65 protein-coding genes and 1 tRNA gene (2 of these 66 running past the window's edge) are annotated in these 53,942 nt (G+C 64.2%); 34 read left to right on the plus strand and 32 right to left on the minus strand.

Annotated elements, in window-relative coordinates; translation table 11 throughout:
- The 5 genes from CN673_RS03720 to CN673_RS03740 form a co-directional block, all read right to left on the minus strand.
- On the minus strand, positions 1-640 hold the 5' portion of the coding sequence (locus CN673_RS03720) for a hypothetical protein (protein WP_099864843.1). It extends 314 nt beyond the left edge of the window; 640 of the gene's 954 nt are visible here — the first part of the coding sequence; it begins with the start codon at positions 638-640; its stop codon lies off the left edge, out of view.
- Positions 624-1,016, minus strand: coding sequence for a phage holin family protein (locus CN673_RS03725; protein ID WP_157928794.1), 393 nt, complete (start codon positions 1,014-1,016; stop codon positions 624-626). The genes CN673_RS03720 and CN673_RS03725 overlap by 17 nt, the downstream gene beginning before the upstream one ends.
- 60 nt (positions 1,017-1,076) lie before the next feature.
- A complete protein-coding gene (locus CN673_RS03730; protein ID WP_099864845.1) occupies positions 1,077-1,607 on the minus strand; it encodes a hypothetical protein in 531 nt (176 codons plus the stop codon).
- A gap of 111 nt (positions 1,608-1,718) precedes the next feature.
- Positions 1,719-2,690 carry an NADPH:quinone oxidoreductase family protein gene (locus CN673_RS03735; RefSeq protein ID WP_099864846.1) on the minus strand — a complete coding sequence of 324 codons (972 nt, stop codon included), beginning with the start codon at positions 2,688-2,690 and terminating at the stop codon, positions 1,719-1,721.
- Complete coding sequence (locus CN673_RS03740; RefSeq protein WP_099865060.1) at positions 2,690-3,928, minus strand: acyl-CoA dehydrogenase family protein; 1,239 nt, start codon at positions 3,926-3,928, stop codon at positions 2,690-2,692. Before CN673_RS03740 ends, CN673_RS03735 begins: the two co-directional genes overlap by 1 nt.
- 167 nt (positions 3,929-4,095) lie before the next feature.
- Between CN673_RS03740 and CN673_RS03745 the strand changes: the two genes are divergently transcribed.
- From CN673_RS03745 to modC, 7 genes are all read left to right on the plus strand, one after another.
- On the plus strand, positions 4,096-4,917 hold the full coding sequence (locus CN673_RS03745) for an SDR family oxidoreductase (protein ID WP_099864847.1): 822 nt from the start codon (positions 4,096-4,098) through the stop codon (positions 4,915-4,917).
- Positions 4,914-5,954 (plus strand): phosphotransferase family protein, encoded by a 1,041-nt coding sequence (locus CN673_RS03750; protein WP_370852999.1) that lies wholly within the window; start codon positions 4,914-4,916, stop codon positions 5,952-5,954. The genes CN673_RS03745 and CN673_RS03750 overlap by 4 nt, the downstream gene beginning before the upstream one ends.
- Positions 5,955-5,957: 3 nt before the next feature.
- Positions 5,958-6,725, plus strand: coding sequence for an SDR family NAD(P)-dependent oxidoreductase (locus tag CN673_RS03755; protein WP_099864848.1), 768 nt, complete (start codon positions 5,958-5,960; stop codon positions 6,723-6,725).
- Positions 6,722-7,096: a winged helix-turn-helix domain-containing protein gene (locus CN673_RS03760; protein ID WP_099864849.1), complete on the plus strand. Its 375-nt coding sequence runs from the start codon at positions 6,722-6,724 to the stop codon at positions 7,094-7,096. Before CN673_RS03755 ends, CN673_RS03760 begins: the two co-directional genes overlap by 4 nt.
- A gap of 69 nt (positions 7,097-7,165) precedes the next feature.
- Positions 7,166-7,942, plus strand: a complete 777-nt coding sequence (gene modA / locus CN673_RS03765) for a molybdate ABC transporter substrate-binding protein (RefSeq protein WP_198585874.1) — start codon at positions 7,166-7,168, stop codon at positions 7,940-7,942.
- A gap of 34 nt (positions 7,943-7,976) precedes the next feature.
- Positions 7,977-8,654: a molybdate ABC transporter permease subunit gene (modB, locus tag CN673_RS03770; protein WP_099864850.1), complete on the plus strand. Its 678-nt coding sequence runs from the start codon at positions 7,977-7,979 to the stop codon at positions 8,652-8,654.
- Positions 8,655-8,656: 2 nt separating this feature from the next.
- Positions 8,657-9,754, plus strand: a complete 1,098-nt coding sequence (modC, locus tag CN673_RS03775; protein WP_099864851.1) for a molybdenum ABC transporter ATP-binding protein — start codon at positions 8,657-8,659, stop codon at positions 9,752-9,754.
- Positions 9,755-9,770: 16 nt separating this feature from the next.
- Here the strand turns inward: modC and CN673_RS03780 are convergent, their stop codons facing one another.
- Entirely contained in the window at positions 9,771-10,535 is a 765-nt protein-coding gene (locus CN673_RS03780) for an SDR family NAD(P)-dependent oxidoreductase (protein WP_099864852.1), read from the minus strand.
- 118 nt (positions 10,536-10,653) lie between these two features.
- A complete protein-coding gene (locus tag CN673_RS03785) occupies positions 10,654-11,601 on the minus strand; it encodes a lytic transglycosylase domain-containing protein (RefSeq protein ID WP_198585875.1) in 948 nt (315 codons plus the stop codon).
- A gap of 180 nt (positions 11,602-11,781) precedes the next feature.
- On the opposite strand from CN673_RS03785, the gene CN673_RS03790 reads away from it, so the two are divergent.
- The 24 genes from CN673_RS03790 (at position 11,782) to CN673_RS03900 (ending at position 30,105) form a co-directional block, all read left to right on the plus strand.
- Positions 11,782-12,645 carry a D-alanyl-D-alanine carboxypeptidase family protein gene (locus CN673_RS03790; RefSeq protein ID WP_099864854.1) on the plus strand — a complete coding sequence of 288 codons (864 nt, stop codon included), beginning with the start codon at positions 11,782-11,784 and terminating at the stop codon, positions 12,643-12,645.
- Positions 12,646-12,756: 111 nt separating this feature from the next.
- Positions 12,757-12,833, plus strand: a tRNA-Arg gene (locus CN673_RS03795).
- Positions 12,834-13,239: 406 nt separating this feature from the next.
- The gene (locus tag CN673_RS03800; RefSeq protein ID WP_245409757.1) at positions 13,240-14,442 is read left to right on the plus strand and encodes a PAS domain-containing sensor histidine kinase; all 1,203 of its coding nucleotides are present in this window, start codon (positions 13,240-13,242) and stop codon (positions 14,440-14,442) included.
- Positions 14,435-15,031: a response regulator transcription factor gene (locus CN673_RS03805; RefSeq protein ID WP_099864855.1), complete on the plus strand. Its 597-nt coding sequence runs from the start codon at positions 14,435-14,437 to the stop codon at positions 15,029-15,031. Before CN673_RS03800 ends, CN673_RS03805 begins: the two co-directional genes overlap by 8 nt.
- Before the next feature lie 88 nt (positions 15,032-15,119).
- Positions 15,120-15,455 (plus strand): response regulator, encoded by a 336-nt coding sequence (locus CN673_RS03810; RefSeq protein ID WP_099864856.1) that lies wholly within the window; start codon positions 15,120-15,122, stop codon positions 15,453-15,455.
- A 105-nt stretch (positions 15,456-15,560) separates the two neighbouring features.
- Positions 15,561-16,226 carry a Crp/Fnr family transcriptional regulator gene (locus CN673_RS03815; RefSeq protein ID WP_099864857.1) on the plus strand — a complete coding sequence of 222 codons (666 nt, stop codon included), beginning with the start codon at positions 15,561-15,563 and terminating at the stop codon, positions 16,224-16,226.
- A 98-nt stretch (positions 16,227-16,324) separates the two neighbouring features.
- A complete protein-coding gene (locus CN673_RS03820) occupies positions 16,325-16,819 on the plus strand; it encodes a DUF4149 domain-containing protein (RefSeq protein ID WP_099865064.1) in 495 nt (164 codons plus the stop codon).
- A gap of 14 nt (positions 16,820-16,833) precedes the next feature.
- Entirely contained in the window at positions 16,834-18,471 is a 1,638-nt protein-coding gene (ccoN, locus tag CN673_RS03825; protein WP_370853003.1) for a cytochrome-c oxidase, cbb3-type subunit I, read from the plus strand.
- Positions 18,472-18,474: 3 nt separating this feature from the next.
- Positions 18,475-19,227 carry a cytochrome-c oxidase, cbb3-type subunit II gene (gene ccoO, locus CN673_RS03830; protein WP_099864859.1) on the plus strand — a complete coding sequence of 251 codons (753 nt, stop codon included), beginning with the start codon at positions 18,475-18,477 and terminating at the stop codon, positions 19,225-19,227.
- 7 nt (positions 19,228-19,234) lie between these two features.
- Entirely contained in the window at positions 19,235-19,423 is a 189-nt protein-coding gene (locus CN673_RS03835; protein WP_370853000.1) for a cbb3-type cytochrome c oxidase subunit 3, read from the plus strand.
- Complete coding sequence (gene ccoP, locus CN673_RS03840; RefSeq protein ID WP_099864860.1) at positions 19,414-20,295, plus strand: cytochrome-c oxidase, cbb3-type subunit III; 882 nt, start codon at positions 19,414-19,416, stop codon at positions 20,293-20,295. Before CN673_RS03835 ends, ccoP begins: the two co-directional genes overlap by 10 nt.
- Positions 20,292-20,480 carry a hypothetical protein gene (locus CN673_RS03845; RefSeq protein ID WP_099864861.1) on the plus strand — a complete coding sequence of 63 codons (189 nt, stop codon included), beginning with the start codon at positions 20,292-20,294 and terminating at the stop codon, positions 20,478-20,480. Before ccoP ends, CN673_RS03845 begins: the two co-directional genes overlap by 4 nt.
- A 13-nt stretch (positions 20,481-20,493) precedes the next feature.
- A complete protein-coding gene (locus CN673_RS03850) occupies positions 20,494-21,312 on the plus strand; it encodes a DUF2189 domain-containing protein (RefSeq protein WP_099864862.1) in 819 nt (272 codons plus the stop codon).
- A gap of 4 nt (positions 21,313-21,316) precedes the next feature.
- Positions 21,317-23,548, plus strand: coding sequence for a heavy metal translocating P-type ATPase (locus tag CN673_RS03855; protein WP_099865066.1), 2,232 nt, complete (start codon positions 21,317-21,319; stop codon positions 23,546-23,548).
- A complete protein-coding gene (gene ccoS, locus CN673_RS03860; protein ID WP_099864863.1) occupies positions 23,545-23,730 on the plus strand; it encodes a cbb3-type cytochrome oxidase assembly protein CcoS in 186 nt (61 codons plus the stop codon). The genes CN673_RS03855 and ccoS overlap by 4 nt, the downstream gene beginning before the upstream one ends.
- A gap of 19 nt (positions 23,731-23,749) precedes the next feature.
- Positions 23,750-23,881 (plus strand): hypothetical protein, encoded by a 132-nt coding sequence (locus CN673_RS21425; RefSeq protein ID WP_280951159.1) that lies wholly within the window; start codon positions 23,750-23,752, stop codon positions 23,879-23,881.
- 131 nt (positions 23,882-24,012) lie between these two features.
- Positions 24,013-24,630, plus strand: coding sequence for a DUF6522 family protein (locus CN673_RS03865; RefSeq protein ID WP_157928796.1), 618 nt, complete (start codon positions 24,013-24,015; stop codon positions 24,628-24,630).
- Between the two features lie 9 nt (positions 24,631-24,639).
- On the plus strand, positions 24,640-25,788 hold the full coding sequence (locus tag CN673_RS03870) for an NnrS family protein (protein WP_099864865.1): 1,149 nt from the start codon (positions 24,640-24,642) through the stop codon (positions 25,786-25,788).
- 74 nt (positions 25,789-25,862) lie between these two features.
- Positions 25,863-26,063, plus strand: a complete 201-nt coding sequence (locus CN673_RS03875; RefSeq protein ID WP_099864866.1) for a hypothetical protein — start codon at positions 25,863-25,865, stop codon at positions 26,061-26,063.
- Entirely contained in the window at positions 26,060-26,290 is a 231-nt protein-coding gene (locus CN673_RS03880) for a hypothetical protein (RefSeq protein ID WP_245409758.1), read from the plus strand. Before CN673_RS03875 ends, CN673_RS03880 begins: the two co-directional genes overlap by 4 nt.
- A gap of 82 nt (positions 26,291-26,372) precedes the next feature.
- Positions 26,373-26,834 (plus strand): pseudoazurin, encoded by a 462-nt coding sequence (locus CN673_RS03885; RefSeq protein ID WP_099865068.1) that lies wholly within the window; start codon positions 26,373-26,375, stop codon positions 26,832-26,834.
- A gap of 22 nt (positions 26,835-26,856) precedes the next feature.
- Positions 26,857-28,002, plus strand: a complete 1,146-nt coding sequence (nirK, locus tag CN673_RS03890) for a copper-containing nitrite reductase (RefSeq protein ID WP_099864867.1) — start codon at positions 26,857-26,859, stop codon at positions 28,000-28,002.
- 106 nt (positions 28,003-28,108) lie between these two features.
- A complete protein-coding gene (locus CN673_RS03895) occupies positions 28,109-28,813 on the plus strand; it encodes a Crp/Fnr family transcriptional regulator (RefSeq protein ID WP_198585876.1) in 705 nt (234 codons plus the stop codon).
- Positions 28,814-29,082: 269 nt separating this feature from the next.
- Positions 29,083-30,105 (plus strand): LysR family transcriptional regulator, encoded by a 1,023-nt coding sequence (locus CN673_RS03900; protein ID WP_099864869.1) that lies wholly within the window; start codon positions 29,083-29,085, stop codon positions 30,103-30,105.
- Here CN673_RS03900 and CN673_RS03905 read toward each other — a convergent pair.
- Genes CN673_RS03905 through trbB form a run of 11 tightly spaced genes read right to left on the minus strand, consistent with a single transcriptional unit; the run spans position 30,017 to position 39,673 of the window.
- Positions 30,017-30,277 (minus strand): DUF2274 domain-containing protein, encoded by a 261-nt coding sequence (locus CN673_RS03905; RefSeq protein WP_099864870.1) that lies wholly within the window; start codon positions 30,275-30,277, stop codon positions 30,017-30,019. The two genes, CN673_RS03900 and CN673_RS03905, sit on opposite strands and share 89 nt — an antisense overlap.
- Before the next feature lie 2 nt (positions 30,278-30,279).
- A complete protein-coding gene (locus CN673_RS03910) occupies positions 30,280-31,419 on the minus strand; it encodes a TraB/TrbI/VirB10 family type IV secretion system protein (RefSeq protein WP_099864871.1) in 1,140 nt (379 codons plus the stop codon).
- On the minus strand, positions 31,416-32,408 hold the full coding sequence (trbG, locus tag CN673_RS03915; protein ID WP_099864872.1) for a P-type conjugative transfer protein TrbG: 993 nt from the start codon (positions 32,406-32,408) through the stop codon (positions 31,416-31,418). The genes CN673_RS03910 and trbG overlap by 4 nt, the downstream gene beginning before the upstream one ends.
- Entirely contained in the window at positions 32,405-33,094 is a 690-nt protein-coding gene (trbF, locus tag CN673_RS03920) for a conjugal transfer protein TrbF (RefSeq protein ID WP_099864873.1), read from the minus strand. The genes trbG and trbF overlap by 4 nt, the downstream gene beginning before the upstream one ends.
- Complete coding sequence (gene trbL / locus CN673_RS03925) at positions 33,091-34,434, minus strand: P-type conjugative transfer protein TrbL (RefSeq protein ID WP_099864874.1); 1,344 nt, start codon at positions 34,432-34,434, stop codon at positions 33,091-33,093. Before trbL ends, trbF begins: the two co-directional genes overlap by 4 nt.
- Positions 34,435-34,438: 4 nt before the next feature.
- Positions 34,439-34,726, minus strand: coding sequence for a putative entry exclusion protein TrbK-alt (trbK-alt, locus tag CN673_RS03930; RefSeq protein ID WP_099864875.1), 288 nt, complete (start codon positions 34,724-34,726; stop codon positions 34,439-34,441).
- A 17-nt stretch (positions 34,727-34,743) separates the two neighbouring features.
- A complete protein-coding gene (trbJ, locus tag CN673_RS03935; RefSeq protein ID WP_099864876.1) occupies positions 34,744-35,526 on the minus strand; it encodes a P-type conjugative transfer protein TrbJ in 783 nt (260 codons plus the stop codon).
- Positions 35,523-38,072, minus strand: coding sequence for a conjugal transfer protein TrbE (gene trbE / locus CN673_RS03940; protein ID WP_099864877.1), 2,550 nt, complete (start codon positions 38,070-38,072; stop codon positions 35,523-35,525). The genes trbJ and trbE overlap by 4 nt, the downstream gene beginning before the upstream one ends.
- 10 nt (positions 38,073-38,082) lie before the next feature.
- Positions 38,083-38,364, minus strand: coding sequence for a VirB3 family type IV secretion system protein (locus tag CN673_RS03945; RefSeq protein ID WP_099864878.1), 282 nt, complete (start codon positions 38,362-38,364; stop codon positions 38,083-38,085).
- Positions 38,364-38,696 (minus strand): TrbC/VirB2 family type IV secretion system protein, encoded by a 333-nt coding sequence (locus tag CN673_RS03950; protein ID WP_099864879.1) that lies wholly within the window; start codon positions 38,694-38,696, stop codon positions 38,364-38,366. The genes CN673_RS03945 and CN673_RS03950 overlap by 1 nt, the downstream gene beginning before the upstream one ends.
- Complete coding sequence (gene trbB / locus CN673_RS03955) at positions 38,693-39,673, minus strand: P-type conjugative transfer ATPase TrbB (RefSeq protein ID WP_099864880.1); 981 nt, start codon at positions 39,671-39,673, stop codon at positions 38,693-38,695. Before trbB ends, CN673_RS03950 begins: the two co-directional genes overlap by 4 nt.
- Positions 39,674-40,147: 474 nt before the next feature.
- On the opposite strand from trbB, the gene CN673_RS03960 reads away from it, so the two are divergent.
- On the plus strand, positions 40,148-42,124 hold the full coding sequence (locus CN673_RS03960; protein WP_099864881.1) for an HSP90 family protein: 1,977 nt from the start codon (positions 40,148-40,150) through the stop codon (positions 42,122-42,124).
- A gap of 8 nt (positions 42,125-42,132) precedes the next feature.
- On the plus strand, positions 42,133-42,669 hold the full coding sequence (locus CN673_RS03965; RefSeq protein ID WP_099864882.1) for a hypothetical protein: 537 nt from the start codon (positions 42,133-42,135) through the stop codon (positions 42,667-42,669).
- A gap of 118 nt (positions 42,670-42,787) precedes the next feature.
- Here the strand turns inward: CN673_RS03965 and CN673_RS03970 are convergent, their stop codons facing one another.
- From CN673_RS03970 to CN673_RS04020, 12 genes are all read right to left on the minus strand, one after another.
- On the minus strand, positions 42,788-43,216 hold the full coding sequence (locus CN673_RS03970; RefSeq protein WP_099864883.1) for a CopG family transcriptional regulator: 429 nt from the start codon (positions 43,214-43,216) through the stop codon (positions 42,788-42,790).
- Positions 43,217-43,218: 2 nt separating this feature from the next.
- The gene (locus CN673_RS03975) at positions 43,219-45,204 is read right to left on the minus strand and encodes a conjugal transfer protein TraG (protein ID WP_099864884.1); all 1,986 of its coding nucleotides are present in this window, start codon (positions 45,202-45,204) and stop codon (positions 43,219-43,221) included.
- Positions 45,205-45,226: 22 nt separating this feature from the next.
- Entirely contained in the window at positions 45,227-46,966 is a 1,740-nt protein-coding gene (locus CN673_RS03980; RefSeq protein ID WP_099864885.1) for a relaxase/mobilization nuclease domain-containing protein, read from the minus strand.
- 243 nt (positions 46,967-47,209) lie between these two features.
- Positions 47,210-47,965: a lytic transglycosylase domain-containing protein gene (locus CN673_RS03985; protein WP_099864886.1), complete on the minus strand. Its 756-nt coding sequence runs from the start codon at positions 47,963-47,965 to the stop codon at positions 47,210-47,212.
- Positions 47,966-47,968: 3 nt separating this feature from the next.
- A complete protein-coding gene (locus CN673_RS03990) occupies positions 47,969-48,304 on the minus strand; it encodes a DUF736 domain-containing protein (protein ID WP_099864887.1) in 336 nt (111 codons plus the stop codon).
- 35 nt (positions 48,305-48,339) lie between these two features.
- Positions 48,340-48,897: a S26 family signal peptidase gene (locus CN673_RS03995; RefSeq protein ID WP_099864888.1), complete on the minus strand. Its 558-nt coding sequence runs from the start codon at positions 48,895-48,897 to the stop codon at positions 48,340-48,342.
- Positions 48,894-49,364, minus strand: a complete 471-nt coding sequence (locus CN673_RS04000; RefSeq protein ID WP_245409759.1) for a DUF2840 domain-containing protein — start codon at positions 49,362-49,364, stop codon at positions 48,894-48,896. The genes CN673_RS03995 and CN673_RS04000 overlap by 4 nt, the downstream gene beginning before the upstream one ends.
- A 5-nt stretch (positions 49,365-49,369) precedes the next feature.
- A complete protein-coding gene (locus tag CN673_RS04005) occupies positions 49,370-50,443 on the minus strand; it encodes a replication initiator protein A (RefSeq protein WP_099864890.1) in 1,074 nt (357 codons plus the stop codon).
- 20 nt (positions 50,444-50,463) lie between these two features.
- Complete coding sequence (locus CN673_RS04010) at positions 50,464-50,745, minus strand: helix-turn-helix transcriptional regulator (protein WP_099865069.1); 282 nt, start codon at positions 50,743-50,745, stop codon at positions 50,464-50,466.
- A gap of 139 nt (positions 50,746-50,884) precedes the next feature.
- The gene (locus tag CN673_RS21535) at positions 50,885-51,205 is read right to left on the minus strand and encodes a DUF2285 domain-containing protein (protein ID WP_306456952.1); all 321 of its coding nucleotides are present in this window, start codon (positions 51,203-51,205) and stop codon (positions 50,885-50,887) included.
- 124 nt (positions 51,206-51,329) lie between these two features.
- Complete coding sequence (locus tag CN673_RS21055) at positions 51,330-51,650, minus strand: transcriptional regulator domain-containing protein (protein ID WP_198585891.1); 321 nt, start codon at positions 51,648-51,650, stop codon at positions 51,330-51,332.
- Between the two features lie 135 nt (positions 51,651-51,785).
- The gene (locus CN673_RS04020; protein ID WP_099864892.1) at positions 51,786-52,046 is read right to left on the minus strand and encodes a DUF2285 domain-containing protein; all 261 of its coding nucleotides are present in this window, start codon (positions 52,044-52,046) and stop codon (positions 51,786-51,788) included.
- A 182-nt stretch (positions 52,047-52,228) separates the two neighbouring features.
- Between CN673_RS04020 and CN673_RS04025 the strand changes: the two genes are divergently transcribed.
- Positions 52,229-52,447 (plus strand): helix-turn-helix domain-containing protein, encoded by a 219-nt coding sequence (locus CN673_RS04025; protein ID WP_099864893.1) that lies wholly within the window; start codon positions 52,229-52,231, stop codon positions 52,445-52,447.
- Positions 52,448-52,626: 179 nt separating this feature from the next.
- On the opposite strand, the gene CN673_RS04030 is transcribed toward CN673_RS04025, so the two are convergent.
- Both CN673_RS04030 and CN673_RS04035 read right to left on the minus strand, forming a co-directional pair.
- Positions 52,627-52,953: a DUF736 domain-containing protein gene (locus tag CN673_RS04030; protein ID WP_099865070.1), complete on the minus strand. Its 327-nt coding sequence runs from the start codon at positions 52,951-52,953 to the stop codon at positions 52,627-52,629.
- Positions 52,954-53,494: 541 nt separating this feature from the next.
- Positions 53,495-53,942: the 3' portion of a hypothetical protein gene (locus tag CN673_RS04035; RefSeq protein ID WP_370853004.1), read on the minus strand. The gene runs 47 nt beyond the window's last position; 448 of the gene's 495 nt are visible here — the last part of the coding sequence; its start codon lies off the right edge, out of view; it ends in the stop codon at positions 53,495-53,497.

The raw sequence follows: 53,942 nt of genomic DNA on the forward strand, positions 1-53,942 counted from the left end.
CCGGGGCGGGCTCATCGTAGCCGAGCGCATGGAGGACCACGTCATCCTTGCGCCGTGCCGCAAACACCGACGCCGCTGCCGCACCGAGCGCCAGGGCAAAGAGGCCGGTGGCTGTCGGATTGCGGCGGACCCATTCGGTGCCCTCGCGGCCGACTTCGCGGGAGCGTTCCGCAGCGCGGCGCGCCGCCAGTTCCGCGTCATGGGCGCCACGACTGATCGCGCGGCCGGCGTTATCGCCTGTCTCGCGGGCATAGTGCAGGGCGTCATCGGCCTTTTCCACGGCAATATCGGCCGCATCGTGCGCATAACCCCTGACGGCATCGCGTGCCGAACTCGCATAGCCGCGAACCCGGCGGGCGCCGTCGTCGAGTTGCCGGCGCGATGCGACGCGCGTACGCTCATTTGTCTGCGTGGCAAATCCCACCAGCCCAGCCGCCACGAGAGCCGTCGCGATGGGGTTGGATGTCGCTTTCGACACGGCCCAGTCGATGATCTCTGTCGTCGAGGGGTCTTGCTTGCCTGTCATGCGGGCGGCAATTGCGCGCGGCGAGAATTCCTTGGCAGCCGAGTCCATGCGGGTGCGCATGCGTTCGCGGATGCCGTCGATTTCTTCTTCGATGCGTTCACTGGATTTTGTCATGGAACGTCTCCTTCAATCGGTGAGCGTTTTCGGTGGTGGCACGGATGGTGCGCACCGGTTTCAGGTTCTTTGCCTTCAGATAGGATGCGCCGACATAGAGCGCGATGAACCCCAGAACGAGGACAACGCCGCCCGTGACGAGCGCAGCGCCGGCCGGTCCGAGGTAGATCGCCAACCAGGCGACAAATGCCTGTGCCAGCAGGAAGATCGCCACGGCGACGAGCAGAAGGCCGGCGAAGACGAATGTCAGCCCTTGCTGCACTTGACCGAGCTTTTCCTGGACTTCCGTGCGCGCGAGTTCGATTTCCTTGCGAACGAGCTCCAGACTGTCCTCGAGCAGGGACCGCAGAGTGTCGAATATGGTCGGTGTGTTCATCATGGATCCGTATGCCGAAACACGCGCGTCGACGACTTGACTAAGGTCAAGCGGCGCTGATCAGCCCGACGCCTTGGTCGTTGACCTGGCGCGGGTGCGCGCTGCCGTGCCTTGTTTCGCACCCGTCCTGCCTGCAGCGCGGCGAGGTGGATCCTGCGTCACGCGGGCTTGCTTTTCATGGCGATGCGTAGAGGCGCTCTGCAGGGTGTTGGCGACAAGGAAGCCGGCGATCGCAAGGGCGCCGTACGCCACAAGCGGACGCTCACGCACGAAGTCCTCGACGCGTTCGGTCGTCGAACGCATGTCGAAATCATCGATGTGATCGGTCATGTCGTCTGCCTTGGCGGCGACATCGTCAACGAAGCCTGCGACGGTTGCGTAGCCCTCCTGGCGCAATTCGCCGCCGCCGGTACGCAGCGCCCGCACGATTGTCTTGCAGAACTGCTTGAAGGCATTGGTCTGCTCGCGCACCGCCGTCTCGGCGTAGTCACGGCTGCTCTCATATGCCTTGTCAGCAAGCGCGCCAAGACGATCTTCGGCCGCTTCGAATACGTCGCTGGTAGTTTCCTGAACCGTTTCCCTGATCGCCATGCCGCGTCTCCGTTACGTTGCACAGACAACGCGGCCGTCAGGGACTTGTTCCACATATGCTTATGTAACGCTGCGGGCTGGAGCGACCACGCTTAACGGGTCAAACCATCATTACGGAACGAGGATCGACTTGCCCATCGTGCCGCGATCGAGAATGCGTTCCAGGACGTTCGGTGCGTCGGCGAGGGGATGGGATCCCTCAATGTGCGGGCGCACCCTGCCCATGGCATGCCAGGCGAACAGCTCCTGCATGTTGTCGGAGAAAAGGTCCGGTTCGCGCGCGGTGAAATTGCCCCAGAAGACGCCGACGACGCTGTATTCCTTGACGAGCGTCAGATTGACGGCGAGCTTGGGTATCCGTCCCGAGGCGAAGCCGACCACAAGCAGGCGGCCATTGCGGGCCATTGCCCGGCTGGCAGCGTCGAAGGCATCGCCGCCGACCGGGTCGAACACGACGTCGGCGCCCTTGCCGTCCGTTCGTTCCTTGAGCGCATCCTTCAGGTTGTCGTAGCCGATGGCTTCGTCGGCACCGTTCTCCGCGGCAAGCGCGCGCTTTTCCTTGCTCGATGCAACGGCGATTACGCGCGCGCCCATCGCCTTGCCGATCTGGACCGCGGCGAGACCCGTCGAACCTGCAGCGCCGAGAACGACGAGCGTTTCCTTGGGCCACAATTGGGCGCGCTGCTTGAGGGCGTGATGGGCTGTGCCGTAGGCGCACAACAACGCACAGGCATCCGCCGCCGGCATGGCGTCGGGCAAGCGGATGACATTGCGTGCGTCGGTTAGGACCCGCTCGGCATAGCCGCCGTGCTGCAGCAGGGCGACGACCCGGTCGCCCTCCGAAACCGTCTTGACGTCGGTGCCCGTCGCCACGACCGTTCCGGCGGTTTCCATGCCGGGCACGAAGGGCGTTGGCGGCTTTACCTGGTAAAGGCCCTTGACCAGAAGGCCGTCGGGATAATTGACGCCCGCGGCTTCGCTCGCGATGACGACCTCGTTCGGGCCGGGCGCGGGCAGGTCGATCTCGTCATAGGCGAGCTGGTCGATCGGCCCGAACTCCCTGCAGACGATTGCCCGTGACATTAAACCTTCTCCTGCGTGTATTTGCGCAGTTCGTTGCGCGCCACCTGGCGGCGGTGCACCGCATCAGGCCCGTCGGCAAGGCGCAGCGTGCGCAGATGCGTCCACATCCTTGCAAGGGGCGTGTCCTGCGAGATGCCCTGTCCGCCGAACATCTGCACGGCATGATCGGTGACCTTGAGCGCGACGTTCGGCGCGACAACCTTGATCTGGCTGATCCAGGGGGCCGCAGCCTTCGGATCCTTCTGGTCCATCATCCATGCCGCCTTGAGGCAGAGCAGGCGGGCCATCTCGATGTCGGAACGGCATTCGGCGATGATGTCGAAGTTCGCGCCGAGATCCGCCAGCCGTTTTCCGAACGCCTCGCGGCGCAGTGCACGTTGACACATCAGTTCAAGCGCACGCTCGGCATTGCCGATGGCGCGCATGCAATGGTGAATGCGGCCGGGTCCGAGCCGGCCCTGCGAAATCTCGAAGCCGCGGCCTTCGCCCAGCAGCAGGTCGCGGGCAGGGACACGCACATCGGTGAAGCGAAGGTGCCAATGACCGTGCGGCGCGTCGTCTTCGCCATAAACCTGCATCGGTCTCAGCTTCTCGATCCCCGGCGTCCTGGCGTCGACGACGATCATCGAATGGCGCTTGTGCTTCGGCTCCTCGTCGCTGCCGGTCCTGACCATCACGATGTAGACCGCACAGCGCGGATCGCCGGTGCCGGATGCCCACCATTTCTCGCCGTTCAGCACATAGTCGTCGCCGTCGCGTTTGCAGCGCATCGCGATGTTCGTTGCGTCCGACGACGCGACATCGGGTTCGGTCATGAGATAGGCGGATCGAATCTGTCCGGCGAGAAGCGGCGTCAGCCACTGCTCCTTGTGCGCATCGGTGCCGTATCGCTCGAACACTTCCATGTTGCCGGTGTCCGGGGCCGAGCAATTGAAGACTTCGGCGCCGAGATGCGCCTTGCCCATTTCTTCGGCGAGATAGGCGTATTCGACGGTCGACAAGCCGTAGCCGCGTGCGCTGTCGGTCAACCAGAAATTCCAGAGCTTGCGCTCCCTGGCCTTGGTCTTCAGGCCTTCGAGAATCTCGGTCTGGCGCGGAGTATAGGTCCAGCGGTCTCCCTTCGAGACTTCCGACAAGAACGCCTCATCGAGCGGGATGATCTCCTCACGGACCATCGTCGCTACCGCTTCGTGAATCGGCTTCAGCCGATCCGTCATGCCGAGATCCATCGTGGTCATGATTGTGTCCATCTCCTTCCAATCCTCGTTGAAGCAACAACCACATGCGAGGGCAACTTGTCCAATGGGGAGTGCATGGGGACGATGCGATGGGGGCAGGTGTGCCGCCGCACTAGCCACAGCGCGCCTTGCCACTTACACCTTCAGTGCAGGAAGTGGAGGATTGCATGAACTATCTTGAGGAGCTGTTCTCGGTTGCCGGCAAGACGGCGCTGGTGACGGGGGGCGCGACAGGTATCGGGCGGATGGTGGCGAGCGCGCTCGTCAATGGCGGCGCCAAGGTCCTGATCGCCTCGCGCAAGGGCGAGGATTGCCGCGCCGTGGCCGAGGCGCTCAACCAGTCGGGCGCGCCGGGTCAGGCGGATGGATTTGCCGGCGATGTCGGCACGCCGGAGGGCGTTGGCGCGCTCGTCGATGCGGTTCGATCACGCTGCGATCGCTTGCACGTCCTCGTCAACAATGCCGGCGTTTCCTGGGGTGCGCCGTTGGAGACCTTTCCCCATTCGGCGTGGGAAAAGGTGATGAACGTCAACGTTGCGGGTCTCTTCACGCTGACGCGCGATCTGCTGCCGCTTCTGGATGCGGCGGCAACGGATGACGACCCGGCGCGTGTCATCAACCTAGGCTCGGTCATGGGAACCGTGCCGCTTGCCGACGGGGCCTATTCCTATTCGGCCTCCAAGGCGGCCGTGCATCATCTGACCCGGATTTTCGCCAACGAGTTCGCGGCGCGACGCATCACCGTCAATGCCTTTGCCCCAGGCCCGTTTCAGTCGAAGATGACGGCATTTGCCACCGGGACCGACGACAAGGCCGACATTGTCGGCAAGGGGGTGCCGCTCGGCCGGATCGGTTCGCCGGACGACATCGCGGGTGCCACACTCTATCTGTGCTCCAGGGCCGGCGCCTATGTGTCCGGAGCGATCCTGCCGCTGGACGGGGGCATGTCCGCGCACGACACCAACCGGCTGTTCAAGGATTTCCAATGATGGCCGAGGCTGCAGGCGACGTCATCGACATTAACAAGCTCGAGCCGCTGCTTCGCGAAGAGATCGAAGGGTTCGGTCGTATCACCGAACTGCGCAAGTTCGATACGGGCCAGTCCAATCCCACCTATATGATCGCAACGGATGCGCGGCGATACGTGCTGCGTGCCAAGCCGCCGGGGCAACTGCTGAAGTCGGCGCATCAGGTGGACCGCGAATATCGCGTGATGCGCGCTCTGGCGGCGACCGACGTGCCGGTGCCGCAAGTTCTTTATCTGTCCGGCGACGACAGCCCGATCGGGCGGATGTTCTTCGTGATGGAACATCTCGACGGGCGTATCTTCTGGGATCCGGCGCTGCCGGAACTCAGCAAGGCCGATCGGGGCGCGATCTATGCGTCGATGAATGCGGTCATGGCCGCGATGCATGACGTCGATCTGGAAGATGTCGGGCTTGCCGATTTCGGGCGGCCCGGAAATTATTTCGAACGCCAGTACAGGCGCTGGTCGGAGCAATATCGTCTGTCGGCCATCGATCCGATCCCGGAGATGGATGCGCTGATAGCCTGGTTGGGCGAGCATATGCCGCCCGATGACGGGCAGGTTGCGCTGGTCCACGGCGACTTCCGAATGGACAACATGATCTTGGCCCGTGACAGCGCTGCAATCCTCGGCGTTCTGGACTGGGAACTGTCGACCCTCGGCCATCCTTTCGCGGACCTGTCGTATCAATGCATGCAGCTGCGCCTGCCGCATGACAGCACCTTCAAGGGGCTCGGCGGCGTCGATCGTGCGGCCGCCGGGATTGCCTCGGAAGAGGCCTATGTCGAAGCCTATTGCGAGCGGCGGGGCATCGCGCGCATCGACAATTGGCCGTTCTATCTCGCCTTCGCGTTCTTTCGGCTCGGCGCCATCCTTCAGGGCGTCCTCAAACGGGCCGTGGACGGCAACGCATCCAACCCCGGTCGGGCCCGCGAAATGGGCCGGGCCATCCCGCTCATCGCGTCCGAGGCGATGCGCGTCGTGCGCGAGGAGGGCTGAGCCATGACGCGTCCGTTCGAGGGCCGCACCATCCTCATCACCGGTGCGGCCGGTGGCTTCGGATCAGCTCTTGCCCGGCGGTTTGCCGGGGAGGGCGCAAGGCTTGTCCTTTCCGATCTTTCGATCGAGCCGCTTGACGCACTGGCAGCCGAAATCGATGCCGACTGCGTGGCACAAGCCGGTGACGTGCGAAAGGACGAAACCGCGCGCGACCTGGTCGCCGCAGCGGTGAAGCGCTTCGGCTCGCTCGATGTCGCCATCAACAATGCCGGTATTGCCAGTGCCTTCAAACCGCTGCACGAGACACCCGTGGACGAAGCAGAGCGGATCATGGCGGTGAATCTTACGGGCGTCGTCTTCGCCATGCGGCACCAGATACCGCAGATGCGCGCGCAATTCGCGGCGAACGGTTCCTGGTCGGCGATCGTCAACATGGCTTCCATCGCCGGCGTCATCGGCGCTGCGGGGCTTGCCGTCTACGCGGGCGCCAAGCACGGTGTCGTCGGTCTCAGCAAATCGGCCGCGCTGGAAAATGCGCGCCACGGGGTGCGGATCAATTGCGTGTGCCCGACCTTTTCACCCACCGCGATGGTGACGGAAGACATTTCCGCCGGCAATCCCGATCTCGACAAGCTTGCGCGCGGTATTCCCATGCGGCGTCTCGCCCGTGTCGAGGAGGTGGTGGACGCCGTCATCTTCGCCGCGTCGCCCGCATCCAGCTTCCTCACCGGTCAGGCCATTCACGTTGATGGAGGGATCACCGCCGGATGACCAAGACAGCCAGTGACCGCTTCACGCTTCGCATTCGCCTGAAGCTCGGCCCCGACATCGCGCTGGGTCCCGGCAAAGCCGATCTTCTGGAGGGCATACGCGATACTGGATCGATCGCGGCGGCCGGCCGGCGCATGAAGATGAGCTACAAGCGGGCCTGGTTGCTGATCGAGACGATGAACCGCAATTTCGCCGAACCGCTGGTCGAAACATCGAAGGGCGGCGCCGGCCATGGCGGCGCGGTGTTGACGGAAACCGGCCTGCGCGTGCTTGGCCTTTATCGATCGATCGAGGCTCAGGCGAGGGCGGGCAGTGCACGCGACATCGACGCGCTGGAAGCCTTGTTGTCCGATATGTCCAATCGGAAATAACGGTTGTCGACGCTGCCGTTTCATGATCTATGGTCCGATATGTTTGAGTGGATAGATCGGGAGGGAGCGATGGTCGGCATGGTGAAGTGGGGTCTCGGCGTGGGACTGCTGACGCTTGCAGGCGTGCTGTCGCAGAACGGTCCCGCTCAATCGGAGGAGGCTTCACTCGCGGTTGCGGCGAATTTCACCGAAGTCATTGAGGTCCTCGTCGCCGATTTCGAAGGGTCGAGCGACCACGAACTGACGATCGTGACCGGCTCGACGGGCCAGCTTTATTCGCAGATCGCAAACGGTGCCCCGTTCGACATTTTCCTGGCGGCCGATCAGGAGCGCCCCGAGCGACTGGAGGCGGAAGGCGGCGCTGTCGAAGGCACGCGCTTTACCTACGCTATCGGCCGGATCACGCTCTGGAGCCCCGATCCCGCGGCGATCGGTGACGACGGCGGCGACTATCTGGCCAACGGATCGTTTCGCGCACTGGCGATGGCAAATCCGGACCTTGCGCCTTATGGCGTTGCTGCGCGCGAGACGCTTCAGGCGCTCGACCTTTGGGATGCCATGAAGGGCCGGATCGTCCTTGGCGAGAACATCGGCCAGACCCATGCGATGGTCGCGACGGGCAACGCCGAGGCCGGCTTTGTCGCGCTTTCCTATGTCCTCAGCCCGGAAAACGATCAGCCGGGAAGTCGCTGGGACGTGCCCGGTGATCTCTATTCGCCGATCAGGCAGGATGCCGTGCTGGTCGCGCGCGGCCGCGACAACACGGCGGCGCGCGCGTTTCTGGACTACATGCGATCGGATGCAGCGCATGAGACGATCCGCGCCTATGGCTACGACGTCGATTAGGGTATTGCGGGGTCTGTCTTGCTTATCGTGATCGATGACCTTGCCTGATGCCGGTCCCATCTTCCTGACTTTGCGGCTGGCCGCGACGGCGACGGCCGTGCTGCTTATTTTCGGCACGCCGCTTGCCTGGTGGCTTGCGCACACAAGATCGCGAATCAAACCCTTCGCGGAGGCACTGACGGCCCTTCCGCTCGTCCTTCCTCCCACGGTGATCGGCTTTTATCTTCTGATCCTGATGAGCCCGCGCGCGCCAATCGGCGCATTCTGGCTGAGCATTACCGACACCACGCTGACCTTCTCCTTTACCGGGCTCGTGGTCGCGTCCGTCTTCTATTCGCTGCCGTTCATGGTGCAGCCCCTGCAAAGCGCATTCGAGGCGGTGGGGCGCGCGCCGCTGGAAGCGGCCGCCACGCTCAGGGCCGGCCGGCTCGATCGGTTCTTCACCGTCGCCGCCCCGCTGGCGGCGCGGGGCTTCCTCACGGCGATCGTGCTCACATTTGCCCACACGATCGGCGAGTTCGGCGTGGTGCTGATGGTCGGTGGCAACATACCCGGTGAAACCCGTGTCATCTCCATTGCCATCTACGAGAACGTCGAGACGCTGCGCTACGGCGAGGCGCACGTCCTGTCGGCGATCATGATGGCGTTCTCCTTCGCGGTGCTGCTCGCGGTCTACACGATCAACCGCCGCATGCCGATGAAGACGCTTTGATCATGGCGCGGCTGTCACTCGACATCGACATCACGTTCAACGATTTTCGGCTGACCCTGCGCGAAGATCTGGAACTGGACGGCATAACCGCGCTTTTCGGCCATTCCGGGTGCGGCAAGAGCACGCTGTTGAGGATCATCTCGGGCCTGGAAACGCGTGCAAAGGGCCGGATCGCTCTCGACAGCGAAGTCTGGCTCGATGACACGGCGCGCTTTGCGATCCCGGCGGAACGGCGCGGAGTCGGCTATGTCTTTCAGGAAGCGCGTCTTTTCGCGCATCTGAGTGTAGCGGGCAATTTGCGCTTTGCAGACCGGCGATCGCGCCGCATTGCCAGCCACCCGACATTTGCGAGCGTGGTGGAGGCCCTTGATCTCGGCCCATTGCTGGAGCGATCGGTAGCGACACTGTCCGGCGGAGAGAAGCAACGGGTTGCGATCGGGCGTACGCTGCTTGCCCGTCCGCGTCTTCTGCTCCTCGATGAGCCGCTTTCGGCGCTCGACGGCAGGCGCAAGGGCGAAATCCTTCCCTACATCGCGGCCCTTCCGGAGCGCTTCGGCATCCCGATCATCTACGTCACCCATGCCGTTGAGGAGGTGGCGCAGCTTGCCAGCCATATCGTGGTTCTGTCCGAGGGGAGGGTGGCTGCGCGCGGGGCGGCGGACGAGACGCTTGCGCGGCTCGATCTCGGACCGCTGACAGGGCGTTTCGAAGCCGGCACCCTCCTCGATGCGACCGTTGCCGGTCACGACAGTCATTTCATGATGACGCGGCTTGCTCTGGGAAGCCAAGCCATCTGGGTGCCGGAGCTATCCGGCAAGGTCGGCGAGGCCGTGCGGCTTCGGCTGCGGGCGCGGGACGTCTCGCTGGCCACTGCCCGGCCGCACGGCATTTCGATCCGCAACTGTCTCGAAGGAACGGTGCGCGAAATCGCCGAGGAGAGCCAGACCGCCTATGCCGAGGTGTTGGTCGACGTGGCGGGCAATGCGGTCAGGGCCCGTGTGACGCGCATGGCGATCGCCGAACTCGAACTCGGCGCGGGCAAGCCCGTCCACGTGCTGATCAAATCGATCGCGCTCGACAGGCTCTCCCGGCGCCGGTAAGCCGCGCGCCTCTGCGCTATTTCGGCGCCATCCGCAGCGCGCCGTCGAGGCGGATCGTTTCGCCGTTCAGCATCTCGTTGTCGATGATGGCAAGGGCCAGCGCCGCATACTCTTCCGGCTTTCCAAGGCGGGAGGGGAAGGGCACCGATGCGCCGAGGCTTTTCTGTGCCGCTTCCGGCAGCCCGAGAAGCATCGGCGTTTCGAAGATGCCGGGAGCGATGGTGCATACGCGCACGCCTATTTGCGCGAATTCGCGCGCGGCCGGTAGCGTCAGTGCCATGACCCCGCCCTTCGACGCGGCATAGGCGGTCTGGCCGATCTGGCCCTCATAGGCGGCCACCGAGGCGGTGTTGACGATCACGCCGCGCTCGCCGCTCTGGCTCAGCGGTTCGAGGTCGGCAGCCTGTTCGGCAAACAGCCGCAGGAAGTTGAACGTGCCGACAAGATTGATCTCGACGGTGCGCCGGAAGTCGTCGAGCGCCATCACGCCGGACTTGCCGAGCACTTTCTTGGCCGGCGCGACGCCGGCGCAATTGACGAGGATGCGCGCCGGTCCGTGCGCCTCGGCTGCCTTCTGCATCGCCACCTCGGCTTCGCTGGCACTTGAAACGTCGCAGGCAAGCGCGATCCCGCCGATCTCGCTGGCGACGGCCGCTGCTCCCTGTTCGTTGTGGTCGACGATGGCGACCCTCGCTCCGCGCGCCGCCAAGGCGCGTGCCGTCGCCGCGCCGAGCCCCGACGCGCCGCCCGTGATGATCGCGGCGTGATCCTTGATGTCCATGAAATGCTCCCTGACTGAATGGTTCCCTGGGGCGCCACATAGCGTAACGCGGGATGCCGGCTCAATAGCCTGCAGCGTTAGCCTGGAGCGTTCTGGGCGATGACGCTGGGCGTCCGGATCAGTTGCGAACGACCAGACAGAAGGCGCCGGCCTGACGCAGCTGGCGGCACAGCGCCTGGCTCTCCTCGCGCGTCTGGCGTCCGACGCGAACGGTGATGCGGCTGCGCGCGCCGAAGGAGCGATTGCGCTCCGGCACGAACAGTGGCTCTTCGCCGGCCAGCACGGCATGACGCGCCTGGACCTTTTCGAAAATCCGCTCGGCCGTATCGCGTGAAAAATCGGCGCCGATCTGCACCCCCCAGGGCGTCCAGTCTCCAGTGTCGAGTTTGAACGCGCTGATGCGGCTGTTGACGGCCAGTTCCAGGCAGGCCTCGCGGAAGGGCTTGTCCTCATCGAGCGAGAAATCGACGTCTTCCGGCGGGTCCTCGCGCCAGTCCTCGACGCTGTGGCCGGTGATCAGACGGACATAGTGACGTGTCTCGCCCGGCATGTAGCTCTCGCCGCCGAGGAAGAGCCGCGCGCGAGCCTCGCCGGCATTGTAGCCGATCGCGGCAAGACCGAGGCTGCCGAACGTTGAGGTCATCTCGGCGAGGTATTCGGCCGAGCGGGTCAGCGCCTCTGCCGGATTGAACGGGTCTTCCAGCGCGCGCAGGCGGGCGGTGGACGGGATGAACTGGGCAATGCCTTCGGCGCCTGCCGGGCTGACGGCGTTGGGATCGAAGCGGCTTTCCTGCCAGATGAGGCGCGCAAAGAAGCCCGGCGGCAGGTCGTTCGCCGCAGAAAGCTGCTCCAGCGCGGCGCAGACATCGGCATTGAAGGAGGCCGCCGAGATGCAGAGCGGCGGCTCATCGGCTCTGCCAGCGCGGCTGCTGCAGAAGCTGGGAACCTCGGCGGCCTTCAGCGCAACCGGCGCGGCGGGCAGCAGGCCGCCAAGAAAGAGCGCGACCCAGAGGGTGCGCAGGGCCGAGGGCGCAGAAAGCCCGCCACTTCCAGATCGCGATCTCAAACGACTTGCGTCTCCCTGCCAGCGATGCGAAGCGGCCACTGTGCGGCGCTTTCGCGGCGAAATCATGCAATTCATGCTTGTGATCCCCCGCTGCGGTGCGCTAGCTCTTCGGCAAGCGCCGGGATTCAGGCGTCCCGTGATCGTGGCCTCCAGGAATTCGGATCAAGCACATTGGCATCGATGCTCACTGCCCACTTCGCCTCCCTGCGCGCTGCGTTCGCGGCGCTCATCGCACTCTTCGTCATCACGGGTTGCAGCACAACCGCAGATCTCGGCATGCCGGCACTGCCTCCGCTCTCCGACAAATATGCCGCAATCGTCGTCGATGCCAATGACGGAAGCGTGCTCTACGAGATGGATTCGCAGGTGCTGCGCCATCCCGCATCGCTGACCAAGATGATGACGCTCTACATCATGTTCGATGCCATCAAGGCCGGACAGTTGCAGGCGACGACACCGATCCCCGTGTCGGCCTATGCGGCGAGCCGCCCGCCGACGAAGATCGGCTTCAAGCCCGGCGAAACGCTCTCGACCGAGGAAGCGATCCTCTCGCTGGTGGTGAAGTCGGCCAACGATGTGGCGACCGCCGTCGCTGAATATTTCGCCGGTTCGGAAGAGCAGTTCGCGGCGATGATGAATGCAAGAGCGCGTGCCCTCGGCATGAGCGATACGGTGTTCCGCAATGCGTCCGGCCTACCCGACAGCGCGCAGGTGACGACGGCGCGCGACATGGCGCGGCTGGCGCTGGCGCTGCGCCGCGATCATCCCGGACTCTACCGCTATTTCGCCAACAAGGATTTCGTCTATCGCGGCCGGCTGATCGAAGGCCACAACGACCTGATCGGTACGATGGCCGGCGTCGACGGCCTCAAGACCGGCTATATCCGCGCCTCCGGCTTCAACCTCGCAACGTCGGTGCGCCGCAGCGGGCGAAGCGTCGTGGCCGTCGTCATGGGGGGCGATACGGCAAAATCCCGCAACGCCCACATGCGCCAGTTGCTGGACCTTTACCTGCCGCGCGCCTCGGTTCAGCGCGGCAGCTGAGCGATGCCGGCCGTCGTGCCCAGAGGGCACCGCCGGCAAAGGCAACTTCACCATTGATGCCGCCGCCCGCATCGTCTAAGGAACGTTTCCAAGGCCAAATCGCCTTGCCAGGCACCCGTAGCTCAGCTGGATAGAGCGCTGCCCTCCGAAGGCAGAGGTCACAGGTTCGAATCCTGTCGGGTGCGCCAATAATGCCGTAAAATCAATTTCTTAGCCATAACCAATTAGCACTTGGTTCTGGTGCGTGCAGATTGCAACCATATTGCAACCATATTGCAACCAAGGCCGGTCGAGCTCCTTCGTGAATTCTCGTGTCGTCGCGGGAATGACAACCTTTATTTTGGGTCTTTTCCCATACTTCCGCTGGACATACCGTTGCCAGCCAAGGCGTTCCGGCTGCCAGTCCGTCAAATGAGATTGGCTCAAGGTGAACGTCAGCTTCACCAAGCCGGTCTCCCTTGGGTGCGAACACGCCCGTCGTTTGTCCAAGTACCGTTTACGCTTGTGGTCTGATCCTCATGATAGCGCTCGTAGCTATGCTGCCATTTACCATCTGATTCCTGATGGGTTATCTCTGGGGTCAGGAAAACGTTTGTGGGAGACATCTGGACATTGAAGGATGGCGAGCAGCATAGCCGAAACGTTGCAGTGTCGGCACGGGATGCACATCGCGGCTCGGTCTCCGAGGCGCGGCTCGCCAGCATGCTCGATACGGCCGTCGACGGCATCGTCGTCATTGACGAGCGCGGGACCATCCTGTCCTTCAACAAGGCCTGCGAGACTTTGTTCGGCTATCACGCGCGGGAGGTGGTCGGCCGCAACGTCAAATGCATCATGCCTTCCCGCTACGCTGACGAGCATGACGGCTATCTCTCTCATTACCGCGGCACAGGCGAGCGCCGGATCATCGGCATCGGCCGTGAGGTCGAGGGTATGCACCGCGATGGCACCACAATGCCGGTCGAACTCTCAGTTGGCGAGGCGCAGACGCCGGACGGGCGCCAGTTCATCGGCATCATCCGCGATCTGCGATCGCGCCGGGCGACCGAGGAGCGGATGCGCGATCTCCAGTCGCAACTCGTTCATATGGCGCGCGTGTCGGCCATCGACGAGATGGGCGCGGCGCTGGCTCATGAACTGAACCAGCCGCTGACGGCGCTGATGCTCTACCTCGATGCCGTGCAGCGGGCTGCATCGACGGAATGGCAAGCGGGCGATCTGCGGGGCCAGGCGCTCGGCAATGCGGTGCGCGAGGCGCAGCGGGCAGCCGGCATCGTCCAGCGCATGCGCGGCTTTCTCGACCGGGGCGATCAGCGCCGGAGCCATGTCGATCTGCGCGGTCTCCTCGACGAGGCCGTCGAACTGACGAAGATGGGGCGCCGGTCGGCGGGTGTGACCATCACGCGGATCGACGATCCGCATCTGCCTGAGATCGAGGTCGATCCGATCCAGGTGCAGCAGGTGTTCGTCAATCTGTTGCGCAATGCCTTCGATGCGGTGCAGGGGCATAACAGACCCGCCATCGCGGTCGAAACAAGGCGCGACAACCGGTGGGCCAAAGTGACTGTCGGCGACAATGGCCAAGGCATCGCTGCCGAGGCGATGGGCGATCTGTTCAAGGCCTTCTCGTCCGGCAAGCGCAAGGGCATGGGGCTGGGCCTCGCCATCTCGCGGTCCATCGCGCAAAGCCATGGCGGCGACCTGACCGTCGATCCGGGAGGCAACGGGCGCGGGGCGCGGTTCGAATTGACGCTTCCGCTGGGCGAACCGGCCGACGGAGACCGCAACGATGATTGAAGCGGCCAAGCTGATCCATGTCGTCGACGACGATGCCGCGGTTCTCGACGCGCTGGGCGTGATCCTCAGGATGGAAGGCTACGAGGTCGAGGGCTTTGTTTCCGGCGACGCCTTCGTCCGCGGGGTTGCGCAGCGGGCGCCGGACTGCGTCATTCTTGATGTCCACATGCCCGGCCGGTCCGGTCTCGATATCCTGCGGGTGCTCGACAAGAGCCGGTTTCCCGCGCCGGTGATCATCATCACCGGGCAGGGCGACATCCCGATGGCCGTCCAGGCGGTCAAATCGGGTGCGGTCGATTTCCTGGAGAAGCCGTTCCAAGTGGACATCCTGCTTGAGCGCGTGCGCCAAGCGATCGACCTCGCCACCGCGGACAAGCCGGAGTCGAGCTTTTCCGGGCAGGACCGCCTGACGGATCGCGAGGCGGAAGTGCTCGCGCAGGTGGTTGCCGGCGCGCGCGACAAAGAGGCGGCGTTGGCGCTCGGCATCAGCCCGCGCACCGTCGAGGCGCACCGCAAGAGCATTATGGGCAAGCTCGGCGCGCGTACGCTTGCCGACCTCTTGCGCGTCGTCTTTTCAGGACGCGGCTGAATAATCACCTCGGTTTGATGCATCTCAAGAAATCGAGGCCGGTGGCGCGGAGAATGCGTGCCCGTTCATTGAGAAGGCAAAGCCGTCCATGTGTCTGCACATCGTCGTGGGAGACCTCGGTTTGAGGGACTCGCTGATGGTTCTTCTGCAACTGCATGGGTTCGCTGTCCGGCCCCATGCCGATGCCCGATCGCTGCGCCAGAGCAACCTTGCCGCCGACGACGTGGTGATCGTCGATCTCGACCTGCCGCATGGACAGGCGGCACGGCTCATCGAGTGGTGCCGGCACAACTCGGCGACCGGCAGGCTGATCGTGCTCACCGGACTGACCGGCAGGGCGATGCGGGCGCGACTGGGCCAGATGGGGACCGCGGCGATTCTGACGAAGCCGTTCCAGGCCGCCGACCTGCTAGCACTTTTATGATCTCTGGCCCATCGGGGTAGGGGATTTCCCTGAGCGTTCGGCCGAATTTCGTCCAAAGCCCCGACAGCGTAGGCTTCCGACAGTTCAAGTGACGGGGGCCGAACGATGTCGATTGCAGAGCGCGGATTTCTCACGGAAGACCGGATCGAGGCGCGCGCCGGCAACAGGCGCGGTTTTTGTAGCCGAGACATCGTCTGCCGACAGGGCGACCCGGTCGGCGAGATTTACAGAATCGAGCGCGGCACGGTCATGCTCTACCAGATCCTGCGTGACGGCCGCCGTCAGGTCGTCGATGTCATCTGCACCGGCGACTATCTCGGGTTCGGCGACGGCAGCGTGCAGGACTGTTTCGCAGAGACGCTGACCAATTGCGAGGTCACGGCGTGGCGCATCGACGACGCACAGAAATGCGTCGTCTGGCGCGATGCGTTTTCCCGAGCGATGCAGCGCAAGCTCGGCGCCATGCACGACCATGTCACGCTTCTTGGTAAGAAGACGGCACTCGAACGCGTCGCCAGCATGCTTATGCGCTTCGTTCCCGCCTGCAGCGGCCGTTTGTGTCCCGGCACGCCGCCGGCCGGCTATGCCGAATTGACACACGAAATCCACATGTCCCGTCAGGAGATCGCCGACTATCTCGGCCTGACGCTGGAGACGGTCAGCCGCGCCATCTCGCAATTGAAGCGCGAGGGTCTGATCGAGGCGCCACGACCGAGCCAGATCGTCATCAAGGATCTCTGCCGCTTGTGCCGGCTCGCCGTCCTGCACTGACCACCCCGGTTTTTGATCCAGCGCAAAAATCGCTGCACCGAAGCAACTACGACATAGCGCGACGGCCTCGCATCGCAGCGCCGTGCATGGAGAAGCAAATGCCGGACGTTTCTCGGCGCACCTTATGTCTCGCCGTATCAAGCCTTGCCGTGCTGTGGCTGGGACTTCTCGTGGGCGTCTCATTCATCGCGACGCCGGTCAAGTTCGCCGCGCCGACCCTGACGCTGCCCGTGGCGCTCGACGTCGGCCGGGTGACCTTCGCCCTGTTCTCCAGGATCGAATGGGCGATGGCCGCGCTTCTTTTGGTCAACGTACTTGTCGCACGACCGTCCCGGGCTGTCGCGGGCGCAACCTTGATCGCCGGCCTGATCGTCCTCTTTCAGGCGCTCTATCTGTTGCCCGTACTCGATGAGCGGATCGCGGCGGTCATCGCCGGATCGCCGCAGCCATCGAGCGTGCACCACGCGATCTATGTCTGGCTCGAAGCCGCCAAGGCGCTGCTGCTGGCGACGATCGCCATGCTGGCCATCCGTGCGGCGGTCAGGCAGCCCGCAAATCCATCAGCTTCCTACCGCAGTCGGGTGACAGCATGAACGTGACGGACCGCATGATCGGCCAATTGACATCGGGCGAGCGTGAGGCGGCGCTCGTCATCTGCGGCGTGACGGCGCTGGCGGGCGCAGCCCTTGGTCTTGTCGGCCGCCATGATGTGGTTGCTTGGCACGGGCTGCTGATCCTGCTCTTCGCCGGCGGTTTCGGGTTCCTCCTGATGACGCGGATCGGCCTGCCGGAGCCGACAGGGGATCGTGGGACGTCTTACTATGACGATCCGATCAAGGCCGGCATCACGCTCGCCATGGCCTGGGCCGTCTTCGGCATGTTCATGGGTGTCTGGGTGGCCGCGCAGCTCGCATGGCCGGATCTTGCCTTCGACGGCGGCTGGTCGACCTTCGGCCGGCTGCGACCGACGCACACGACCGGCGTCATCTTTGGTTTCGGCGGCAATGCGCTGATCGCGACCTCGTTTCACGTCGTCCAGCGCACGTCGCGCGCGCGGCTCGCCGGCCAGATCAGCCCGTGGTTCGTGCTCCTCGGCTACAATCTCTTCTGCCTGCTCGCCGTCTCTGGCTATCTTCTGGGCGTCACCCAATCGAAGGAATATGCCGAGGCCGAATGGTATGCGGACCTGTGGCTCGTTATCGTCTGGGTCACCTATTTCATCCTCTATCTGCGCACGCTCGCGAGGCGTCGCGAACCGCACATCTATGTTGCCAACTGGTACTTCATGGCCTTCATCGTGGTCGTGGCGATCCTCCACATCGTCAACAATCTGGCGCTCCCGGTCTCGTGGGGCCACGCCAAGAGCTACACGATCTGGCCGGGCGTCCAGGACGCGATGGTGCAGTGGTGGTACGGCCACAACGCCGTAGCGTTCTTTCTGACCGCCGGCTTTCTCGGCATGCTCTACTACTACCTGCCGGTGCGGGCTGAGCGGCCGATCTTCTCCTATCGGCTGTCGATCCTGAGCTTCTGGGGCATCACTTTCTTCTATATGTGGGCGGGATCGCACCACCTGCATTACACCGCTCTGCCGCATTGGGTGCAGACGCTCGGCATGACGTTCTCCGTCATGCTCCTGGTGCCGTCATGGGCTTCGGCCGGCAACGCGCTGCTGACGCTCAACGGCGCCTGGCACCGGGTCCGCGATGACGCCACGCTGCGTTTCATGATGGCGGCGGCGGTGTTTTACGGGATATCGACCTTCGAAGGCTCGTTCCTCGCCATCCGGCCGGTCAATGCCCTCAGCCACTATACCGACTGGACCGTCGGCCACGTCCATGCGGGCGCGCTCGGCTGGGTGGCGCTGATCACTTTCGGCTCGTTCTATACGCTGGTGCCACGCCTGTGGAAGCGCGAGCGGATGTACTCGGCGGCGCTGGTCGAGGTGCATTTCTGGCTGTCGATCGCCGGCACGCTGATCTACGTCTTCGCGATGTGGAATTCCGGCATCATCCAGGGGCTGATGTGGCGGACCTACACGGAAGACGGCGCGCTTGCCTATTCCTTCGTCGATTCCCTGGTCGCCATGTACCCCTATTACATCGCGCGCGCTTTCGGCGGGCTCCTCTTCCTCATCGGCGCGATCGTCGGTTGCTACAATATGTGGATGACGGTGCGCGCCGTTCCGGAGGCGACGCGCCGCGCCGCGGATGAACCCGTTGCCGCCGCAGTGCCCGGAGAATGACGGATGCCTGAGTTCTTTCATCGCAAGCTCGAACGCTCCGCGATCGGCTTTGTGCTCGCCATCATCGCCGCGGCGAGCGTTGGCGGCATCGTCGAGATCGCGCCGCTCTTCACCATCGACGAGACGGTCGAGGAGGCGCCTGACATGCGGGTCTATACGCCGCTGGAACTCGCCGGCCGCAACATCTATGTCCGCGAGGGCTGCTATGCTTGTCATAGCCAAATGATCCGCACGCTGCGCGACGAGGTCGAGCGCTACGGTCCCTATTCGCTTGCCGTCGAGTCGCAATATGACCGGCCGATGCTGTGGGGCTCGAAACGGACCGGGCCGGACCTTGCCCGCGTCGGCGGCAAATATTCCGATTTCTGGCATGTCGCGCATCTCGTCAATCCGCGCGACGTCGTGCCCGAATCCAACATGCCGTCTTACGCCTTCCTGGCGCGCAACCGGTTGCGCACCGATGATCTGTCCGGCCATCTGCGTGCGCAGCAGGCGCTCGGCGTGCCCTATACCGACGAGATGATCGAGAACGCGGCCCGCGACGCCTATGGCCAGGCCGCACCTGACAGCGCGGCAGCGCCCGGCGTCGGCGAGCGCTACGGCCCGGCGACGACGGTCAGCGCCTTCGACGGCGTCGCGACGCAACTGACCGAGATGGATGCGCTGGTCGCCTATCTGCAGGTGCTCGGGCGGCTGACCGATGCCGCCTATCGCAACACGGCCGCGCCCGAAGAAGCGCCGGATCCGGCGGAATGAGGCAGCCATGATCGATCTCGACCACCAAGCCGTCGTCGCCTTCTCCAAGAGCTGGGGCCTTTTCTACCTGATGGGCTTCTTCCTCTGCGTCGTCGTCTACGCCTTCTGGCCGTCGAACCGGAAACGCTTCGACCACGCCAAGATCAGCATCCTCGACCGGGACGACAAGCCAGGGAAGTCAAGGCCATGGAAGTGAAGGAACGCGACCCCGTCACCGGCCGGCAGACGACCGGGCACGAATGGAACGGCATCAAGGAGCTCGACACGCCCGTCCCGCGCGGCGTGCTGATCTTCCTGATCGTCACCCATATCTGGGCGATCGCCTGGTGGTTCCTCGTTCCGTCATGGCCGATCGGCACGACCTATACGAAGGGGTTTTTGGGCGTCGACCAACACACCACCGTCGAGCAAAGCATCGTCCAGGGCCAAGCCGAGCGTGCGCCCTGGACCGAGCGTGTCGTGGCGGAACCGTATGAAACGATCCTTGCCGACACAGCGCTGATGCAGACGGTCCGCAGCGCCGGCGGCCAGCTCTTCGGCGACAATTGCGCGGCTTGTCACGGCCGTGACGCAAGCGGCCGGGCGGGCTATCCGGATCTGACCGACGACGACTGGCTGTGGGGCGGCGAGCCGGAGACGATCGAGCAGACCTTACGGCTCGGCATCAATGCCGCGCACCCGGACAGCCGGATCGCGCAGATGCCCGCCTTCGGCCGCGACCAGATGCTTGAACGTACCCAGATCCACGACGTCGCAGCTTTTGTCTTTTCCTTGAGCAACCCTGACTATTCCACCGAGGAGACCGTCGACCGCATCGCCTCTGGCCGCGAAGTGTTCGCGGCGAGCTGCGCCGCCTGCCACGGAGACGCCGGCGAAGGCATCGCCGATATCGGGGCGCCCAATCTGACCGATGATCGCTGGGTCTATGGCGGCGACATGGAAACGATCATCGCCTCCGTCCATGGCGGCCGGCAAGGCCACATGCCGACCTGGGACGAGCGAATGACGGATGCCGAGATTCGCACGCTGTCGCTCTACGTCCACGATCTGGGGATGAGGCGGCCATGAACGCTCAATCTAAGTCCCGAAGATCATGGCTGCTCTGGACGCTGATCCCGGCCGCGCTCGCCGTCTTCGCCGCCGCCAACATCCACCTCGTCTATGTCGCCGTGACGTCACAGCCCGATTGCGTGCCGCATCTGAAGGAAGCGGGCGGGGGCGAGACCTATCGCGCGGCGAAGTCGGCCTGTTGAAGGGATCTGCGACATGAACGACACCGACCATTCCTACGGGCTCCTCAGCGAAACGTCCGGCATCGGCGAAACGCGTGATCCGCGCCTGCAACGCAACCTGCCGGTCTTTGAGGGACTTCGCTGGCTCCGCGCCGGCTGGCGCGACTACCGCTCTGCGCCGCTTTCCAGCATTGCCTATGGCGTCGGCATCTTCGTCCTGTCGGTTGCCTTCATCTGGACGCTGGTGGCGTTCGGAAGGGACTACATCCTGCTGCCGGCGCTTGGCGGATTCCTGATTGTCGCTCCCTTCCTGGCGATCGGCCTTTACGAAAAGAGCCGCGCCATCGAGGAAGGCAGGACCGTTACGCTCGGCGACATGCTGCGCATCCGCCCGGCGGCGGGAGCGCAAGTATTCTTCGCCGGACTTCTGCTAATGCTGCTGGTGCTCCTTTGGAACCGGGCGGCGGTTCTGATCTGGGCACTGTTCTTCGGCGTGACGGCATTTCCGGGTCTCGACCATATCCTCGGTCTTCTCTTCGGCACGGCCTATGGCTGGACGATGGTGCTGGTCGGCTCAGTGATCGGGGGTCTCTTTGCCGCCTTCGCCTTCGCCATCAGCGTCTTTTCTGTGCCGATGATGCTCGACCGGCGCATCGATGCACCGACGGCGATGGGCATGAGCATGAAGCTCGTCTGGAACAATCTGGCGCCGATGATCGCCTGGGGCGCGATGGTGATGATCCTGTTCGCCGTCTGCGTGGCGAGCGGCCTTCTCGGCATGATCGTGATCTTCCCGCTGCTCGGCCATGCGACCTGGCATGCCTACCGCGCCGTCGCCGTTCCGGAGGCGTGAGGCGATGAGCTGCTGCGCAACCGGCACGGAGGGCGCGCTGATGCTGGCATCCGGCGCATCCGTCGCGCCCGAGGAAATCCGGCTTGCCAGCCGCGCGCTCGGTGACGGATACGTCCAGACCGATATCGCGGTCCCGGCAGCGCATTGCGGCGCGTGCATCCTTGCCGTCGAGAACGCCCTGTCGGCGCTGCCGGGCGTGGTGAGCGCACGTCTCAACCTGACCGCCCGGCGCGCCACGGTCAAATGGCGCGGCGACGGCCCCGTGCCGTCGATGATCGAGGCGCTACGCAGGGCCGGCTACGAAGCCAGCATTACCGATCCGTTCGATGATGCGGGCGACGCCGAGATGGGCCGGCTGTTGCGCGCCACGGCCGTCGCCGGTTTCGCGGCAATGAACATCATGCTCTTGTCGGTCTCGGTCTGGTCCGGCGCCGATGCCGAAACGCGGCACGCGTTCCATCTCGTCTCGGCCGCACTTGCCCTGCCGACCGTCGCCTATTCCGGCCGGGTGTTCTTCGGCTCCGCATGGAGCGCGCTGAAGGCCGGCCGCACCAATATGGATGTGCCGATCAGTGTCGGCATCCTGCTCGCCTTCGGCCTCAGCACCTATGATGCATTGACCGGCGGACATCACGCCTATTTCGATGCGGTGACATCGCTCCTGTTCTTCCTTCTGGCAGGGCGCACGCTCGACCACGCCATGCGCGGGCGTGCACGCGAGGCGGTGCGCTCGTTGGCGCGCATGATGCCGCGCGGCGCGACCGTCATCGGTGCGGACGGCAGCCGCGACTATCGCGAAGCGCAAAGCCTCATTCAGGGCGAGATAGTGTTCGTCGCCCCTGGCGACCGCGTGCCGGTGGATGCGACGGTGCTGGAAGGGCAGGGGCTGCTCGATCTTTCGGTCGTCACCGGCGAAACGGCGCCCGAAACGGTCATGCCGGGGTCGTCGGTCCTGTCCGGCGCGCTCAATCTGGACGCCCCGCTCGTCATCCGGGTCGATCGACGACCGCAGGATTCGTTCCTCGCCGACATGGTTCGACTGATGGAGGCGGCGGAGGGCGCGCGGGCGCGCTATCGCCGGATCGCCGACCGCGCGGCGGCGCTCTATTCGCCGGTCGTCCACCTCGTCGCACTGGCGACGCTCGTCGGATGGCTGGCCGCGACCGGCGACTTCCATCGTTCGCTGACCGTGGCAATCGCGGTCCTGATCATCACCTGTCCCTGCGCGCTCGGCCTTGCCGTGCCGATGGTGCAGGCGGTCGCCGCACGCCGCCTGTTCGCGATGGGCGTGACGCTGAAGGATGGCGCGGCGCTGGAGAGGCTGGCCGAGATCGACCATGTGGTGCTCGACAAGACCGGCACTTTGACCACCGGCCGCATGAGCGTTGCAGCGCATTCGCTGTCGCGGCCGGATCTGGAACTGGCGGCAACGCTGGCAAAGGCGTCGCGCCATCCCGCAGCAGTCGCCATCGCCGCGCTCCAGCCAAATGCCGACGCAGGGATCCAGGACATTCGCGAGGTTCCGGGCGTCGGCGTCGAGGGGCATCTCGACGGCCGCCTGTGTCGGCTCGGCCGGACATCATGGGCCGCCCCGGGGGCGGTCGATGAGGGAACGGGCCTTTCGATGGATGGCGTCATGCGCGGCACGTTCCTGGTCGCCGATCAGTTGCGCCCGCAGGCAAGATCCGCCCTCAACGATTTTCGCAGGCTCGGCTTTGGCGTTGAAATGCTCTCCGGGGATGCGAAGGCGGAAGTGGCACGCGTCGCAGCGATTGTCGGGATCGATCGTCATGAAGGCGGAATGCTGCCTGCCGGCAAGGTTGCGCGGCTGGAAAACTTGCGTCAAGGCGGCGCCAAGGTGCTGATGGTCGGTGACGGGCTCAACGACGCGCCCGCGCTCGGCGCCGCGCATGTTTCCATGGCGCCGTCCTCGGCTGCCGACATCGGCCGCAACGCCGCCGACCTCGTCTTCATGGGATCGAGCCTGAAAAGCGTTCCCGAGGCGGTTCGTGTCGCGCGCAAGGCCATTCGCCTCGTGCGCCAGAACATCGGCTTGTCGATCGCTTACAATGCGCTGGCCCTGCCGCTCGCGATCGCAGGTTATGTGACGCCGCTGATCGCGGCGATCGCCATGTCGACATCGTCGATCCTCGTCGTCGCCAACGCGCTGCGCCTTTCGTCCGGAGGGCATGCGCGCGAAACCCGGTCGCGCGGCTTGCGCCCGGTGGAAGCATGAGCAGCCTCCTCGCATGGCTGGTTCCGGTCGCGCTAGGCATGGGACTTGTCGGGCTTTGCGCCTTCCTCTGGTCGATGAAGAATGGCCAGCTCGAGGATCTGGATGGGGCCGGCGAACGCGTGCTCCATCAGCCGGTCGATGCGCCGCTGCCGGCTGCCCCCGGCGATGACCGCAAGCAATAAATACCAGGAGGAAACTGCGATGACGCAGACGGCAGACAGGGATTTCGACTGGGTCGCCGCGCTGGCCTATGTCTCGGGGATCGCGGTCGTGGTGGCAAGTTTGGCCGCTCTTGCCATCAGCATGATCGCTGTTGCCTCCATCGTGTTTTGACGCCTCATCACGGCGCGGCGGTAGAGCGACGCACGCGTGGATCCGCGTCGAGTCATCCTTGGATTTGCGCTGGCGCAATTCAGCGGGCGCGGCAAGCGCTACATTTCCCTTCCCACCGACGGAGGCGAGTGATGCCTGAAGACCAGCGAATGGACGAGCCTCTGGGCGACGTCGAGATCGATGCCGAATTTGCAGCCCGCGCGTTCGGCATTCCCGTCGCGCAGTTCGTCGTCGAACTGCGCCGGGGCAACATTCATGGTCTCGTGGAAGACGGAACCGGGGACGATGCAGGTCGACGGCGGCTGAGATTGCGCTATCGCGGCCGGGAGCTGCGGATCATTCTCGAAGACGGGCGGATCGTGCAAAGCACCCTCGATGAAAATGCGCCGGCACCGGAAAAAGACATCCTGACCGAGCGTGTGAGGCTGGCGCTCAAGCGCCGCGCGGGCAATGGCGTCCCGGTTGGCATCGCGAGGCTTGCGAGTGAGATCGATCCGCGCGGACGGAAGGTGTCAGTCATCCGCCAGGCGCTGGACGACATCACGCGTGCGGACGCCGCTGCCGGCCGGCCGCTTCTCGCGACATTGGTGATTGACGATCCACACACCGAACTTCCGCCGGAAAGCTTTTTCGGGGTCGCACGCGACAATGGGCTCTTCTCCGGTCATCCGAGGGGATTGGAAGCCTATGCTTTCCATGCGCAGCAGTTGCGCCGCGCCGTAAGCGCTTATGCTCACCCGCAGGGCTGAACGCGACCGATGGGACATGTCTTCGATCAGGGCTTCCGCCCCTTTTTCCTGCTCGCCGGACTTTGGGGTGGCCTCACGGTGCCGCTCTGGCTCGCTGCCCATGGCGGCATTGTCGAGATCGCTCCGGCCTATGGCGATCGCAACTGGCACGCACACGAACTCCTGTTCGGATATGCGGCGACGGCGGTCGCCGGGTTTCTGCTGACGGCGATCCCGAACTGGACCGGGCGGCTGCCGGTCAGGGGGTGGCCGCTCGCCGCGCTTGCCGGAACCTGGGTCGCGGGCAGGGTCGCCATGCTGTCCGCCGGGGCGATCGGCCTTGTCGCCGCAGCAATCATCGATCTTGCCTTTCTGGGAACGCTGATCGCGATCGCGCTTCGCGAAATCATCCGCGGCCGCAACTGGCGCAATCTGGTGGTGATCGGCTTTGTGACCTTGCTGTTCATGGCAAACATGCTCTTCCACGTTTCCGTTGCCGCAGGGGCCGAGCCCGACCTCGCGCTTCGCATGGCGATTGCGATCCTCATCATGCTCATCGTCCTGATCGGCGGACGCATCGTGCCGAGCTTCACCCGCAACTGGCTCGCCAAGCGCGGCAGAACGCTGCCGGCAAGCTTCGGACGGACCGACCGGATCGCGATGGCCGCTTCGGCGCTGGCGCTCATTGCCTGGGTCACCATGCCCTTTTCAGCATTCACTGCGGTTCTCGCCGCCGCGGCGTCGCTGGCGCTCATGTTCAGGTTGGCGCGCTGGCGCGGCTGGGCGACGTTTCGCGAACCGCTGCTTCTCGTCCTTCATCTCGGCTATCTGTTCGTGCCGCTCGGCTTCCTGGCGATCGCCGCCGGTCCTTGGGTATCGGTGCCGCATGGCAGTGTCGTTCACCTCTGGACGGTCGGCGCGATCGGCACGATGACGCTCGCCGTGATGACACGGGCCTCGCTCGGCCACACCGGACGCATGTTGACCGCGTCGCCTGTCACGACCGCCCTCTATGCCGCGATGATCGGTGCGGCACTACTCAGAGCACTGGCGCCGGTCACGCCGGTCCACGCCGAATTGCTCCTGCTCTCTGCCGCCGCCTGGTCCGCCGCGCTTCTCGGCTTCGCAATCGCCTTCTGGCCCGTCCTCACGGGACCACGCCGGGTGGCGACCGCCTGATCGTTGCGCCAGCGCAAGCACGGAAACCGCATTTTGGTCACCCTGTCCGATCTCGTTCGTTTGGAGTTCGTTTCATGCGCCTTGATCCCGACCAGTCCGTCGACGCCGCAATCAAGGCCCACCCGGCTCTGATGCATGTCCTGATCCGCGAGCACATGTCGTGCGTCGGATGTCCGCTGGTGACCTTCTGCTCGCTCGACTATGCGGCCGTCATGCACGGCAAGACACGCGCCGACCTTGATCGGCGGCTGACCACGCAGGGGCAGCCAGCATGAACATGAAGATAGACGAGGATTTGGGCGAGATCACGATCGACCCACTGGCTCGCCGGCTCTACGACCGCTGCCATCCCGACGACAGCTTCGACGAGATGAGACAGCGCGCGCGCTTTTCCAAGGAGGATCGCGGGCTCTTGCGGGACTGGCGTGCCGCAGCGCGGTGTGTCGTGCAGCCGCGGGAAAGTGGCAGTCGGGCACAGGCTTTTGCGGCAGCGCAAAAATGACAGACCGTTACCCGCTATCAATGGCTCGCAAGGGCCGCGAACGGTGAACAGCGGTCAGACAAGCGAAGGAAAGGAAAGATCGATGAGACTGCGTCCCGCAACTTTTGCCGCCGCAACGATGATGGTCGGCCTTCTGGCCGCTCTGCCGGCGTTCGCCGCCGATCACGAGGTCAAGATGCTCAACATGGGCGGCGACGGCCAGCGCATGGTCTTCGAACCGGCCTATCTGGAGATCGAGCCCGGCGACACGGTGACTTTCGTCGCGACCGATCCCTCGCACAATTCCGAGATCATCGCCGGCATGCTGCCGGAGGGGGCTGAGGGCTGGAAGGGCCGGATCAACGAGGAATTATCGGTCACCTTCGATCAGGAAGGCGTCTACGGCTACAAGTGCCTGCCACACTACGCAATGGGGATGGTCGGCGTCATCAAGGTCGGAACGGATGTCGCCAATCTCGAAGAGACGCGGGCCGTCCGTCATCCCGGCCAGGCGGCCAAGCGCATGGCTGAACTCCTCGACGGAATCGACGTCGCCAGCAACTGACCGCACCTGAGAGGCAACGACCATGACCACCACCTGTGAACATGATGGATCCAAGGAAAGCCCTGAACTGCGAGGCAGCAATCTGACCCGTCGCTCTGTTCTGGCCGGCACAGCAGGACTCACCCTCGGCACGCTGACCATGGCGGGCACCGCCCAGGCCGAGCATCCACGCGGCAGTCCCGCCGGCCATTCTGGGGCACACGACAATCCGGGACGCAGTCTGAGCGAACGGGTTTATCCCGTGCCACAGGACGCAGTTGCCGATATCGGCCACGATCCGACGGATCTTCCCGGGCCGATTGAGCGGCGCGTGCCTGAGACCGTCCGTGTCGACTTGGAAACCATCGAACTCGAAGCGAAGCTCGATCGACAGGCGACGTTCCGCTACTGGACGTTCAACGGCACGGTGCCCGGCCCCTTCGTGCGCGTGCGGGTCGGCGATACGGTGGAAGTTCACCTGAAGAACCACCCCGAGAGCTGGCACATGCACAATATCGACTTTCACGCCGCGACCGGTCCCGGCGGCGGAGCGGAGGCGACAAGCGCGGCGCCAGGCGAGGAAAAGGCGTTCCGGTTCAAGGCCCTCAATCCGGGTCTTTATGTCTATCACTGCGCCGTGCCGCCGGTCGCCATGCACGTTGCCAACGGCATGTACGGCTTGATCCTCGTCGAGCCGGAGGACGGGCTGCCGCCGGTCGACCGCGAATTCTACGTCATGCAGGGCGAGATCTACACGACCGAAGCGTTCGGCACCGCAGGCCTGCTGACCGAGGACTACGCCAAGCTGCTCGACGAGCGGCCGGAATTCTTCGTTCTCAACGGCCATGTCGGCGCGTTGACGGAGCATTTCCCGCTGAAGGCCAGTGTCGGCGAGACGATCCGCATTTTCTTCGGCGTCGGCGGGCCAAACTTCACCTCGTCCTTCCATGTCATCGGCGAGATTTTCGACCGCGTCTATGTCAACGGCTCGGTGACGAGCACGCCTTTGACCGACGTCCAGACGGTGGTCGTTCCCGCCGGCGGCGCCGTGGTCACGGAAATGAAGCTCGAAGTGCCCGGCCGATATGTGCTGGTCGATCATTCTTTGTCGCGGGTTGAGCGCGGACTGGCCGGCTGGCTGGACGTTGAAGGTGAGGAGAACCCGGAGATCTTCGCGCCGATCGCATGATTGCGGCAGGCAAGACCAAGAGAATGCGGCCCCCTCGACCGGGGGCCGTTTGGTCATGTGCTCCAGCCAACCTATAGTGGAGGAAAGCAATAGAGAACGTTGCGAGATGACCATGCCCAGGCCGGCCAGACTGACGCCGCCACCCGAAATGAGCGAGACGAGTTTGTTTCAGGGCCTGGGTGCGACCGCCCTGAAAAGTGTCCTTGCCGCGGCCGTCGAGACGTCGCTGCGTGCCGGCGAGACGCTGTTCCATCAAGGCGACGAGGCAAGCCGTCTCTATCTCGTCGTCAGCGGCGTGGTGAAGCTGAGCCAGGTCGCCGCCAACGGGACGCAGCATGTCCTGCGCTTGATGTCCGCTGGCGATGTCATCGGCTGCGTGGCGGTCTTCAACCGCTTTCCCTATCCGGTAACGGCAAGCGTAGAGGAAGACGCCACGCTGATATCCTGGGCCGAGCCGCAGTTCTGGCATCTCATGGAAGATCATCCGGAATTGATGACGAATGCGCTGCGGACGGTGGGTCAGCGCACGCAGGAGTTCGTTGCCCGGCTAGGCGAAGTCAACGGCGCCACCGCCGAGCAGAAGGTCGCACGCGCCGTGCTGCGGCTGGCCCGCCAGGCGGGGATCAAGGAAGCGGACGGCGTGCGCGTCGGCATGACGCGGCAGGACCTCGCCGACATGACTGGCATCACCTATTTCACGATCAGCCGGATTCTGAGCGACTGGAAACGGCGCGAGTTGGTCGAAGCCGGCCGGCGCGAAATGCTGGTCAGGAACCCGCATGCACTGCTGCTCCTCTCCGACGGAAGCTGATCCGCCGTTGCCAGCATCGGGCACATTTGACCTAGCGCAAAAAGCCGACTGCACCGCGATGTTATCCGACGACACCGGTGGCGGACCGGCCAACCGCGCAGAACGCCGCATTTGACCTTGACCACGGCCTAGACGGAAAATCGATACCCTTCTAGCAAATGGTCGATGCGGGCCTACCCGGACACGTCGCTCAGACGCCGTCTACCAGTATTTGGCCGGTATCGACCAAGGACGACGGGTTCAGTGCACGTTTTTGCCGGCAATCGCCGATGCTGCAGAAGTCGCCAGCCGAATTAGATCCAAGGATAGTCGAGGCTTTTGAAGTGGCCTCACATGTGAATGAGGTATCAGCGATCGTGGATTACCATATGCGGCATCTGCGAATCGTGCTGGCCACCGCTGACCATCGGAGCTTTCGTAGAGCTGCTCTTTCCCTTGGACAACATCCGTCCTGTGTGAGCCGTCGCGTAAGAGAGTTGGAAGATCACCTCGGTGTCAGCCTTTTTGAACGATGCACGTCTGGCGTTAGTCCGACAATCGCCGGGCAGCGCTTTGTTGAACTCATTCGTCCCGCCGTATTGCGGATCGATGAAGCGACACGCGGCGCGGGTTCGGCCGGCAGGGCTGAGATCGGAACGCTACGCATCGGAACCATCGTCACGATCGCCGGTGGGTTCTTGCGGCGGCTTGTCGAGATCTATTGCGCAAAGTACCCCGATGTCGCGGTCGATATTGTCGACGGCGGGCGAGACGAGCATCTTGCTGCAATTCGAATGCGTGAACTCGACGTCGCCTTTTTTCCTGCAGCGAACGAGATTAGCGACTGTGAAACAATCGCGTGTTGGTCGGAAAGAGTTCATATCGCCTTGGCTGACGGGCATCCGCTGTCACGGCGTGCGTCGCTGGACTGGAACGAACTCAAGGACGAAACCTTCATCGTCAGCAAATTCGAACCTGGCCCGGAGGTCCACCAATACATTGTCCGTCGCTCCAGCGACTATGGCGTTCATCCGCTGATCATTCCGAAGCCCAGTCTGCAGGAAACGCTCATGAACCTCGTCGCGCTCGGGCAGGGGATCACACCGGTGGTCGCCAGTTGGAGGGCTGTGAGGCTGCCCGGGCTGACACTCCGTCCGCTGCGCGATTGCGCAGACATCGTGCCGTTTCACGGCATTTGGTCACCGGGAAATGACAATCCTGCGCTCAGGCGGTTCTTGAGCCTGTCTCGCGCGGCAGCGAAGAACAACTCACTGTGCGGCGAGCCTTTGCGAAACCCCGATCCGTGGCGATGAACCTCTCCAGCATCGGCACGATCAGCTTCACTGGATCGGCGACCGGCTGGCCGGTCTCGCGGGCCAGCACCTCGGCATAGGCGACCAGATCGCGGTGCAGCGGCGCGGGCAGTTCTACGGTGACCTTGACGGGCTTGTCGTCTGGCAGCGGGCCAAGCTTGAGTTTCGTCATGGTCAGTCTCCTGCGTTCTCGAATACGAGGTCACGGGTCACAATGACGCGGACCGGGAAGCCCGGCCGGATGGTGAGGGTGGGCGCGACCTGCAACTGGCGCTGGATGATCTGCTGGCCGGCCTGGTTGATGGTGTCCTGCGCCCCGTCGCGGATGGCGCTGATCAGCCGGTCCTCGTCGCTGGTCGCCAGCTCCGTGCCAACACCAAGCAAGGTCGAGAGCCCGGCGGCCTTCATCAGATCCCACCAATGGGAATCGACGCCGTCCTCGAGCCCGGCATAGCCGCTGGCGTCGGCGCCCGGCAGGCGCTCGAGCACGATGGATCGACCATCGGGCAGGATCAGGCGGTTCCAGACGAGCAGGACACGGCGCTGGCCGAAGCTGACGCCGTCATCGTACTGGCCGATGAGGCGCGTGCCTTGCGGGATCAGGAGCAGGCTGCCGGTCGGGCTGTCATAGACGTTTTCCGTCACCTGCGCGGTGATCTGGCCGGGCAGATCGGAGCGGATGCCGGTGATCATCGCGGCGGGAATGACCGATCCGGCCTGCAGGATATAGGGCGATGCCGGCGGCATGACGCGATCGGCCGAGACGGTCTGGCGGTCGACCGGCGCGCCCAGGAACGCGGAATGCCTGTCCTGCGTCACCGTCTGGCCGCCAAGGTCGAGACCGGCAAGGCCGGACATGGTCGCGCCGGGGACGGCTCCTCCGCGCGAGCCTGCTTGGAAGAATACATTGCTCAGGCGCGCGGCTTCTTCCTCCGCGCGCCGGCGTTCCTCGTCGGGATCGACGGCCGGCGTCGCGATAACGGGCGGCGCGACCGGCTGGCCTCGGTTCTGCGCGTCGAGAATAGGGCGGCCGAGGTCGCCGGGCAGCGCGGGGCCTAGCACAGTACCGGTATAGTCGCGTGGCAGGCCGGAGAGCCCGTCCGGCGTGGGCCGGTTCTCGGTCGAATAGAGTTCTCCGCCGCCCGGTCCCGCATCGCGGCTCTGGAGCGCGTAGATCAGCGCGCCGCCGATGCCGAGCAAGGCGACGGCGCCGACGCCAGCGAGCATCTTTCGGGACAGGCGTGTGACGCGCGGCGGTTCGGCGCGCAGGCGCATGGGTGCAGCGGTGTCCATCGTGGCATTGGTGTCGGTCATGACGGGGCATCTCCGGTCGCTGCGGGTTGCGCGGTTGTTGCTCGCGTCGGGTCGATGCGGACGATCCTGACGATCTGCTGGCGGTCGCCGCCGCCCAGGCGCAGCTCGGCAGCGCCGAACAGCCGGTCCACGATCAGGACGTTCTGGTGGATACGGGAATTGACGATCTGCGGCTCGCCGTCCGCGCCGAGCACGAAGATGGGCGGCATCTCGCCTTGCACGATGCCGCGTGGGAAGACGACATAGACGCGGCGGCCATCGTCAAAGACGGAGATCGGCCGCCATGGCGGGCTGTCGCCAGACAAGCCGTAGCGATAATTGCGCGCGGCTTCGTCCGGAATGCTAGGTGCGGCCGGGACCGTCTGGCGCTGGCTGGCTGGCGGGGCTGGATAAGCCCAGGCGACGGCCGGCATGTACGGATCGTCGCCAGCGTGCAACTCGATCATGTAGATGCGCCGGTCGGTGGTGACGACGAGATTGGTGGAGATGTCCGGCCGCGTCGGCTTGACCAGGATATGGGCGCGCCGAGCCGGGCCTGAACCGCTCTCGGTGTCGCCGATGATCCAGCGAGCGGTATCGCCGGCCGCGATCGGTCCCGCGCCGGTCAGGCTCTCGCCGGGCTCCAGCGCGATCGTCGTGATCTGGCCGGGCGCGGCATAGACCTGATAGAGCGCGCCTTCCGACCATGGATAGATCTGGATGGCGTTGTGATAGCCCTCGCGGCGCGGCTCGATACGGGCGGCAGTGTTGGCGTTTTCGACACGGCCGGCCGGCGTGTTGGCGGCCTGTCCGCCGCGTGCGACCGTCCAGGCCGGCGGGGTGTGCAGCGGCCGGGGTGTGTCATCGGTGACGGCCGTCTGCACCACGGGCAGCGGCGGCACGTCGGCGTCGTAGCTGAACTGCGGCGGCTTGTAGGTGGCGCAGCCAGCCAGCATGGTCGCCGAAAGCAGTACGGCCGCAACGGCGGGTGTGTGGGTGATCGTCTTCATTGGCTCATCTCCCGCGACCAGGAAATCGCATTGACGTAGATGCCGAGCGGATTGGCGCGCAGGCGCTCGGCGTCGCGCGGCGCCTGGATCACGATGGTCAGGATCGCTGTCCATCGCTCGGTCGTGGAAAGCTGGCCGTTCTCGTAATGGCGCTCCGTCCACGCGACGCGAAAACTGTCGGGCGAGGCCCGGATGACGCTCGACACCTCGACGGCGATCTGCTGCCGGCCGACCTTGGTGAACGGGTCGTTGGCGCGGGCGTGGTCGTTGAGAGCCGCCGCGCCGCGATCCGTGGTGAACTCGTAGGCGCGCAGCCAGTTCTGGCGGACAATGATGGCGTCGGCCGGGATCGCGCGGACCTGCTCGATGAAGCGGCCGAGATGCCAGGCGACCTGCGGATCGGTCGGGCGATAGTCGGCCACGGCCGGTGCGACGGTCTGTGCCTGGCCGAGATTGTCGACCTGCACGACCCAGGGCACGACCGTCCCGCGCGCCGATTGCCAAACGAGCGCAGAGGCGAAGCCGGCCGACAGGACCAGCGAACCGAACGCCATCAGCCGCCAGTTCCTCGCCTGGACGCGAGCGGAACCGATGCGTTCGTCCCAGACTTGAGCGGCCTTCTGGTAGGGCGTCTCGGGTTCGGGCGATTTGCCGTAATGGGTCGCGGGTCGTTTGAAGATGTTCATGAACGGTCGCTTTCGGAAAGGTTGATGGAGGAACCGGAGCCGTGGCTGTCGCCGGAACGAACGGCGTGCGCGGCGAGCGTGACGCCCCGGCCCATGGCCTGGGAGCGCTGCATCCGCTGCGCCCAGGCGGGCTGGCCGTGGGTGAGGGGTGTGGCGGAAGCCGCGCTATCGCCCAGATTGGAAGACGCCGCGCCTTTGACGCCCATCACGCTGCGCGCGCCGTCAGAAAAGCTTGACCTGATGCTCTCGCCGGCATTCGACGTTGCGCGCTTCAAGGGTGAGACGGCGGCGGAGCCTGCGGCGCGGGCGACGCCGCCAAGCCCGGATGCGACGCCGGCGGTGCCGGACTGGCCCATCGCGCCGAGCGTATAGGCGGCGGACACACCGCCTGCGGTAGCGACGCCGCCCCGTACGACCGCCGCACCGCCGGAAAGCGCAGCCGAACCTCCCTTCGCGGCGAGCATACCCGCTCCTCCGGCCGCGACGGCGGCACCGCCGACCGCAAGGCCGGTTCCGACTGCGGAGCCGGCGCCGAGCTGCGGCCCGCCGGAGACGATGCCGTTGGCGATGCCGGGACCGAAGATGCCGAGGCCGAGCAGCGACAGCGCGGCGAGCACGATGGCCATCGCCTCGTCGATCGTCGGGGTCTGACCGCCGAACCCGGCCGTGAACCGATCGAAGAGGGTCGAGCCGATGCCGATGATGACGGCGAGCACCAGAACCTTGATGCCGGAGGAGACGACATTGCCGAGCACACGCTCGGCCAGGAAGGCGGTCTTGCCGAACAGACCGAAGGGGATCAGCACGAAGCCGGCGAGCGTCGTCAGCTTGAACTCGATCAGCGTCACGAAAAGCTGGATGGCGAGGATGAAGAAGGCCAGCACCACCAGCGCCCAGGCGAACAGCAGGCAGGCGATTTGGATGAAGTTCTCGAAGAACGCGATCCATCCCATCAGGTCGGAAATGGATTCGATCAGCGGACGGCCGGCGTCGAGCCCGGTCTGCGCGACGCGGCCGGGTCGCATCAAATCTTCGACGGAAAAGCCCGTGCCGGACGCCATCAGGCCGAGGCCGGCGAACGAATCGAAGACGATCCGGGCGAGGTTGTTCCAGTTGGAGATGATGTAGGCGAAGACGCCGACGAACAGGGTCTTCTTGACGAGCCGCGCGATGATGTCGTCATCCGCGCCCCAAGCCCAGAACAAAGCGGCGAGCGTTACGTCGATGACGATCAGCGTCGTGGCAATAAACGCGACCTCGCCGCCGAGCAGGCCGAAACCGCTGTCGATGTAGGAGGTGAAGACCCCGAGGAAATCGTCGATGACGCCCGTATCACCCATGTGCCTATCGTCCTTCGCTGGATTGCGGCGCGATGGGAGGAGGTGTGCGGCCGAGGAAGCGGTCGCGGGTCTCGGCCCAGACGCGCAGGCATTCGGCATCGCCGGCGGCGGCTTCGCCGAGCTGCTGGCAGCGGCGTTGTTCGTCGCGCAGCGGGTCGACGGGCGGCTCGATCGCCGGCGCTGATCTTGCGACGGGCGCGTCCTCCTGGCGTGTCCTATCGATTGCGGCCACGGTCAGGGCAATCGCGACGAACACCACGGCTCCGAGCCGGGCCAGCATCTTGCCGTCCATCCTGGTGTCCCCCGCGCTCAGTTGCCGCTGTTGAACATCCGGGCATTGCCCGGCTGGTAGCCGGCGCCGGGCGTCAGGAAGCGCTCGCGCTGTATGCGACCCTGCTCGGCGGCCGTCGCGCGCTCGGCCTCGGTCAAGGCGTCGGCGCGGCCATTGACCGAGATCAGTGCGACCAGGTCGGACAATTGCTGCGACTGGAGGGCGAGGAGCTGGTTGCCGGCCTGCGTGGCTTGCAACGCGCCGGCAGCATTCTGGCTCTGGCCGACGAGCGTCGACATCTCGGTGCGGTTGCCGTCGATGTTGCCGACGACGCCGGCCTGGACGCGCATGGCGTCCTGCAAGCCGCCGACGGTGTTCTCCCAGCGCGAACGTGCACCCGCGACGAGCTGCTGGTCTGTGGCCGACAAAGAGACGTTGCCATATTGGCTCTGGAATGCCTGGTCGATCTGGCCGACCTCGAAGGCGATGTTCTGCGCCTCGCCCAAAAGCTGCTGCGTGCGCTGGACACTCTGCTGGAGCTGCTGGAGCGAGGAATGCGGCAGGTTTGCTAAATTGCGGGCCTGATTGATGAGCATCTGCGCCTCGTTCTGGAGCGAGGTGATCTGGTTGTTGATCTGCTCCAGCGTGCGCGCTGCCGTGAGAACGTTTTGCGCATAGTTCGACGGATCATAGACGATCCGGCCAAAGCCGAATTGCGCGTGGGTCGGGCTCGCCAGCATGGGCGACAACGCGCTCGCGCCGGCGAGCGCCAGCGCGAAAGCCGAGGCGCTGGCGAAACGGGAAATACCAATGTTTGTCATGGAAGGGTCTCCTGTGTTGGCGGGGCCGTATCCGACGCGACCGGCGCGGCGGGTTCCGACCGGTCGGCGAGATTGGTGAGGTTGGGGATCAGCTCGGCCGCCCAGGCGACGCCGCGCTCGCGCAGCCAGGCGGCGAGGAAACCATCGCGGCCGTGCTCAGCGACAAGTTGGGCAATGCGGGTCTGGTCGGTCTTGGAAGATGCAGCGCAGAGCGCGAGCCCGACTTCGGACAGCCCCAGCTCGAACAGGCGGTTGCCGCGCCGCGACTGGCAGTAATAGTCCCGCTTGGGCGTCGCCCGCGCGAGGATTTCTATCTGCCGGTCGTTGAGACCGAAGCGGCGGTAGATCGCCGTGATCTGCGGCTCGATGGCGCGCTCGTTTGGCAGCAAGAGCCGCGTCGGGCAGCTCTCGATGATGGCCGGCGCAATGGCGCTGCCGTCGATGTCGGACAGGCTTTGCGTGGCGAAGACGACGCTGGCGTTCTTCTTCCTGAGCGTCTTCAGCCATTCACGGAGCTGGCCGGCGAAACCCTCGTCGTCCAGCGCAAGCCAACCCTCGTCGATGATGAGCAGCGTCGGCCGCCCGTCGAGTCGGTCGCCGATGCGGTGGAAGAGATAAGCGAGCACGGCCGGAGCCGCTCCGGTCCCGACCAGCCCCTCGATCTCGAACGCCTGCACGTCCGAACTGCCCAGGTACTCGGTCTCGGCGTCAAGCAACCGGCCATAGGCGCCGCCGACGCAATAGGGTCGAAGGGCCTGCTTGAGGTCGTTGGATTGCAGGAGGACGGCGAGGCCGGTGATCGTGCGTTCCCCGACCGGCGCGGACGCAAGCGAGGTCAGCGCCGTCCAGATATGCTCCTTCACCTCGGGCGTGATCGAAACGCCTTCGCGCATGAGGATCGCGACGATCCAATCGGCGGCCCAGGCGCGTTCATGGGTATCCTGGATGCGGGCGAGCGGCTGGAGCGCGACGCCGTCATAGAGAGGATCGAGCGCGGCCAGCGCGCGGTCGATCGGGTCGGCCTCGTCCACGGGCGGCGCGGCGGCACTGTTGCCGCCCAGATCGTGCCAGTCGCCGCCCATGGCGAGGGCGGCGGCACGAATGCTGCCGCCGAAATCAAACGCGAAGACCTGGCTGCCCTCGTAGCGGCGAAACTGGAGCGCCATGAGCGCGAGCAGCACGGACTTGCCGGCGCCGGTCGGGCCGACGACGAGGGTGTGGCCCACATCGCCGACATGCAAAGACAACCGGAACGGGGTTGAGCCTTCGGTCTTTCCAAAGAGCAGAGAGGGGGCACCGAAATGCTCGTCCCGTTCCGGCCCCGCCCACACCGCCGAAAGCGGGATCATGTGGGCGAGATTCAGTGTGCTGATGGGTGGCTGACGGACGTTCGCGTAGGCATGGCCGGGCAGCGAGCCGAGCCAGGCATCCACCGCGTTGACGGTCTCGGCCATGGCGGTGAAGTCGCGACCCTGGATGATCTTCTCGACCAGCCGCAATTTCTCGTCGGCGATGCGTGGATCGGCGTCCCACACCGTCACCGTGGTGGTGACATAGGCCATGCCCGCCATGTCGGCGCCGAGTTCCTGCAACGCCATGTCGGCGTCGAGCGCCTTGTTCGCCGCGTCGGTATCGACAAGCACCGATTGCTCGTTGGTCATCACCTCTTTCAGGATCGCCGCGATGGACTTGCGCTTGGCGAACCACTGCCGCCTGATCCTGGTGAGCAGCCGTGTCGCATCGGTCTTGTCGATGAGGATCGCGCGGGTGCTCCAGCGATACGGGAACGGCAGCCGGTTCATCTCGTCGAGAAGGCCGGGCGTCGTCGCGGTGGGGAACCCGGTGATGGTGAGGACGCGGAGATGATGGTCGCCGAGACGCGGCTCCAGCCCGCCTGTCAGCGGCTGGTCGGCAAGCAGCGCGTCGAGGTGCATCGGCACCTCGGGCACCCGCACGCGATGCCGATTGGTCGAGATAGTGGAATGCAGATAGGTCAGCGTCTCGCCGTCATCGAGCCAGCGGCATTCCGGCATGAAGCCGTCGAGCAGCGCCAGCACGCGGTCGGTGCGATCCGCAAAGCCGCGCAGGGCTTGCCATGGATCGACGCCGGATTGCTCACGGCCCTCGTAGAGCCAGGATTCCGCACGCGCGGCTTCCTCGGCGGGCGGCAAATAGAGCAAAGTGAGAAAATAGCCCGACACGAAATGCGTGCCGGCTTCCTCGAACCCGGCTTTCCGCTCGGCATCGACCAGCGCGGAGGCAGGATCGGGAAACACACTGTCGGGATAGGTCGCCGCCTCCGAACGTTGCGCTTCGACGAAGAGCGACCAGCCGGAGCCGAGGCGGCGCACGGCATTGTTGATGCGCCCGGCGACGGCGACCAGTTCGGCCGCGACGGCGGAATCCAGATCGGGACCACGAAACTTCGCCGTCCTCTGGAACGAGCCGTCCTTGTTCAAGACGACGCCGGAGCCGACCAGCGCGGCCCAGGGCAGATAGTCGGCGAGACGCGCGGCAGTGCGGCGGTATTCGGACAGGTTCATCATCGCTCTGCCCTCACACCGACAAATGACCGGGGATGCGCAGATGCCGCCGCCCGACCTCGACAAACAGCGGATCGCGCTTCGCCGCCCACACCGCCGCGACATGGCCGATGGCCCAGATGGCGAGGCCGACCAGCCAGAGGCGCAGGCCGAGGCCCACGGCCCCGGCCAGCGTGCCGTTCAGGATGGCGATGGCGCGCGGCGCGCCGCCGAGCAGGATGTGCTCGGTCAGCGCCCTGTGGACCGGAACGGTGAAACCCGGCACCGCGTCGAGCTGTTCGAGACCGCCCGCCATCAGACGAGCGCCCCGCCGCCGAAGGAGAAGAACGACAGGAAGAAGCTCGATGCCGCGAACGCGATGCTGAGTCCGAAGACGATCTGGATCAGCTTGCGGAAACCGCCGCCCGTGTCGCCGAAGGCCAGCGTCAGGCCGGTGATGATAATGATGATCACGGCCATGATCTTGGCGACCGGTCCCTCGATGGACTGGAGGATTTGTTCCAGCGGCTGTTCCCACGGCATCGACGACCCGGATGCGCGGGCAGCGGGCGCGAGCATCAGGCTGATGACGAGGGTGGAGGCGACAGTCGCAATATTGCGCGTGCCGCGCGAGACGATGCGGATCATGAAGGGTCTCCTGTCCTGACAATGGCTGGGATGATGCGGTAGTCGCCGTCCGGGCCGAGCCCTTCGACGCGGGCGAGTTCCACCAATCGGCGCGCGGAGCCACGGCCGGCAAGGACGGCGACGAGGTCGATGGTCTCGGCGATCAGCGCGCGCGGGACCGTTACGACGGCTTCCTGGATGAGCTGTTCCAGGCGGCGCAGCGCGCCGATGCCGGAGCCGGCATGGATGGTGCCAATGCCGCCGGGATGGCCGGTGCCCCAGGCCTTGAGCAGGTCGAGGGCTTCGGGACCGCGCACTTCGCCGATGGGGATGCGGTCGGGGCGCAGGCGCAGCGACGAGCGGACCAGATCGGAAAGCGTGGCGACGCCATCCTTGGTGCGCATGGCGACGAGATTGGGCGCGGCGCATTGCAGCTCGCGCGTGTCTTCGATGATGACGACGCGATCGGCCGTCTTCGCCACTTCGGCGAGCAACGCGTTGGTCAGCGTCGTCTTGCCGGTCGAGGTGCCGCCCGCCACGAGCATGTTGGCGCGGGACGCGACGGCGTCGCGCAGGCTCGACGCCTGATCGCCTGACATGATCCCGGCGGCGATGTAGTCGTCGAGGGTGAAGACCGCGACGGCCGGTTTGCGGATGGCGAAGGCCGGCGCGGCGACGACGGGTGGCAACAGCCCCTCGAACCGCTCGCCGGTTTCCGGCAACTCGGCAGAGACGCGTGGGCTGCGAGCGTGAACCTCCGCGCCGACATGGTGCGCGACGAGGCGCACGATGCGCTCGCCATCGGCGGCGGACAGGCGCTCGCCCGTATCGGAAAGCCCTTCGGACAGGCGGTCGATCCACAACCGCCCGTCCGGGTTCAGCATCACCTCGACCACGGCCGGGTCTTCGAGAAACCGCGCGATGGCCGGACCGAGTGCCGTGCGCAACATGCGTGCGCCGCGCTGGATGGCTGGTGGACTGTGGTGTTTGGCGATCATGTCGGCCCCGGCTTCTGGCGGGGACGCGACGGTGGATCCCCGGATCGGGATCGATTAAGAGAGGCCGAAGTCCGGCCGTTTCAATAGAAATTCTGAAGCGTAGTAGCGTGGCGTGCAAAGACTGGAAGGCGGCGGCCTGGCCCGCTTAATCGACCGCTCGAATTGAATCAGCTTGGCGGCCCATTGATCTGCTTTCGACCCCATTGTCGCCGTTTAGCCCTCTGCGGTCATCGCCCAAAACTTGCCGTTCGTTGCGCATCAATTGCCGTTTGAGCGGGGCCGATATCCGAGTCCACTGCTATCACACGCAACGCTTAAGCAGACAGTTGGGGAATGCCGCGGCCGGACCATTTGCGGAGCGGATTCTTGGGGGACACTGGGTTCCGGTGAGATTCGATGTTTTGGCTCCGTTCAACCCAGAGATGCCTTGGCAGGGTTCCCGACATCTGATTTGTAGTCAGAGGGGGAAAGCTGATGATCGATGACACTACATTCCAGGCGAATCTAATCAGGCGCGTGCATAATCTCGCACTCGGACCATCAACCCCATCCAATTCGTTGGTTCCGCTTTGGGAAGCCATCTACAACGCACTTCATGCTATTCAAGATCGCTTCGGCGAAGAATGGGCAACCCGCGGCAAGATCAATATTTCGCTTATCGACCTAGAATCGACCAATCCATCCATTGAGATTCGGGACAACGGCATTGGCCTGAACAAGGACAATTTCAACTCTTTCAAAACCTATGACAGCGACCACAAGGAATCTCGCGGGGGCAAGGGCCTCGGGCGCCTCTCATGGTTGAAAGTGTTCGCCGAAGCTCATGTCGCTAGTCATTACGTGCAGGACGGTGATCTGCTAAGGCGCTCTTTCACGCTTGTACTCGATAATGAGAAGCCCTTGGCAGATTACTCAGTGGAAGTTGTCAGTGGCATTGATCCCGGTACGACCGTAATCCTTCGGCGCATGAAAGCGGAATATGCCAAGCATTTCCCGACCAAGTTCGACACCATCGTACGCAAGGTCGTAGCGCACTTTCTTCCCTACCTCATGTCGCCTGTAAGACCTACGATCACTATCGAGGGCGCGGCAGACCTTATTGAGCTTAGCGAATACCTGAAAGAAAAGGAGCTGGCGCTCAGCTCTATCTCGCTCACCATAAACGACGAAATCACGATTGAGCTGGAACATAATCTGCTTGAGAAGTCGGTCGTCGAGGGCAAGGCTGCTCACAAAATCTACCTCGCCGCACATGGTCGCGTCGTTACCGAGGTAGATATCGGCTTGGCGCTTGGACTTGTAACCTACATTGATAGAGACAGGCGCTCCTACGCCTATGCCGGCGTCCTTTCAGGCAAAATCTTCGACGATTCCGTAAATTCTGAGCGGACGGCGTTTGACCTGGATGCCGAGTCGCTTGAGACCATTAAACGGAGGACCTTTGAGGTTATCCGTGAGGTACTCTCGGCCCAGATTGACCGGGTGATTCAGAAGCAGGCGGATATCACCAAGTCCGTCATCAAGAAGTATCCGCGCTACGCATATCTCGTCGATGATCCCAAAGAATTCGTCGTATCGAGCGTGCCACGAAATTTCCGCACTGCCGAGCAGATTTACCAGCATCTTGCGGTGCTGGATTACCGAGACAATAGGGATATCGAGCGCAAGGTTGAAGTGCTTTCCAAAACCGAGCCCCGGGAGGAAGACCCCGTAGAAACGGGTGTTGCAGAGTTGCTAGGCCGCCTTACGGAGCATGAATTCTCCGTCCTTGCGGACTACACCGTCCGCCGCAAGATCGTGCTGGACCTTCTCGAAAAGCGCCTTCAGTACAAGCCCGATGGCACGATGAGGCATCATTCAGAGGAGGCACTCCATAGCTTCATCGTTCCGATGCGCGTAACCAACAAGGAAGTCCACGTCGATAAACACAATCTTTGGATTGTGGACGATAAGCTGACCTATTACGAATACTGGGCGTCCGACAAAGCGCTAAAGAAAATCGTCGCCGAGCATACCTCCTCAGATCGCCCGGACGTATTGCTTTTTGCAGGGAGGTCGGCCTACCACCGGCCTGGCACTGACCAGCCTGTGGTGATCGTCGAATTCAAAAAGCCGGTGCGTACTGATTACGACGAGGAGGAGAACCCCTTCGTTCAGATATACGGCTACATCGAAGATTTGCAGAGCGGTCGCATCCTCGACAAGAACGGCGGCCAGATTCAGGAAGTTACGCCGAATACGCCCTTCTTCTGCTACATCATAGCCGATTTCACCCCGAACATGCGAAGATGGATTAAGCTCGCGCAGATAAATGTACCGCTTCCGGGAGGAGGCGGTTTCTATGGCTATAATCCCGACTATCGCTGCTTCGTGCAGGCACTTAGCTACAAATACGTCCTGAAGGATGCACGCCTGCGGAATGAAGCATTTTTCAAGCAGCTCAAGATATAGGCTGCACCATGGAAGACCGTGAGATTTTGGCCGGTCTGGTGGCTTCCACGATGCCGCTCATGGCCGACGAGCGGTATGGCCGCTTAAAGATCCGCGAACGTCCTATCATGCATCGGATTGCCGTGAACCTCGAACAATACTTCTCCAACTGGGAGGTGGATACGGAATACAATCGCCACGGTGACGACGTGAAGCGCCTTCAGCGCCTCAGCGGTGGAACGAAGAACATTGAGCCGGACATCCTCGTCCATATCAAAGGCGAACCCTTGGCCAATCTGCTGGCGGTGGAGATAAAGCTCTCGGACAACAATAATATCGATGACGATATTTTTAAGTTGGAGGGCCTTACGCACCCGGATCAAGGCTTTGTTTACCCGGTTGGCGTGCTCCTACAGCTCGACTTTGCCGGGAAGGCTGTTCTCATCTGCGACGTGTTCAGGGCCGGGGGACAGAATGAGGAACTAACCGGGTGGCTCCGCGATGCATTCGAGAAGGCTATCGAAGACTTGAAAAGGCCCTCGAGGGGCTGCGTGAGAGGGACTTAGTCCTGTGCGCTGGTTTCAGCCGGCCTAAGCTGATTGAACGGCGGCTTTCTCGCTCACCCGCTTGAAGGCTGCCATTCCGCTTCCCACCAAAAGCCACCTCCTTAGCTGGAGGAGGACCTCAATGGTCAGATGGAGCCACATCTTCCGCGATTTCCTGGCTGAGCTTCGGCCCTTTTGCCAGCCTTCGGCCAAGTGCGGTGACGAACCTCTCGTATCGTTCGCCTGCCTTGGCGCGCGCCGCCTGCGCCGCAGGCTCCGGCAAAGCGGGCGTGGTCGCCAGCCAGAAGCGGATAAACACGGCGAGGCTTTCCACCGAGATGCCGGTATCGCGTTCCATCCTCGTCATGCGGCGGTCGATCTGGTCGAGGCGCCGAGCGATCGCCGCCTCCCGGCGTTCCTCGCCATCGGGCGACAGAAAGGACGCGAGTGCGGCTTCCGCCACGAGCGACCGCGACTGACCCCGCCGGGCCGCAAAGTCGGCGAGCATCGCCATGATGTCTGGGTCGAGATAGACGGAAATCTGTGCTTTCTTCTTTCTCGCCGCCATGGTCAGAGGTCCATGCCGTCATTCGGATCGAGCGAGACCTGACGCGCGATGCCCTGCACGACGCGTGAGAGGCGTCGGTTGCGGATGGCCGCGTCCTCGGTTTCATCGTCCTGCTCGATCTCGAATTCGTTCTCGACCGGTCGAGCATTCTCAACCGCCATGGTACGCCACAATTCAGGCTGGCGGCGCCGCTCCGATGCGGTCGGATCATCAGCATCCTCTTGGGAGGTGACTGGCGCGGAGTCACCGATCGGGCGCGCAGGGATCGGCAGCACAGTCCAGTCGTCGGATTGCGGAGTCTCCAAGGCGCAGAGTTTGGGTGGCGGCAGGACACGCTCGCGGAAGCGATCGTCCTCGTAGTAGCGCGCCTTCTTCGCCCGGATGGGCGGAGTGCCGGCCGCCAGGACGATCTCGTCGGCTGGCGGGAGTTGCATGATCTCGCCCGGCGTCAGCAGCGGCCGCGCCGTTTCCGACCGAGAGACCATGAGGTGTCCCAGCCAGGGAGAGAGGCGATGGCCGGCGTAGTTCTTCATTGCCTTCATTTCGGTCGCGGTGCCCAGCGCATCGGAGACGCGCTTGGCCGTCCGCTCGTCGTTCGTCGCGAAGCTGACGCGGACGTGGCAGTTGTCGAGGATGGAGTTGTTCGGCCCATACGCCTTCTCGATCTGGTTCAGCGATTGGGCGATCAGGAAGGCCTTCAGGCCATAGCCGGCCATGAAGGCGAGAGCGCTCTCGAAAAAGTCGAGGCGTCCGAGGGCCGGAAACTCGTCGAGCATCAGGAGCAGGCGGTGTCGCGCGGTCTTCGCGTCCAGTTCCTCGGTCAGGCGCCGCCCGATCTGATTGAGGATCAGCCGGATCAGCGGCTTGGTGCGGTTGATGTCGGACGGCGGCACGACGAGGTAGAGCGTGGCTGGCAGCTTTTCGCCGACGATGTCGGCAATCCGCCAATCGCAGCGCCGCGTCACCTCGGCGACGACGGGATCGCGATAGAGCCCGAGGAACGACATGGCGGTGGACAGGACGCCCGACCGCTCGTTGTCGGATTTGTTCAAGAGCTCGCGCGCCGCGCTGGCGATAACGGGATGCGTTCCGGCATCGCCAAGATGCGCGGTCTTCATCATGGCGGCGAGCGTCGCCTCGATCGGGCGTTTCGGATCGGAGAGAAAGGCGGCGACACCCGCCAGCGTCTTGTCGGCCTCGGCATAAAGCACGTGCAGGATCGCGCCGACCAGCAGTGAGTGGCTCGTCTTCTCCCAGTGATTGCGCTTCTCCAGAGATCCCTCGGGATCGACCAGGATGTCGGCGATGTTCTGGACGTCACGCACCTCCCATTCGCCTCGCCGGACTTCCAGCAGCGGATTGTAGGCAGATGATCTGGCGTTGGTCGGATCGAAGAGCAGGACGCGACCGTGCATCGAGCGGAAGCCGGCGGTGAGCTTCCAGTTCTCGCCCTTGATATCGTGAACAATGGCCGAGCCCGGCCAGGTGAGCAGCGACGGAACGACCAGGCCGACGCCCTTGCCCGAGCGTGTCGGGGCAAAGCACAGCACGTGCTCCGGCCCGTCATGGCGCAAATAGGAGCGATCGTATCGGCCGAGCACGACGCCGTCAGTGCCGAGCAGACCCGCGGTCCGCATCTCCTGCCTGTCGGCCCAGCGCGCCGAACCATAGGTGTCGACGCGCGACGCCTCCCGCGCCCGCAGGACGGACATGGCGATCGCGACGGCGATGGCGATGAACCCACCAGACGCGGCGATGAAGGCGCCGCGCACGAAGATGTCGGGCGCATAAGCGTCGTAGAAGTACCACCACCAGAAGAAGGCTGGTGGGTGATAGACCGGCCGGCCGGCGAGCATGAACCAGGGTTCGCCGAGTTGCGGCTGGAAACCGAGCGACCAGGCGACATACTGCGTCGCCCCCCAAATCGTCGCGAGGACGATCAAGAAGACGGTGAGGATCGGACCCCAGAGGATCTTGGTCGATGACATGGCAGCGCTCCTGCTCGATTGTTTAGAGGCCGAGCCCCCGCTTGCGACCGAAGCTCCAGTCGACGCCGCCATCTCCTCGGGCGACGCCGGAGACATGACGGCCGAGCTGCTTTTCCAGCGAGGGTGACCAGGGCACGAGTTGAAAGCCGAGACCGTCGGCGATCATCGCGAAGCGGCCGGAGGCGAGCGTGAACCGCTGGCGGTAGGTGCCGGCGATGAACTCGCCGGTTTCGCCGCGATTGAAGGGTTGGCCGATCTCGCCCGACAGTTTCTCGCCCAGCGCGTCGAGTTCGCGGCGACGCAAGGTCTCGATCAGCCGGCGGGCGAAGACGACGCGGCGGCCTTGGCGCTCCGCCAGGCCCTCGCCAACCAGATGGTCGGTGCGATCATCCATGGCTTGCCGCACCTCGGCGCCGAAGCCGGCCTCCGACAGGGCGGCGGGCTCGCGGGCGATCGCCTGCCGGTCGAGCCAGGTGGCGCCCGATGCGGTGATCTGTGCAGAGAGGTCGAGATCGGACCGGACGGCGAGCGCTACCCGCCGTTGGCCGCGCGCGTCGTCGAACTTGCGGAGTTCGACGACCGACCCAGGCGCGCTGTCGCCGGCCGCGTCAAGGTCGGGCAGCTTGATGTGATGGGTGCGGCCGTCCACGCCGTCGATGACGGCATAAGCAGATCCCTTCAACTCGTCGTCGAGGCCGCGTTCCACCAAGCGCCCGACGATCGGAGCCTCAAGGCTCTCAGCCGCGAGTACATAGCTCGCCGAGCCGCGCTCGATGCCACTTGCCGTAAGCGCGCGGTGCATGCGCTTGATGATGTCGCCGCGCTCGCCCAGCTCGCGGAGCGTCGCCTCGGCCCTGTCGTCGATCATCCATTGGCCGGGACCGACCTGCTCGGCGAGGCCGAGCGTCTCGAGCTTGCGTAGGCGTCCGACCTTCTGCGCATGAAACGCGTCGGGCTGCCGGCCGGGCATGGGGGCGGTGTCGATGATCCCGGTCTCGTGGGCGTCACGGACGAGCTGCCGATCGAGCTGCGTCCAGCGTTCCGCCTGCACCTGCCGTTCGATGGTGCGGCGGATGTCGTGATCGGTCCGCGGCCCGAGCTCCTGGGTGATGAGGTTGCGGGTGCGATCACGCATCCCGTCCTTGATGTAGTCGCGCGCGATCACGAGGTCCTGCCCGTCGTCGCGCACGCCGCGCACGATCAGGTGGACGTGGGGATGTTCGGTGTTCCAGTGATCGACGGCCACCCAGTCGAGGCGAGTGCCGAGATCTTTCTCCATCTGGCGGGCGAGGACGTTGGTGAAAGACCGCAGGTCTGACATTTCGAACGCGTCGTCGGGCGAGACGATGAAGCGGAAATGATGCCGATCGTCCTCGCACCGCCCGGCGAAGGCCAAACCGTCCGCATTCTCCACCGCCGGCCCGAACAGCCGCGCCTTCTCTGCATCACGGGTAACGCCCTCGCGGCGCAGATAGGCGAGATGGGTGCCAAGCGAAACCGAGCGCACCGAATGGCGAACCACGCGGGCCTTGATGACGGCGCCGCGTGAGCGCGCGGTGATAAACCGGTTCGCCTGGATGCTGGCGCGCTGGCCATGCCCGAAGCGCGACCGGCCGCCGGAAACGATACGGCCCGATCGTGACACACCGCCGCCTGCCTTCCTGGCTGCTGCAAGTGCCTGCGCGACGAAGGGCCGGGCCGATTGTGCACGGGAGGAGCGGATGCGGCCCGGCCGGATGGTGAAGTCCCATTCATCGGCCATGGCACGGCCCCGCAATGTGCGAAAGGGTTCGCAGATACAGGGGCTTGGACGTTTGGCGCACATTGCGTCCAAAGCCTGCAAAGTGCGCGAAGCGCCAGAAACCTGAGCAAAACCAACCGACCGACCGACGCGCAATGTGCGCGCTTTTATCCTGCCATCGTGCGGTTGATATGCCTGCTTCCGCCGCTCCTGCACGCCATGATGCGCTGTAGCCCGACAGGATACGGGATCGGAGAAATGCCGTCATGGCCGGTTTCCATCAACGCTTCGGGGTACGAACAGGGCCTCGGATGCCTGGCTGGCAGCGGGCTCGGAAGTGGCGGTTACGGCCGGTCGGCGGCCATTCGACGGCACGCCAGCAGCAGTTCGACGGTCGATGATTTGCGCGACAAAAAGTGGTGCGTCGCGCCAGTCGGGCGATGGCGGAGGCGGGGTCGCCACGGCATTGGCAGGCGCTTTTCCTTCCAACGCTGGCGCAACGAGAGCGACATAGGCACGCGTCTCGGAGGGGAGGGGTGTGCCCGCCGTGAGGTATTCGTCGTAGCGGCCGGGACCGGCATTGTAGGCGGCGAGCATCGCCGCGACATTGCCGTAGCGGTCGAACATCTCGCGCAGATAGGCCGCCCCCGCGAGGATGTTGTCGCGCGGGTCGTAAGGATCGCCGCCGAGCCGATGGCGGGCGCGCAACTGACCCCAAGTCGCTGGCATCACCTGCATCAACCCCATCGCACCGACCGGCGAGGTCGCACGGACATCGCCGGCACTCTCGGCGCGCAGGACGGCGGCAATCCAGTATTCCGGAAGGCCGAAACGGAGCGCGGCTTCGGCGATGTGGTCGGCGAACGGATGAAACGCCGTCGGGTGCTCGATCGCGAGCCCCTCCGGCATCGCCACGGCATGCGGTACGTTGGTGAAAGCAAGGCCGGAAAGGAGGAGGACTGCGATGCGGTGGTATCGGTCGCGCCGCCGGATCGCAATGCGCGTGCTGAGGCGTGGCATGGATCAGTCCTCACCGTCGCGCTTCTTCGGGCGGGACCAGTGCAGCCCCCAGTCTCGACCCTCGTCGTCCGACTGGAATAGGCGTGCGCGGATCGGCTGCAGGAAAGTCGGATCGTCGAGCACGATAGACACGAAGGCGCCGGCGCGTTCGCCGGTGTGCTTCGAACCCGCACCGACCTCCGGCCCGTCCTCGTTGTCGAGATGGATGCGATAGTCCGGCGCCTTCTCGACATCATTGGCGTCGGCGGATACGAGAGCCAGTTCGACGTCAAGAATGAGTGTGCGAACGTACCCGGCATAGCCTGACGGGGTTCGGGTGAAGTGACCGATCTGTGCCATGAAAAATCTCCTGTTGCTGGTGGTTGGAGGGAGGGTCATCTGAGCGCGGCGGGCTCGCTGGCGCCCCAGACGAAGCGGCCGTCGCCGGCCTCATCGGTCCACAGTGGCGTCACGCGGGCGATGATTGTGTCGGCGGGAAGCGGGCCGAAATAGCGCCCGTCCAGGCTGTCCCGTGCGTTCCAGTTCATGAGGAAAATTTCGCCGTCGCGCAGGCCCCGGCATCCTTCCCAGACGGGCATCAGGCGACCGAGCCGGTCGCGCTTCAGCGCCTGTCCGTAGACGTGATCGTAGGCAACGATGGTTGCGCCGTTTCGGCAGACCGTCGTACCCGCCAGCGCCAGAACACGCTTGATGAGTGGCACCCCGCGGGCCAGGTACCCCCGCTCGGCGAGGAATTCCGACAGTTCGTCGGGTGGCATGACGGCGACGAGATCGGCGACCGCGATATGCGTTGGTGGAGAAATGCGATAGAGACCGATCGGCACGCTGGCGGATGCATTCCAGATCAGCGCGGGCGGGGAGCTGGAGAGCACCGGGGCAGCGATCAGGACGACGCCGATCGTACCGATTGCTAGGATGAAGCGCCGCCTCATTGCTCAAGGCTCCGGCGCTTGAGCCATGCCTGATGACGATCGGCGGTATAGGCGCGCGGCTCCTGACCCGCGCTCATGCGATGCGCGACATGCCGCCAGTGATCCACGGCCACGTCGCAGGCGTCGATGCCGGCGGCCTCGATCGCGTCGATGTGGCGGAGAACTGACTCGACTTTGGGCCAGCCTTCGATCCTGAGCAGAATGTCGCCGCCCGGCCGCACGAAGGGCAGCGTCTGATAAGCGTCTCCCGGTTCGACGGCGCGCACGATGTCGATCCGCGAGATGATCGTGCCGTAGTCGTTGGCGGCCCACCGGACGAAGGCAAAAAGGCTGTCCGGGCGAAACGAAACCACCCGGCGGCGGCGATCGAGGATCTGTTCATGCGCGATGCGACCGAACCTGATCCAGGACTCGATCTTCTTCTCGATCCAGATCAGTTCGACGCGGGTCAGACGATCTTCGCACATGCCATTCATCGCGCACACCCCTTCCTGCTCTTGCCGGAAAGGCGGCGCTGCGGGGTCGGGCTGACGGGGTTTTCCCCGTCGCACGCGCGCTCTTCAAAGTTAGATTCGAGGTTAGAGTCTAAGTTAAGGGGGCGAATCTTCGCATGGCTGGAGCGACTTAGGTGCGATTTCGGTTCCTGATAGCACGAGCGTCCGGTTCCCGATGGCACGACAGGCCGGGTTCCCGATAGCACGAGGCCGTTCACAGCCTGTCCACAGGCCGCCGGCTCGAAGGCAAGCAGCACCCGGCCACCGATCTCCACCTCGACGAAAAGAGTGTAGCCTGGCAGCGGCTGACGCCGGATGATGTCGCGCAGTTCGAAGGCAAAGCGCTTGAATGGCGACAGGCTTCCCGATTTTTGGTGAAGGTGCCGGAAGTCGAAGCGCCATCCCTGGGGCTGCCGGCCGCCATGCTTGCGCACTATGCGGTATAGCCAGCGCTCCAGACCGCCAGTCAGATCGAAATAGGCGTGATCGATTGTCAGGATGAGCGCGTCATCCATGACGGCGCGATAGAACCAGTCCGGCACGATCATTTCGATGCCGTCCGGCCTGCCGTTTCCGTCAGTGCGCTCCTGCCATTCATTGATCCAGGAAAAGCGATGGCGCCGGCCTTCGGCAGGCTGGCGGATCGTCGTGGAAATTGTGGTCGACTGCAGCCGATCAAGCGCGGCTTTCAGACGCTGATAGTCCCGCGCGGAGGTGCCGCGGCCGACATATCTGAGAATCTCGTAAGGGGTGGCGGCCATCAGCCGCGAGGTGCGCAGGCCAGCGTCGCGCGCTTCGACGATCTGGCTGGCCGCCCAGATAAGGATGTCCGCGTCCCAGATCGTCGCCATGCCATGGTCCGGTACCGCTTCGACGCGGATGGCCACCTTGCCTGCGTTGAAGTCGATCGGCGCGACGCGGTGGGTCTTGGAAAGGGAGAAGAACGGGTAAGCCATGAGATCCTGCACGTCTCGTGGCGCGAAATCGCTGGGGAGCGTTCGAAACAGGTCGAGTTGTTCACGCTCCGACAGGGATCGTTGTCGCGCCGTCATTGACGGGAAACCGACCGCGGTCAGCGCGCGTACCGGCCGGGCTGCGTCGGGATAGGGGATGCCTGTCGCTTCGCCGGCAGGACGGAACCACGCGGGTCGGATGTCGAGGTGACGGCGCCGCGCGCTACCCATGCCTCAAGATCGTTGATCGAGTAGACAACGCGTCCGCCCAGTTTGCGGTAAGCGGGTCCGGTTCCGTAGGTCCGGTGTTTCTCCAACGTGCGAGCGGAGAGGCTGAGGAAATGTGCGGCTTCCTTGGTGCGCAGGTAGCGCGGTGGTAGAGCAGTAGAACCAGATTGCATCGGGCAGGCCTCCATGTGGGTCGCGGCGTCCGCTGGCGTCGAGCGGCGGATTGCGACCACGATGGAGGAGCAGGCAAGGCGAGGGGGATGGGAAATCCAAGGGGGCGAAAATCCCCACCCCTGATGCGGCCCACGCTTGTCAAGAACGCCTTCGATGACGAAGCAGCTTGAGATATCCGCCGCCGATCATAGCGGTGGCGCCTTCGACGAGGCCGATAACGGCGTCGCGCAGGGACGATGTTTTCCATGGCTCAGCAACGATCCGCTGATCGCCATAAAGCGCGATGGCGATTTCGCGATAGCTGGCATTGTCGGTCCGGCCATCGATTGCTTGCATCATGAAGCGCAGGCGTCGGCGTTGCTGCGGCGTGACGCGCGTATCGGCGGGTACGGGACGACCGCGCCAGGACCGCCAGAAGCGCGTCAGGGCTTCGATGCGCGTCAATGTTTCGGTGTCCAACGGGATCACCGCGGAAAGCGGCGCGCCATGTGGCGCGGGATCGAGAAACAGGAGTTGAGATCGAACAGCGGCGCAATGAAGCGCATGCACGCCTTCGGCGGTCTCGCGTCGGCGGTCTGTTTCATCATGAAGCGGCGTCGGCGATGATGCGAGAAACGATGGAGTCGACGCCACGAGAATGATGGCAGGGTTCACCTTCGGCGACCAGAGTACGGTTTGGGCCTCCATCGACAGGGACGGTTGCGCAGCGAAATCGCAACCCCCAACGCCGCTCCGCCTCAGGCGGCAGCGGCAGATTCCTGGTCCCAGCGTTCGCGAGCTGTCGATAAAAGGCTTGATAGGGCTTGTCACGGCGCAGGCATTCCCATGCAAGCCCCTCTGCCGGCAAACTGTCGAAGAAGGCGTAGCGGCGATGATCGCGCCAGTGCGATATATCGGGCTTCATCAAACCAGCCTCCTTGCCAGAACACGCAGGACGAGTGGCGAAGGATTCCCGGTTGTGCGGGTGCGCGGAAGTCAGTTGGACGGCATCATGCGGTGCCGAGGCGGCATCACAAACCCAATGATCAAGAGTTTCTCGTCAATGCTGTGCGTCCTTGATCAGATGACGATAGCCGCTTTCGATCATCCAGCGGGCGCGAGCGAGGTGGCTGTCATGTACCTGCCGGGCGCGGTCGGGTTCTCGGTTCGGATCGATGCCAAATATGATCCACACCGCTTCCGTCCAGTCCGCGTCATCCTCATGGGCGTCGTGGACACGGATGTAGAGCTTTATGTGGGTTCGATCATAGTCGGTGAGTTCGGAACCCGAGGGTGCGATGTCGTCAAAGAGTTCAATCATTTTGCGCCCGGTCTCTGCAAGCCGGTAAAGGACCGCAGACGTTCTTTGGCGATCTCACGAAAGACGTCTGCCAATTGCTCCAATCGCATCAGCGGGATAACCGAAGACGCTCGTTCTTCATCGGCTCATTTACATACTATAGTTGATAAACTCAAAGTGTGTAAATCGCGATCCTTCAGCGCATGGACATGCGCACACTGGTCGGACGGAACTTTGCCCGCCTACGTCGGGAGAGGGGCCTGACCCAGGAAGAGGTCGAAGCGCGCTCCGGATTCAGCCAACAGTACATCAGCAGCCTTGAACGCGGCCGGCGTAACCCGACCGTGATCACGCTCTATGAACTGGCCCAGGTGCTCGGCGTGAGTCACGTGGAATTGGTGACGCCCGAAAAAGAGGGCTGATAGATCGCCTGCGATGCTTCGGTGATTTGCAAGGCGGAGAACTGCCGAAACAGAAGGAGATGGCGGCAATATTAGATGTGCGACTTGGTCTGGGCATAGTGGCGGTTGGTCGACAATCCTTGAATTGCCATCCTGAGACGGGATGAAGGCCCCGGCTTCCGCCGAGGCCTTTCCCGGACCTAGTCCGCGTTGCGACGGTTGGGACGCGACCAGATCAGGCTGAAGGTGTCGCTGTCTTCATCGTCGAAGAGGTTGGCGTAGATCGGGGCGGTGAAGCTCGGATCGTCGAGTTTGAGGCCCAGATAGTCGCGGCCCTCGTTGGAGCGCTTTGACCAGGCGGCGCCGATTTCGGCGCGGCCGACCAGGACGCGGTGGCTGGGGGCGTTCTCGCCGCTGGCGCGCTGGTCGGGGATGATGCGCACGCCCTTGGACTGGAGGTTGAGGGTGACGATTTCGCCGGTGAATTCGTTCGAGCCGGTCTTCTTGAAGGTGCCGATGGTCGCCATGATAAGTCTCCGTTTTCCGTTTCGAGCCCGCACCATTGCGGCCTCGATGGCGATCGACCGGTCGAAGGCAAGCGCCGACACATCGCTTGCGACCGCAGCGCAGCGGAGGATGGCGCCGGCGCGACTTTGTTGTTGCGCGAGGAATGACGGCGCAGCCGGCAGGGGAAGAAAGTCGAGACCAGCCGTTGTGGCATAGGGGCTCGAGGCGTAGCCGTCCTTCGGCCAGATCAGGCCATTGAAGAGCCGTTTTGGAGCGGGACAGAACGGATGGATGGCGGAGATGGTTTGCGGCTCTCGCTTCCGGCATAGAGGACTGACCCGGGATCACTGGCGCACACGCCTTATTCCCAGGTCGCGATGAGGCTTTCCAGCTCCGCCCGCCAGCTGCTGGGACCCTCCGATGCCGGAAACCTTTCGGCCGCTGCGGGCGCTGCCGATCCGCACCGGCGCTCCAACTCGCCGCGACATGAGGCGAAAGACATCCTCCGCCTCTCCACTCCCTAACGGACCTGCCTCACGACATCGACAGCGGTGCCAATCGCTATCTCGTCCGCTGAACGAACGTTGCGACGTCAGGCGTCGGATAGCTGCCTGCCGAAGAGCTGGATGCCGCCATTCCGGTGATGCGAACGAAGGTGGCTACACCGACTGCAAGCGCCCCGACGATCGAGAAGGCGAATTGCCAGCCCTCGGACGGCATGGTGTGCTTCACGATACCATGGGTTGCATGAAAGCCGGCGACCACGGCCGGTGCGACGAACGCAGCGGCGATGAGCAGGCGCGCCCAGGTCGGGCGGACCGTGGCAAGCAGGAATTGACCGAAGCCGAAGGTCAATCCGGCTGCCACGAAGCCAAAGAGGATGGCGCCGGGCCATCCCGCACCTGTATCGTATGCCCATGTTCCAGCAGTCATGCCTGCGAAAAACGGGAGAGCGTACACGGCAAGCGTGAAGAGCAGGCAGCAGAGGAATCCGATGGCGGCGAAGCTG

It is taken from the genome of Neopararhizobium haloflavum (assembly GCF_002750855.1).
GTDB classification, from domain to species: Bacteria; Pseudomonadota; Alphaproteobacteria; order Rhizobiales; family Rhizobiaceae; genus Georhizobium; species Georhizobium haloflavum.

Coding starts and splice junctions, on each gene's coding strand:
- CN673_RS03985 (WP_099864886.1), bottom strand. CDS start 47,965: ATGCCACGCCTCAGCACGCGCATTGCGATCCGGCGGCGCGACCGATAC.
- CN673_RS03945 (WP_099864878.1), bottom strand. CDS start 38,364: ATGGCGGGCGGTCTCGAACAGCTCGACGCGGTGCCGGGTTTCACCGTT.
- CN673_RS04030 (WP_099865070.1), bottom strand. CDS start 52,953: ATGGCGACCATCGGCACCTTCAAGAAGACCGGCTCGAACGAATTCACC.
- CN673_RS03820 (WP_099865064.1), top strand. CDS start 16,325: ATGCCGGACGTTTCTCGGCGCACCTTATGTCTCGCCGTATCAAGCCTT.
- CN673_RS03735 (WP_099864846.1), bottom strand. CDS start 2,690: ATGTCACGGGCAATCGTCTGCAGGGAGTTCGGGCCGATCGACCAGCTC.
- CN673_RS03790 (WP_099864854.1), top strand. CDS start 11,782: ATGCTCACTGCCCACTTCGCCTCCCTGCGCGCTGCGTTCGCGGCGCTC.
- ccoS (WP_099864863.1), top strand. CDS start 23,545: ATGAGCAGCCTCCTCGCATGGCTGGTTCCGGTCGCGCTAGGCATGGGA.
- CN673_RS03965 (WP_099864882.1), top strand. CDS start 42,133: ATGGAAGACCGTGAGATTTTGGCCGGTCTGGTGGCTTCCACGATGCCG.
- CN673_RS21425 (WP_280951159.1), top strand. CDS start 23,750: ATGACGCAGACGGCAGACAGGGATTTCGACTGGGTCGCCGCGCTGGCC.
- CN673_RS03900 (WP_099864869.1), top strand. CDS start 29,083: ATGCTGCAGAAGTCGCCAGCCGAATTAGATCCAAGGATAGTCGAGGCT.
- trbJ (WP_099864876.1), bottom strand. CDS start 35,526: ATGACAAACATTGGTATTTCCCGTTTCGCCAGCGCCTCGGCTTTCGCG.
- CN673_RS03805 (WP_099864855.1), top strand. CDS start 14,435: ATGATTGAAGCGGCCAAGCTGATCCATGTCGTCGACGACGATGCCGCG.
- CN673_RS03755 (WP_099864848.1), top strand. CDS start 5,958: ATGACGCGTCCGTTCGAGGGCCGCACCATCCTCATCACCGGTGCGGCC.
- modC (WP_099864851.1), top strand. CDS start 8,657: ATGGCGCGGCTGTCACTCGACATCGACATCACGTTCAACGATTTTCGG.
- CN673_RS04000 (WP_245409759.1), bottom strand. CDS start 49,364: ATGTGCGAAGATCGTCTGACCCGCGTCGAACTGATCTGGATCGAGAAG.
- trbG (WP_099864872.1), bottom strand. CDS start 32,408: ATGAAGACGATCACCCACACACCCGCCGTTGCGGCCGTACTGCTTTCG.
- CN673_RS03880 (WP_245409758.1), top strand. CDS start 26,060: ATGAACATGAAGATAGACGAGGATTTGGGCGAGATCACGATCGACCCA.
- CN673_RS03970 (WP_099864883.1), bottom strand. CDS start 43,216: ATGGCGGCGAGAAAGAAGAAAGCACAGATTTCCGTCTATCTCGACCCA.
- CN673_RS03740 (WP_099865060.1), bottom strand. CDS start 3,928: ATGACCACGATGGATCTCGGCATGACGGATCGGCTGAAGCCGATTCAC.
- CN673_RS03815 (WP_099864857.1), top strand. CDS start 15,561: ATGTCGATTGCAGAGCGCGGATTTCTCACGGAAGACCGGATCGAGGCG.
- CN673_RS03865 (WP_157928796.1), top strand. CDS start 24,013: ATGCCTGAAGACCAGCGAATGGACGAGCCTCTGGGCGACGTCGAGATC.
- CN673_RS03980 (WP_099864885.1), bottom strand. CDS start 46,966: ATGGCCGATGAATGGGACTTCACCATCCGGCCGGGCCGCATCCGCTCC.
- CN673_RS03745 (WP_099864847.1), top strand. CDS start 4,096: ATGAACTATCTTGAGGAGCTGTTCTCGGTTGCCGGCAAGACGGCGCTG.
- CN673_RS03850 (WP_099864862.1), top strand. CDS start 20,494: ATGAACGACACCGACCATTCCTACGGGCTCCTCAGCGAAACGTCCGGC.
- CN673_RS04005 (WP_099864890.1), bottom strand. CDS start 50,443: ATGACGGCGCGACAACGATCCCTGTCGGAGCGTGAACAACTCGACCTG.
- CN673_RS03960 (WP_099864881.1), top strand. CDS start 40,148: ATGATCGATGACACTACATTCCAGGCGAATCTAATCAGGCGCGTGCAT.
- trbF (WP_099864873.1), bottom strand. CDS start 33,094: ATGAACATCTTCAAACGACCCGCGACCCATTACGGCAAATCGCCCGAA.
- trbK-alt (WP_099864875.1), bottom strand. CDS start 34,726: ATGGACGGCAAGATGCTGGCCCGGCTCGGAGCCGTGGTGTTCGTCGCG.
- CN673_RS03870 (WP_099864865.1), top strand. CDS start 24,640: ATGGGACATGTCTTCGATCAGGGCTTCCGCCCCTTTTTCCTGCTCGCC.
- CN673_RS03780 (WP_099864852.1), bottom strand. CDS start 10,535: ATGGACATCAAGGATCACGCCGCGATCATCACGGGCGGCGCGTCGGGG.
- CN673_RS03885 (WP_099865068.1), top strand. CDS start 26,373: ATGAGACTGCGTCCCGCAACTTTTGCCGCCGCAACGATGATGGTCGGC.
- trbB (WP_099864880.1), bottom strand. CDS start 39,673: ATGATCGCCAAACACCACAGTCCACCAGCCATCCAGCGCGGCGCACGC.
- CN673_RS03855 (WP_099865066.1), top strand. CDS start 21,317: ATGAGCTGCTGCGCAACCGGCACGGAGGGCGCGCTGATGCTGGCATCC.
- CN673_RS04010 (WP_099865069.1), bottom strand. CDS start 50,745: ATGCAATCTGGTTCTACTGCTCTACCACCGCGCTACCTGCGCACCAAG.
- CN673_RS03760 (WP_099864849.1), top strand. CDS start 6,722: ATGACCAAGACAGCCAGTGACCGCTTCACGCTTCGCATTCGCCTGAAG.
- ccoP (WP_099864860.1), top strand. CDS start 19,414: ATGGAAGTGAAGGAACGCGACCCCGTCACCGGCCGGCAGACGACCGGG.
- CN673_RS03905 (WP_099864870.1), bottom strand. CDS start 30,277: ATGACGAAACTCAAGCTTGGCCCGCTGCCAGACGACAAGCCCGTCAAG.
- ccoN (WP_370853003.1), top strand. CDS start 16,834: ATGATCGGCCAATTGACATCGGGCGAGCGTGAGGCGGCGCTCGTCATC.
- trbL (WP_099864874.1), bottom strand. CDS start 34,434: ATGGGTGATACGGGCGTCATCGACGATTTCCTCGGGGTCTTCACCTCC.
- trbE (WP_099864877.1), bottom strand. CDS start 38,072: ATGATGAACCTGTCCGAATACCGCCGCACTGCCGCGCGTCTCGCCGAC.
- CN673_RS03910 (WP_099864871.1), bottom strand. CDS start 31,419: ATGACCGACACCAATGCCACGATGGACACCGCTGCACCCATGCGCCTG.
- CN673_RS03950 (WP_099864879.1), bottom strand. CDS start 38,696: ATGATCCGCATCGTCTCGCGCGGCACGCGCAATATTGCGACTGTCGCC.
- CN673_RS03975 (WP_099864884.1), bottom strand. CDS start 45,204: ATGTCATCGACCAAGATCCTCTGGGGTCCGATCCTCACCGTCTTCTTG.
- CN673_RS03875 (WP_099864866.1), top strand. CDS start 25,863: ATGCGCCTTGATCCCGACCAGTCCGTCGACGCCGCAATCAAGGCCCAC.
- CN673_RS03810 (WP_099864856.1), top strand. CDS start 15,120: ATGTGTCTGCACATCGTCGTGGGAGACCTCGGTTTGAGGGACTCGCTG.
- CN673_RS03990 (WP_099864887.1), bottom strand. CDS start 48,304: ATGGCACAGATCGGTCACTTCACCCGAACCCCGTCAGGCTATGCCGGG.
- modA (WP_198585874.1), top strand. CDS start 7,166: ATGGTCGGCATGGTGAAGTGGGGTCTCGGCGTGGGACTGCTGACGCTT.
- CN673_RS03895 (WP_198585876.1), top strand. CDS start 28,109: ATGACCATGCCCAGGCCGGCCAGACTGACGCCGCCACCCGAAATGAGC.
- CN673_RS03835 (WP_370853000.1), top strand. CDS start 19,235: ATGATCGATCTCGACCACCAAGCCGTCGTCGCCTTCTCCAAGAGCTGG.
- modB (WP_099864850.1), top strand. CDS start 7,977: ATGACCTTGCCTGATGCCGGTCCCATCTTCCTGACTTTGCGGCTGGCC.
- CN673_RS03730 (WP_099864845.1), bottom strand. CDS start 1,607: ATGGCGATCAGGGAAACGGTTCAGGAAACTACCAGCGACGTATTCGAA.
- CN673_RS03995 (WP_099864888.1), bottom strand. CDS start 48,897: ATGAGGCGGCGCTTCATCCTAGCAATCGGTACGATCGGCGTCGTCCTG.
- CN673_RS03845 (WP_099864861.1), top strand. CDS start 20,292: ATGAACGCTCAATCTAAGTCCCGAAGATCATGGCTGCTCTGGACGCTG.
- CN673_RS21055 (WP_198585891.1), bottom strand. CDS start 51,650: ATGAAGCCCGATATATCGCACTGGCGCGATCATCGCCGCTACGCCTTC.
- CN673_RS03750 (WP_370852999.1), top strand. CDS start 4,914: ATGATGGCCGAGGCTGCAGGCGACGTCATCGACATTAACAAGCTCGAG.
- ccoO (WP_099864859.1), top strand. CDS start 18,475: ATGCCTGAGTTCTTTCATCGCAAGCTCGAACGCTCCGCGATCGGCTTT.
- CN673_RS04025 (WP_099864893.1), top strand. CDS start 52,229: ATGGACATGCGCACACTGGTCGGACGGAACTTTGCCCGCCTACGTCGG.
- CN673_RS03725 (WP_157928794.1), bottom strand. CDS start 1,016: ATGAACACACCGACCATATTCGACACTCTGCGGTCCCTGCTCGAGGAC.
- nirK (WP_099864867.1), top strand. CDS start 26,857: ATGACCACCACCTGTGAACATGATGGATCCAAGGAAAGCCCTGAACTG.
- CN673_RS04020 (WP_099864892.1), bottom strand. CDS start 52,046: ATGATTGAACTCTTTGACGACATCGCACCCTCGGGTTCCGAACTCACC.